Raw genomic sequence first — 56,927 nt, forward strand, 5'->3', positions numbered from 1 at the left:
GGCGGCGGGGTGGTGCCGCCCGCGTTCAGCGCGTCGAGCACCGCCGTGTACGCCGGCTTCTTGTTGCCGTTGCCGTCGAAGAGCAGCGGGGTGCCGCTGGCCCGCCACGAGTCGGTGTCCCGGATGCCCCACACCGTGATGCCGGTGCAGCGGGACACGGCCAGGCAGTCCCGGACGACGTTGCCGTAGGTGGTGGCCTGGGTGCTGCCGGAGCCCTCGATGTCCAGCTCGGTGATCTGCACGTCGACGCCGAGGGCGGCGAAGTTCTGCAGGGTGGTCCGGTAGTTGCTCGGGTAGGGCGAGCCGCTGTTGAAGTGCGACTGCAGGCCGACGCAGTCGATCGGCACACCCCGTGCCTTGAAGTCCTTGACCATGTTGTACACGGCCTGGGTCTTTTCCCAGGTCCAGTTGTCGGTGTTGTAGTCGTTGTAGCAGAGCTTGGCGGCCGGGTCGGCGGCCCGGGCGGTGCGGAAGGCCACCTCGATCCAGTCGTTGCCGGTGCGCTGGAGGTTGGAGTCCCGGCGGCCGCCGCCGCTGTCGGCGAACGCCTCGTTCACCACGTCCCAGGCGTAGATCTTGCCCTTGTAGTGGGTGGCGACCTGGGTGATGTGGTTGACCATCGCCTGCCGCAGGGCGGTGCCGGACAGGTTCTGCGCCCAGCCCGGCTGCTGCGAGTGCCAGGCCAGCGCGTGGCCGCGCACGCGCATGCCGTTGGCCTGCGCGTGGCTGACGATCCGGTCGGCGCTGGTGTAGCTGAACTGGCCCTGGGACGGCTCGGTGGCGTCCCACTTCATCTCGTTCTCGGGGGTGACCATGTTGAACTCGCGGTTCAGGATGCCGACATACGTGGCGTCCGACAGCTTGTTCGCGGCCACCGCGGTGCCGAAGTAGCGGCCCTTCTCGGCGGCCGAAGCCCCGAGGGTCGTCCCGGCGCTGGCGCTGGTCGCCACCGCCACCGTCGCGGCGATCACCGCGACGCCGGCCATCATCGACACCACCGCGGTCCGCGGGCGCGACCGGGCCGCCGCGCTCAGGCTCCCGCTGCCGCGGGCGAGCAGCTTGTCCATCTGAAAGCCTCTCCTAGCCGTATCGGTGTGGACAGCCGCCCCGACCACTGCCCGCCACGGTGGTCGGCTCGGTGCGCGGCCGCCCGGAGGCCGCGCGGGGTGGGGAGGGGCACTCCCCGCCACCGTGAGTAGATCGAAGCGAATCTCTGGAGCGGAGACTACCGGAACGGTTCCGAAAACTTAACAGCGTCGATGGGGATGTGTTTTTCTCGTGCGGACTCGGTGGCGTGCGGACTCGGCGCGCGCGGAGGATCCGAAACTTCCAGACCTGGTTGAACCGGGGGTGGTCGGAGTGGATGCTGGGCAGGCATCGATACCGAACGATGAAAGGAGGCGTCCGCATGCGCCGATCGCTCGCGGTTCTCGCGCTGGCCGCCCTGCTCGCCGGCACCCCGACCGCCGCCCGGGCCGGCGTCGCCCCGGAACCCACGCCCACCGGGCTCGCCGCGGTGCGTACCGCCGGCACCGCGTGGGGCCTCGACCCGGCCAGCGGCCGGATGACGCTCACCGTCGACGACACCGTCACCGGCGTCCAGCTCGCCGCGCTGCGGCGCGCCGCGGCGCGGGCCGGCGCGGTGCTCCGCCACGGACCCGGCCGGCTGCGCACCCTGATCGCGGGCGGCCAGGCGATCTACGGCGGGGGAGGCCGCTGCTCGCTCGGCGCGAACGTGCGCAGCGGCAGCACCTACTACCTCGTCACCGCCGGGCACTGCACCAACCTGGCCGGCACCTGGTACGCCGACAGCGCCCGCACCACCGTGCTCGGCAGCCGGACCGGCACGAGCTTCCCCGGCAACGACTACGGGGTGGTCCGCTACACCGGCACGGTCGCCCACCCCAGCGCCGTGTACACCTATCCCGGCCAGGTCACCATCAACGCCGCCGGCAACGCGTACGTCGGTCAGGCGGTCTGCCGCAGCGGCGCCACCACCGGCGTGCGGTGCGGTTCGGTCACCGGCCTGAACCAGACCGTCAACTACGCCGAGGGCGCCGTGTCCGGGTTGATCCGGACCAACATCTGCGCGGAACCGGGGGACAGCGGCGGCCCGCTCTACGTGGCGTCGACCGGCACTGTCATCGGGATCCTGTCCGGCGGCAGCGGCAACTGCACCTCCGGGGGCACCAGCTACTACCAGCCCATCACGGAGGTCCTCGCCGCGTACGGTCTCACCGTTCCCTGAGCGCGCCGGGCGGGGACGCCGAGAAGCATCCCCGCCCGGCCCGTCCGCTCAGCCGGCGCAGTTGTTGTTGCGCGCCGGCTGGGTGAGCTTCTCCTGCGTGCCGAACTTCGCGTACAGCCGCAGGTAGCACGGCAGCTCGACGTCGCCGTAGTAGCTGACGACCTGGTTGTCGTAGTGCGTCGTGCCGCTCTCGGTGACCTGCCAGGTGCCGCCGTCGCCGGACTGGATCTCCCAGTAGACGTCGCCGGAGCAGCCCTCCAGGCCCCGGGCCCAGGCGATGATGTTGGCCCCGTTGTAGATCTCGGACTGCACCAGGGTGCAGGTCGCCGCCTGCGCCGGTGCGGCGCCGACGAACAGTCCCGCCGTCAGCAACGCCCCTGCACCGACCGCCGACATCAGCTTGCGCATGGTCCGACCCCTCCAAGGTGGATAGTGGATCACTTCCTTCGGAGGGTAGCCGCCTGCGCAAAGAAGCTTCAATATTGGAGGCACCGTCTGTTGGAAACTTTCAGGGCTTGAGCACCACCTTCAGGCAGTCGTCCTGCTTGTTCTTGAAGATGTCGTAGCCGTGCGGTGCGTCGTCGAGCCCCATCGTGTGGGTGATGATGAAGCTCGGGTCGATCTCGCCCTTGCGGATGCGCTCCAGCAGCGGGCGCATGTAGCGCTGCACGTGGGCCTGCCCGGAGCGCAGGGTCAGCGACCGGTTCATGAACGAGCCTATCGGGAACTTGTCGATGAAGCCCCCGTACGCCCCGATCGCCGAGACGGTGCCGCCGTTGCGGCAGGCCAGGATCGCCTCGCGCAGCGCGTGCGGCCGGTCGGTCTCCGCCTTCACGGCCTGCTTCGCCCGGTCGTACGCGTGCAGCGCCGCCGAGGGGTGGTGCCCCTCCATGCCGACGGCGTCGATGCAGACGTCCGGCCCGCGGCCGGCGGTCATCTCGCGCAGCGTGTCCAGGACGTCGGTCTCCTCGTAGTTGATGGTGTCCGCGCCGGCCCGGTCCCGCGCGATCCGCAGCCGGTACGGGAACCGGTCGATGACGACCACCTGCTCGGCGCCGAGCAGGAAGGCGCTCACCGCGGCGAACTGGCCGACCGGCCCCGCGCCCCAGACCGCCACCACGTCGCCGGGCTTGACGTCGCCCATCTCGGCGGCCATGTAACCGGTGGGCAGCACGTCGGACAGGAACAGCACCTGCTCGTCCGGCAGGTCGTCGCCGACCTTGAGCGCGCCGACGTCGGCGTACGGGACCCGGACGTACTCGGCCTGCCCGCCCGCGTAACCCCCCATCAGGTGCGAGTAGCCGAAGATGCCGGCGGGGGTGTGGCCCATGGCGGTCTCCGCGATCGCCGCGTTCGGGTTGGAGTTCTCGCAGACCGAGTAGAGGCCGCGTTGGCACGAGGCGCAGTCCCCGCAGGCGATGGGGAAGCCGACCACCACCCGGTCACCGACGCGCAGCCCGTCGCGCGCCCCGGAGCCCAGTTCGACGACCTCGCCCATGAACTCGTGGCCCAGCACGTCGCCGCGCTTCATGGCCGGGATGAACCCGTCGAGCAGGTGCAGGTCTGATCCGCAGATCGCGGCCGAGGTGACCTTGACGACCGCGTCACGCGGGTTGAGGACCGTCGGGTCCGGTACCTCCTCGACGGCTACCCGGTTCGGTGCGACCCAGCAGTTGGCCTTCATGGTGCCTCCCTCACGCGGTCCGGTGGGTCGCCAGCGGGCGGGCCGGACGCTGCTTCGCCTGGTTTTGGATGCTCGTGCCGTCGGGTGTCCCGTCCGACCGGGTCAGCTCGCCGGTCTCGATGACCTGCTTGAACCGCCGCAGGTCGTCGCAGATCTGCTGCTGCGGGTTCTCGCCGAACGCCTTCGCGACCAGCGTGCCCACCCGGCGGCCGGGCACCGCGTACTCCAGTTCCACCCGCACCTCGGTGCCGTTGCCGCCGGCCGCCCGGGTGAAGCGGACAGTGCCGGAGTTGGGCACCCGGGAACCGTCCACGGAGCGCCACCTGATCATCTCGTTCGGGCGCTCGTCCACGATCTCCGCCTCCCACTCGACGGTCCGGCCGGCCGGCGCCTTCGCCGACCACCGGGAGCGCCGCGGGCCGGTGGTCGTCACCGACTGCAGGTGGTACATGAACCGCGGCAGGTTCTCGAAGTCGTGCCAGAAGCGGTACGCCTCCTCGGGGGTCCGGTTGACCGTCACGGAGCCGTGCGCGAAGCCCCCCGGGCGGATCCGCCGGTTGCGGGCGGCGCGCACCGAGGCGTAGAGGTCGAGGGCGGTGATCCCGCCCAGGACGGCGAGGGTGAGACCGGTCCGCCGGCGCCGGTCGCCGCACCGGTTGCGGTACGCCCGGCCGGTGGCGGCCAGGTCCAGCACGTCGCCCGCCACGCGGGTCCACGGCCCCAGCCCGGCCCGGCGCGGCACCAGCAGCACCGCGGCGTGGCCGATCTCCCGGACCCCGGTGACCCGCAGCACCGTCCTGGCCGTGCGCGAGTCGTCCACGCCGGCCGCCCGGGCCAGCCGTGACCCCGCAGCGAGCGCGCTCACACCGAGGCCGAGGCTGAACCAGCCCAGCATGCGGGCCAGCCCCTCCGACCCCTGGTCCCGGGTCGCCCGCTGGATCCCGAGATTGTCGGTCACCGAGCGGACTCCCATGGTCGTCTCTCGTGTCATCTGTCGTCACCCCGCGTTCGAGAAGGTGTCGGTACCGCTCCCCGTGGAGTGGGAGGGCAGGCACCGACAGGCCGGCGTGCCTTTCCCGCTTATCCCGGCCCCACACCCGGACGGTCGGCCGGCGTGTGGAACCGGCGTCACCGGGAACCCGGCGGCGGCAGAGGAGCGCGGACTCGCGCGGGGCGGCGACACGGGGAGAGGCATGGGACGGTGACCGCCACCACGGACGCCACCGCCGAGCAGTCGTTCTCGGCCTGGTCGCCGCTGCGCACCGCGGTCTACCGCAACCTGTGGTTCGCCCTGCTCGCGGCGAACATCGGCACCTGGATGCAGACGGTCGGCGCGCAGTGGCTGCTGGTGCACCAGGCCAACGCCTCCACGCTGGTCGCCCTGGTGCAGACCGCCAGCCTGCTGCCGATGCTGCTGCTCGCGCTGCCGTCGGGTGCGCTCGCGGACACCTTCGACCGCCGGCACCTGCTGATCTCCGTACAGCTGTTCCTGGTGGCGGTGGCCGTGGCGCTGACGCTGCTCACGGCGGCGGGGCACATGCCGCCGGCGCTGCTGCTCACCCTCACCTTCGCCTTCGGCGTCGGGCAGGCGCTGACCCTGCCGGCCTGGGCCTCGATCATCCCCGAGTTGGTGCCCCGCGAGCAGCTCCGGGCGGCCTCCGCGCTCGGGGCGATCAGCGTCAACGCGGCCCGTGCCGTCGGGCCGGCCGCCGCCGGCGTGCTGATCGCCCGGGTGGGCGTGGCCCCGGTCTTCGGACTCAACGCGGTGGCCTACCTGATCTTCGCGCTGGCGCTGTTCCGGTGGCGTTCCGGCAGCGCCCGGGCCGTCGAGGTGCCCGAGCGCTTCACCGCCGCGCTGCGCGCCGGCGGCCGTTACGTGCGGCACTCGCCGACGGTGCGCCGGCTGTTGCGCCGGGCGCTGGTGTTCATCATCCCCGCCAGCGCCCTGTGGGCGCTGCTGCCGCTGGTGGCGAGCCGCCGGCTGGGCCTGGGTTCCGGCGGGTACGGCCTGCTGCTGGCCGCCCTGGGGGTGGGCGCCATCCTCGGTGGGCTGCTGCTGTCGTGGACCCGCACCGCGATGAAGCCCAACCAGTTCCTGCTGCTGGCCGGGGCGGTGTACGGGGTGACGCTGATTCTGGTGGGGACGGTCCGGAGCGTCCCGGTGGTGCTGGTCGCCCTGCTGCCGGCCGGGCTGGCCTGGGTGACCGTGCTCTCCAACGTCAATGCCGAGGTCCAGCTCTTCCTCCCCGGCTGGGTACGCGCCCGCGGCCTGGCCGTCTACCAGGTGGTCCAGGGCGGCGGACAGGCCGTCGGGGCGCTGCTCTGGGGCGTGGTGGCCGACCTCGCCGGGCTGGTCGCCGCCTTCGCGGTGGCGGCCGCCCTCATGCTGATCGGTGCGGTGACGTCGCAGATCTGGCCGCTGCCCGACCTGCGCGGTCTGACCCGGGACCCGACCGCCTACCGACCGCCCCTGGCGCTCGCGCTCCAACCGGATCCCCGGGTCGGGCCGGTGCTGGTGACGGTCACCTACACGGTCCGGCCCGAGCGGGAGGCGGAGTTCCTCGGCGCGATGGACCACGTCCGCGGTTCGCGGCAGCGCACCGGGGCGATGCGGTGGGGGCTCTTCCGCGCCGGCGAGACGCCCGACCAGTTCAGCGAGGTCTACCTGGTGCCCTCCTGGGACGAGCACCTGCGCCAGCACGGCGGCCGGCTGACCGAGGCCGACCGGGAGGCGGAGGACCGGGCGCGGGAGCTGTCCGACGGCGCGCCCGTGGTGCGCCACCTGCTGCCGGCGGCCGTCGGCCGGGCGGAGGCGGTCGGCGAGCAGGTGTGCTGACGGGTCGTCCCGGTGTCAGTCGCCGTCGGGGACGGCCATCTCGCCGAGCCGGGACCAGTCCTGCTGCGGCACGGTCATGTTGACGATCCGGGGCGTCTCGGCCAGGTGCGGCGGGAGGGTGCGCTGCGCCTCGCGGAAGTGCGCGGACCGCACGTGCGCGGCGCCCGCGTCGTCGTCCCGGAACGCCTCGACCAGCACGTACTCCGTCGGGTCGTCGAGGCTGCGGGACCAGTCGAACCAGAGGCAACCGGGTTCGGCCCGGGTGGCCTCGGTGAAGTCGGCGGCGATCTGCGGCCAGCGGTCGGCGTCCTCGGGCCGGACCCGGAACTTCGCGGTGATGAAGATCATGCGCTTCAGGCTACCCAGGCGGCCGCCGGCTCGCCGCCGTCGCCGGTCAGTCCTTGGTGACCGGAGTGAGCAGCTCCGACGCCCGGCGGTCGGCGAACGCGGTGACCGCCTGCTGGCCGGCGCCGAAGACGATGGCGACGCCCAGCAGGGCGGCGGTGCTGTTCACCGTCGTCTCCACGAGGCCGCCGATCACCAGCATGATCCCCACGACCGCGACCAGCGGCCCGATGGCCAGCTTCAGCAGGCCCTGCTGGAAGGGCAGCTTGTAGGGCAGGCCGCCGGACCGCGAGGTGATCATCGAGGGCAGGGCGCTGATGAACGCGCCGAGCGCCCCGGCGATGAGCACGAAGAAGAGCAGCCGCCAGGCCGGCACGCCGGCCGCGTCGGTCGGTGCCTTGAGCAGTTGCACGTCCCGGCTGCGCCACTGCACGAGGACCATGAGCACCTCGGCGATCAGCGCGAACACCGACAGCCCGAGCATCCGGTTGCGCAACCGGCGTACCGACTCGTGGAACTCGTCGGACGCCGAGTGGTAGCGCAGCAGCAGCGCCTGCACCTTGGCCTGGAACCGGGCCGGGGCCGCGGCGTCCGTCGACGCGTCGAAGTCGGTCAGCACCTTGTCGTCGGCCTTCAGGAACTGCGCGGCCGCGCTCTGGTACGCCGGCAGCAGGCCGAGCAGTTCCTCGGGCGTCCGCAGCCCCACCATGGCGCGTTCCACCGAGTGGATGGTCTGCCAGGCGTACTCCAGGTTGCCGCCGCGCAGCCACTCGACCACGCCGCTGCGGCCGAGCACCGACTCCACGCCGGACAGTTGGGCGCGCAGCGCGGCGACCCGGTCGGGGTTCACCGTGCCGCCGGCCTCCAGGCCGCTGAGCTGCTGGTACAGGTCGTCCAGCTTGGTCCGTACCCGCACCTGCCAGACCGCGGTGGGCACCGTGGACCCGGTCGGCGCCGGCGGTGGTGTCTCCGGGGTGGTCCCGGGTTGGGTCTCCTGGTCGATCATGGTGACTCCCCCCAACCGGCGCAGCTCGGCGGCTGGCCTCTGGTCCAGTATCCGCAGGTCAGGGGCGTAATGACCAGGGCGGTTCGGGCAGTTGACAGCTTCCGTGCCGCAGGGGGTCCCGACCAACGGTCCATGGTGGCGGAGCCCGGCGGAGCCTGCCGGCACCGCCCCGCCTGGACGGCCGGGCCGTCCGGCTCGGCGGGCCGCGCCGCGCGGTGGATGCCGGGGACGGCATCCACCTCGGACGATGGTTCGAGGTGGCGCGGCCGCGACCGGCGCGGTCCCGGGGCACCGCGGCAGGGAGGACGACGTGCGCAGACAGGACAGGTTCCGCCGCGTGCTGGGCGCCGCGACGGTCGTCGTGGTGGTCGGGGTTCCGGGAGCGGCCGTCGCGGCACCGGGGTCACGGCCGAGCGTCGTGCACTACGACTCGGCCGACCTGGCCGAGTACGAGCGGAAGTGGTCGAACATCTACGGCCCGCTGGACGGGGCGACCCGCGCCGTCGCCGACGGGGTGGTCACCGTCAGCGACGTGCCGTTCAAGACCGGCGTGGACTACAACGTCTACGACCATCTCAAGTACATGGCCGTCAGCAACCGCACCTTCCCGGTGCCCCGGCAGGGGTCGGTCGAGTTCTCCGTGGACATCACGGCGCGTACCCCGGGCGCGGCCGGCGGGCACGTGGTGCACGGCCGGTACGGGCCGCCGGGCTCCGCCGCCGTCGCCGGACCGACCGCCCGCCCCTACGCCCGCGCCGTGCTGGAGGGGCAGCAGGCGGCCGTGGTGCTCAACATGATCGACTTCTGCACCGGGCAGCTCTTCGACTGGTTCGTCTCCGGCACCCGCGCGTTCCCGCTGATCGAGCGGCTGCCCAGCACGGTCACCGGCAACACCACCAACCCGGACTGCCCGGGCGCCACCGAGGTCGGCCTGGACCGGGCGTACACGCAGATCATCCGGGAGGTTCCCATCACGCCGGGCGTGCCGCACCGGGCCGCGATCCGCTACCGCGAGGCGGGCGGGCACGCCAGCGTGACGTACCTGCTGGACGACGTCGTGGTCGCGCGGGTCGGGCAGGTGGGCGTGCCGCTGGACCGGCAGGGCGTCGGCTACACCGGCACGTACCCGTCGCTGGGCCCCGGCGAGCCGCTGGCCGGGAAGATCCGGTCGTTCTTCCTGGCGCACGGCCTGTTCAGCCTGCTCGACGCGTTCCCGTTCCAGTACGGCTGCACCCCGCCGGACGCCACCGGCCCCGGCGTCTGCGACCCGCGGTACGCGCCCTACAGCGTTTCCATCCCGCCCGCGGAACGGGCCTTCGGCCAGGGCGCGATCGGCTCGTTCCGCAGCTTCACCGTCCGCACGGTCGGCCGGTAGGCGGCCTGGCGCTGCCGGGCCGGGGGACACCGGCGGCGCGTACCGGTGAGTAGCCTGGGTCGGTGACCGTCTACGCCCTCGCGCAGATCACCGTCCACGACCGGCAGCGCTACGACCGGTACGTCGCCGCCTTCCTGCCCGTCCTGGCCCGGCACGGCGGCCGGCTGCTCGCCGCCGACCCGTCCCCGCGCGTGGTCGAGGGGAGCTGGCCGCACGAGAAGGTCGTGCTCATGTCCTTCGACAACCGGGCGGACTTCGAGCGGTGGTCCACCTCCCCGGAATACCGGGAGATCTCCCGGGACCGGGAGGCGGCCACCGAGGGGGTCGTGCTCCTGCTCGACGGGATCGGCCACGCCTGGCCGGCCTGACCGCCGGTCACAGCCGGTGCCGCACCCACACGTTCGGCTCGACGTAGGCGGCGTGGTCGTGCGCCACGTCGACAAGCACCGGCGCCAGCGCTCCCGGCACGTGCACCGGCCCGCTGGTGTCGAACGGCAGCCCGGTCCACCGCCGCCAGTTGGCGAGGGTGCCGGTGATCGCCATCGACCGGGGCGCCACCCGCTCGATCACCCCGCCGGCCCGGACGTGCACCCGCAGCCACGGGTCGACCGGCAGGCCGTCGGGGCGGACCCGCGCCGCGTACTCGCTCATCGGCACGTCCGGGACGGTGGCCTTGCCGCTCGGGCGCACCGGCGCCACCAGGGTGTCGAAGCCCTGCCGGGCGACCGCCGCGCGCATCGCCGCGAGCATCAGCCCGGACACCCCGCCGCCGCGCCGGTCCGGCCGCACGCAGATCTCCAGTGCGGAGACGAGGTTCGGTGTGTCGCCGCTCAGCCGGTTGACGGTGGAGCGCTGGATCACCCGGTCCCAGCCGCCGTCGGGCAGCTCGTCCTCGGTCCAGCGCAGCGGCACGGCGTACGCCTTGGCGACGGCACGGCCCGGCTCGGCGGGGTCGACGGCGGCGAAGACGAACTCCGGGTAGAGGTCGTGGGCCACGCTGTAGTACACCGAGCCCATCGGGTCCCAGAGCATGAACTGCGGCCAGGCGCCGTCGAAGTCCTTGTCGAGCAGCGGCGCCAGGTCGGGGCGCTCGGCCAGGCTTACGATGTCCAGGGTCACGCCGGGCACGGTAGAGCGGTCACCACCCGATCCGCACGCGCTTTTCCGCTCCGGCGGCGGCCGGTGCCCCGCGGGCGCCGGCCGCCGTCCGAGCGGTTTTGGGCCCGCGGTCAGGTGCCGAAGACCTCGACCTCGTAGAGGCGGGCGGCCGCGTCGCCGGTCTGGGTGGGGGTGAGCACCTTGACCTGCACGTACCTGCCGTCGACGGACATCGGGTGGGTGCTCACGCCCGCCGTGTTGCCCCGCACCTGGGCGACGGTCGTCCAGGTCGACCCGTCGGGGGAGACCTGCAGGTCGAAGTCCCGCGTGTTCCAGGCGGGATCCTCGCCGCCGGCTGCGGCGTGGTGGACGGTGACCGACTGGATGCGGTGGCCGCCGCCCAGGTCGATGCGGAGGGACTTCGTGGCGCCGGTCGAGCACCACTTGTCGGAGTTGCCGCCGGAGGTGCTGCCGTTGACGGCCTTCTCGGGCCCCTCCGTGCTCGCGCACTGGGAGTCGGCGGTGGCGGGCCGGTTCAGCGCCAGGTTCGTCGCGCCCGCGGCGCCGTACACCTCGAACTCGCCGATCCGGGCGGCGGTGTTGCCGTTGTTGGTCGGCGTGGTGATGCTGAGCCGGACGTACCGGGCCGGCACGGCCGGTACGGGGTGGTAGGTGCGGCTCGCGCGGTTCCCGGTGACGGTGGCGCGGGTCGTCCAGGCGCTGTCGTCGATGCTGGTCTGGATGGTGAAGTCACCGGTGTTCCAGCCGGTGTTCTCCCCGCCGAGCCCGGCGTGCTTGACGACGAACGAGCGGACGGTCTGGTTCGCGCCGAGGTCGACCTGGAGGAACTTCGTGCCGGAGGCGAGCGAGCACCACTTGCTGGTGCTGCCCAGGCGGCCGTCGAACGCCTTCTCCGGGCCCTCGGCGGCGTTGCACGCGGCCGAGCCGCTGGCCGGCTTGCCGGCGGCCAGGTTGGCCCCCAGCTCCGGTGCGGCCGCCGGCGGGGTCGACCCGTCGGTGAACGACGGCGGCACGTCGGCGGGGTTGGTGCCCCACGACGACGGCGCGCCGCCCATCGTGTACGACAGGGTGGCGCCGCCCGCGAGGTCGCCGTAGCGCAGCCAGGTGCGCTGGGTGGGCGCCCCGTTGACGGCGAGGCCCTGCACGTACTGGTTGCCCTGGCCCGCGTTGGCGGCGGTGATCTGGACGTCGCCGGCCGGCCGGTCGACGAGGACCGACGGGAAGATCGGGCCGTGCAGGGCGAGGGTGTCGGCGCCCGGGGTGGGCGGATACATGCCGAGGGCGGACCAGACGTACCAGGCGGAGGTGGCGCCGAGGTCGTCGTTGCCGGGCAGGCCGCCAGGGCCGGTGGTGAACGACTCGTTCATGATCCGCCGGACCGCGGCGCTGGTGCCGGCCGGCGCCGCGGCGAAGTGGTAGGCCCAGGGGACGCCGTGCTCCGGTTCGTTGCCGATGTAGAAGTACGGCTGCGACTGGCCGCCGTTGGTCTGGGTGAAGTGGTGGTCGAGCCGCTGGACGGCGGTCTGCCGCCCGCCCATGAGGTCGATGAGGGCGCCCAGGTTGTAGGGGACCATCCAGGTGTACTGCGAGGCGTTGCCCTCGACGAAGTTCGACTGGCTGGCCGGGTCGAGCGGCCACGGCCAGCTGCCGTCGGCGTTGCGCGGGTGGACGTAGCCCGACTCGGTGTTGAATGTGTTGCGCCACCACTGCGCCCGCGCCATGTGGGTGTCGTAGGTGGCGGTGTCGCCCAGGGCCCGGGCGAACTGGGCCACCGCGAAGTCGCTGGCGGAGTATTCCAGCGAGTCCGACGGGTCGCCGTCGATGTAGTGGCGCTGGACGTAGCCGCTCTGCCGGCCGCGGATCGGGCTGCCCTGGGTGGTGCCGCCGGCGGAGCTCTTCTTCATGAGGGCCAGCGCCGCCGCGGTGTCGAACCCGCGGACGCCGAACTGGTACATGCTGTCGACGACGATCGGGCCGGGGTCGCCGGTCATGACGAAGGCCTCGTTATGGTTGTGCGACCACTTCGGCAGCAGGCCGCCCTGCTGGCCGTCGAGCACCATGGACTTCGCGATGTCGGCCGCCTCGGCGGGCGCGAGGAAGGCGATCAGCGCGGCCCAGGAGCGGTAGATGTCCCAACCGGAGTAGTTCTGGTAGACCGGGTGGCCGGCGGTGTGGACGGCGTTGTCGAAGCCCCGGTACTGCCCGTCGACGTCGCTGGCCAGGTTGGGGTTGATGAACACGCGGTACAGCGCGGTGTAGAACTTCTGCAGGTCGGCGGCGGCGCCGCCGGTGACCTGCACGCGGTTGAGGATCGCGTTCCACTGGGCGTCGGCGTCGGCCCGGACGGTGTCGAAGGCGAAGCCGGACTGCTCGGCAGCGAGGTTGGCCTGCGCGCCGGCCGCGCTGACGAAGGAGATGCCGACCTTGACCTGCACCACCGGGTTGCCGGAGGTGTCGAAGGTCAGGTAGCCGCCGGAGTTGGTGCCGCTGGCGCTCGTGGAGCCGGCGGTCACGGTGCCGCCGAGCCAGGTGCCGACGCCGCTGGGGGCGCGGTCGAACTCCATCCGGTAGAAGATCTGGTAGGTCCTGCTGTTGCCGCAGAAGCCGCCGCCGGTGACGCTGCCGGTCACGGTGGAGCCGCTGATCTGGATCGAGCCGGGGCGGTTGCCGGTGGCGCTGCGACTGGTGTTGATGAGCACCCGCGCGGTGCTGGTCGCGGGATAGGTCAGCCGCAGGGCGGCGCTGCGCCGGGTGGCCGACGCCTCGACCCGGGTGTTGCCGTAGTTGCTGAGCACGGCCCGGTAGAAGCCGGGCCGGGCCTGTTCCTGGGCCTTGTCCTGAGTGGCGCGGTAGGACGTCCACGAGGTGCCCGGCGAGGCGCCGAGCGCGCCGGTGACGGGCAGGATCCCGAGGTCCTCGTTGTTGGCGCAGCCGGCGCCATTGAAGTGGGTGAGGCTGAACTCCTCGATCTGGGTGTCGCTGAATCGGTAGCCCGAGGGTGAGGCGGTGGGGGTGTCCGGGCTCAGCTGCACCATGCCGAAGGGCTGCACCGGGCCGGGGACGGTGCTGCCGCCGGCGCCGCCGCCGACCGGGTTCGGCGCGTTGCTGTCGTCGGTGCCGATGAACGGGTTCACGTACGGGGTGAGGTTGAGCGGCGCGGCTGCGGCGGGCGAGGCGACCGCGACGAGTGCGGACGCTCCGGTGACGGCGGTGGCCACCAGGGTGAGCAGGCGGGACGGGCCTGATCGGAGCATGAGGCGATCCTCCTTAGGCGCGGACGACCCTCCGTGACATCGTTGTCATCGACAGGTGTCACCGTCCTGTGTAGAGCCCAGGGAGGTGTGTGTCAATGGGGACTAGGAGTGGGACGGGGTAGGTGGCCGCTCGCCCGAGCCCCGGGCCAGGAGGCGGGTCGGGATCACCACCTGCCGGGCGGGCCCGCGGTGACCGTCGATCCGGTCGAGCAGCAGCCCGGCCGCCCGCCGGCCCATGTCCTCCGGGTCGTGCGCCACGACGCTCACGCTCAGGACGTCGCCGACGTCCACCTCGTCGAAGCCGACCAGCGCGGGCGGCGCCGGATGCCCCCGCAGCGCGAGCAGGGCCCCCAGGGTGATCCGGTTGTTCAGGGTGAACAGGGCGGTCGGGGGCGGGGTGCGGGCCAGCAGACCCCGCACGGCCCGTTCGGCGGCGGCGACGTCGTGCGCGTTCTCCACCAGGTAGTCCGCCCAGTTCGCCACGCCCACGGCGCGCATGGCCTCGGCGAAGCCGTCCAGCCGGTCCCGGTGGGTGCTCAGGCGGGCCAGGTCGCCCACCACCCCGATCCGCCGGTGGCCTGCCGCGGTCAGGTGGGCGCCGGCCTGCCGGGCGCCGTGGTGGTTGTCCAGCAGCACGGTGTCCGCGCTCAGCTCGACCGGCGGCCGGTCCACGAACACGAACGGGATGCCGTGGCGGTGTTCGGCCGCGAAGTGGGCGTGCTCGGTCGCGGTCGAGGCGATCACCAGCCCGCGGACCCGCCGCTCCAGCAGCGCGTCGGCGAGCCGCCGCTCCCACTCCGGATCCTCGTCGGTGCTCGCGGTGATCAGCTGGAGGCCGCGCATGCGCAGGTCGCGCTCCAGGCCCCCGGCCAGCCGGGAGTAGAACGGGTTCGCCAGGTCGCCGATGAGCAGGCCGACCAGCGTGGAGGTGCTCGCGCCCCGGCGCAGCTCGCGGGCCACCCCGTTCAGTCGGTAGCCGAGCTGGTCGGCGGCGTCGCGCACCCGCGACCGGGTCTCCGGGGCCACCCGGGGTTCGCCCCCGAGGGCCCGGGAGGCGGTCTTCACCGACACGCCGGACAGCGCCGCGACCTGCGCCAGGCTCGGTCGACCAGCCTTCCGGTCAGCGGTCATGGCGGGAATTATGACACCGGGGTGGCAGGTGATCGCCGGCTCGGGTCGGCGTCGGCGTCCCGGCCCACACCAGGACCGGCCCGGGTCACGAGGGCCGTTCGGAAACCGCGGTATACGATGCGCGTCAACGATGTCATGGGCTGGTCGGTAGCACCCCCGTCGCGCTTGTCGGCAAGCCGAGGGGGCGTCGCGAAAGTCACCGAGCGTGGCGGTCGATATTACCGACTTGTTACGCAAAAGAGCGACTTGGGCACTTGCGGAAGCGCCTCCGACGAGATTTCCTTGCCCACGACAACGAAAAGTGAGCGAAGGTCATAACCCGCGGAGGCGGCCATGACGTTGGCAAGGTGGGAGCGATGAGCGATCTGCCCGTCCTCCTGGAGATGCGCTCCATCACCAAGGAGTTCCCCGGCGTCAAGGCCCTGGCCGACGTCAACCTGGTGGTCCGCGCCGGTGAGATCCACGCCATCGTCGGCGAGAACGGCGCCGGCAAGTCGACGCTCATGAAGGTGCTCAGCGGGGTCTACCCGTACGGCAGCTACGACGGCCAGATCGTCTACCAGGGCGCCGAGACCCGCTTCTCCGACATCCGGGCGAGCGAGAACGCCGGGATCGTGATCATCCACCAGGAGCTCGCGCTCATCCCGGGCATGTCGATCGCCGAGAACATCTTCCTCGGCAACGAGCCCCGCAAGCGGGGGGCGATCGACTGGAAGGCCGCGAACCGGATGGCGCTGGACCTGATGGCCCGGGTCGGCCTGCGGGAGGACCCGGACACCCTGGTCAAGGACATCGGCGTCGGCAAGCAGCAGCTCGTGGAGATCGCCAAGGCGTTCGCCAAGGACGTCAAGCTGCTCATCCTGGACGAGCCGACGGCCGCGCTCAACGAGGCCGACTCCCAGCACCTGCTGGACCTGCTGCGCGGTTTCCGCTCGCGGGGCATCACCTCGATCATGATCTCGCACAAGCTCAACGAGATCGAGGCGATCGCCGATCAGATCACCATCATTCGTGACGGCCGCACCGTCGAGACGCTGGACGTCAAGGCGGACGGCGTCGACGAGGACCGGATCGTGCGGGGCATGGTCGGTCGCGAGCTGAGCAGCCGCTTCCCGGACCACACCCCGAAGATCGGCGAGGTGTTCTTCGAGGTCCGGAACTGGAACGTCCGGCACCCGATCTCCGCCGAGCGGCAGGTCTGCAAGAACGAGAGCTTCACCGTGCGGCGCGGCGAGATCGTCGGCTTCGCCGGCCTGATGGGCGCCGGCCGCACCGAGCTGGCCATGAGCGTCTTCGGCCGCTCCTACGGGGTGTACGAGTCGGGCACGATCATCAAGGACGGCAAGGAGATCGTCCTGAAGTCGGTGGCGGACGCGATCGCCCACGGGCTCGCGTACGTCAGCGAGGACCGCAAGGCGATCGGCCTGAACCTGCTCGACGACATCAAGACCTCGACGGTCGCCGCCAAGCTGTCGAAGATCTCCCGCCACGGGGTCCTCGACGAGGTCGCGGAGTACCAGGCGGCCGAGTCCTACCGCCGGGAACTGCGCACCAAGGCGCCGACGGTCGACGAGGGCGTCTCCAAGCTCTCGGGCGGCAACCAGCAGAAGGTCGTCCTGGCGAAGTGGATGTTCACGGACCCGGACCTCCTGATCCTCGACGAGCCGACCCGCGGCATCGACGTGGGCGCCAAGTACGAGATCTACGGCATCATCCAGCGGCTCGCCGACCAGGGGAAGGGCGTCGTCGTCATCTCCTCGGAGCTCCCCGAGTTGATCGGGCTCTGCGACCGCATCTACACCGTGTTCGAGGGCACCATCACCGGCGAGATCGCCCGGCAGGACGCGGACCCGGAAACCCTCATGAAGCAGATGACCTCGACGAAGAAGATGCAGACACGATGAGCCGAATCAAGGACCTGCAGAAGAACCTCTTCGGAGGGACCACGTCCAACGCCCGCCAGTTCGGGATGATCTTCACGCTGGTGCTGATCGTCCTGATCTTCCAGATCTGGACCAACGGCCTGACCCTGCGATCGGACAACCTGATCGCACTGTTCAACCAGAACTCGTACATCCTCATCCTGGCCATCGGCATGCTCATGGTGATCGTCGCCGGGCACATCGACCTCTCGGTCGGCTCGATCGCCGCCTTCACCGGCATCCTGGTGGCCAAGTCGATGGCGGAGTGGTCGCTGCCCTGGCCCGTCGCCATCCTGTTCGGCCTGGTGATCGGCGCGATCATCGGCGCCTGGCAGGGCTTCTGGGTCGCGTACGTCGGGGTGCCGGCGTTCATCGTCACCCTGGCCGGCATGCTGCTCTTCCGGGGCGGCAACCAGTTCATCGGTAACGCGAACACGATCTCGGTGCCGGAGGGCTTCCGGGTGATCGGCTCGGGCTTCCTGCCCGAGGTCGGCCCGGACACCGGCTACAACAACCTGACGCTCCTGCTCGGCCTCGCCGCGTGTGTGGCCGTGGTGTGGCGGGAGTTCCAGGCCCGCAAGACCCGCCGCGAGATGGACGCCGAACCGGCCCCGATGTGGATCTCGGTGCTCCGGATGGCCGTCATGGTCGGCGTGATCGTCTTCGCGTCGCTGCGGTTCGCCAGCGGCCGGGTCGGCACGAGCTTCCCGGTCTCCGGCATCATCCTGCTGGCGCTGGTGCTCGCCTACTCCTTCTACACCCGGAACACCGCGGGCGGCCGACACATCTACGCCGTCGGCGGCAACTCCCGGGCCGCGGAGCTCTCCGGTGTGAAGCTCAAGCGGGTCAACTTCTTCGTCATGATGAACATGGCGATCCTGGCCTCCCTGGCCGGCATGATCTTCGTGGCCCGTTCGGCGGCCTCCGGGCCGCAGGACGGCAACGGCTGGGAACTGGACGCGATCGCCGCCGTCTTCATCGGTGGCGCGGCCGTCGCCGGCGGCATCGGCACCATCAGCGGCTCGATCGTCGGCGGTCTGGTGATGGCGGTGCTCAACAACGGTCTCCAGCTCCAGGGCGTGGGCACCGACAAGGTCCAGATCATCAAGGGCCTGGTGCTGCTGCTGGCCGTCGCGGTCGACGTCTACAACAAGAAGCAGGGCCGGTTCTCGATCATCGGCAGCCTCACCCGCTCCTTCCGCCGCGACACGCCCGCCCCGCCCACGGCACCACCGGACGCGGAACGGGAAACCGCCCGCACGGCCGTGCCGAGCTGACGTTCCACCCCGCCTCACACCCCGTATCACCTCTCCAGAAGGGCTCCACCAGCCATGCGTAAACTGATCGGCAAGTCGATGGCCATCGGCGCCATCGCCGCGCTGGCCCTGACCGCCACCGCCTGCGGCAACGGCCGCGAGGGCGACACCGGCGGCGCCAAGGGCGACACCAAGGGCTTCGCGGCCGACTCCCTGATCGGCGTCGCCCTGCCGTCGAAGACCTCGGAGAACTGGGTCCTCGCCGGTGACCTGTTCACCAACGGCCTCAAGGAGGCCGGTTTCAAGAGCGACGTGCAGTACGCCGGCGCGTCGACCACCGTCGCGGACCAGCAGGCCCAGATCACCGCCATGGTGACCAAGGGCGCCAAGGTCATCGTCATCGGCGCGACCGACGCCGCGCAGCTGTCCACCCAGGTGGCCGCCGCGCACGCCGCCGGCGCGAAGGTCATCGCGTACGACCGCCTGATCACCAACACCCCGGACCTCGACTACTACGTCGCGTTCGACAACTTCAAGGTCGGCCAGCTCCAGGGCCAGGCCCTGCTGGACGGCATGAAGGCCAAGAAGCCGAACGGCCCGTACAACATCGAGCTGTTCTCCGGCTCGCCGGACGACAACAACGCCGGTGTCTTCTTCAACGGCGCCATGGACGTGCTCAAGCCGGAGATCGACAAGGGCAACGTCGTCGTCGCCTCGAAGCAGACCGACGTGAAGCAGACCGCCATCCAGGGCTGGAAGGCCGAGGGTGCCCAGGCCCGCATGGACCAGCTGCTGACCTCGACCTACGGCAACAAGGAGCTGGACGGCGTCCTCTCCCCGAACGACACCCTGGCCCGCGCGATCATCACCTCGATCAAGGGTGCCGGCAAGACCATCCCGGTCGTCACCGGCCAGGACTCCGAGGTCGAGTCGGTCAAGTCGATCATGGCTGGCGAGCAGTACATGACGATCAACAAGGACACCCGGAACCTGGTCAAGCAGACCATCGCGATGGTGAAGTCCCTGCAGGCCGGTAACACCCCCGAGGTGAACGACACCAAGTCGTACAACAACGGCGCCAAGGTCGTGGACACCTACCTGCTGCCGCCGGTGGCCGTCACCAAGGCCAACGCGGCCGAGGCGTACGCCAACGACCCGAAGCTCGGCCCGCTCACCAAGTAATCTCCTCGCACCACACGAAGGGCCCCGGAGTTCGCTCCGGGGCCCTTCCTCGTGCGCGGCGCGGTCGGGGCGTCGCCGCCGACCGCGCCGGCCCTCACCGCAGGTGCGCCTCGATGGCGTCGATGACGCGCGGACGGAGTTCCGCCGCGCGGATGACCGCGTCGACCGAACCGACCTCGACGGCCCGCTGGATGCTGTGCACCCGGTCGAACTCCGTGGCCACCTCGCCGAGCTTCTCCGCGCGGACCGACGAGCGGAGCTCGTCCAGTTCGGCGGTGAGCGCCGCCCGGTCGGCGCCGGAGGCGGCCGCCACCCGGGCCTCCAGGTCCCGCACCCGCGGGTCGGCCGCGGTGCGGGCGTTCACCTCGCCGGAGAACACCACCGCGGCGGCCGGGGCGCCGCCCAGCACCGAGGCGAACGAGCCCTCCAGCGCCAGCACGGTCATGCTCGGGTTCAGCGCCTTCGAGAACACCACGAACGCGCCGCCGTGGTACCGCGAGATCACGCAGAACACGATGGGGCCGCGGAAGTTCACGATGGCGCGGCCGATCTCGGCGCCGTACTCCAGTTGCAGCTTGCGCATCGACTCGGGTGAGCCGTCGAAGCCCGACAGGTTGGCCAGCACCACCAGCGGTCGGTTGCCGCTGGCCGCGTTGATCGCCCGCGCGGCCTTCTTCGACGAGCGGGGGAACAGGGTGCCCGCCGTGTAGGTGTCCGGGCCGTCGGTGGGCGGGAAGCCGCGACGCGGCACCGCCCGGGACTCGATGCCGAGCAGGCACACGGGGATGCCGCCGAGGTGCACGTCCTGCACGACCGCGGTCTCCGCGTCGGCCATGCCCGCCCAGCGTTCCAGCACCGGGTGGTCCTGGTCGGCCAGCGCGCGCATCACGGTCCGGATGTCGAACGGCTTCTTCCGGTCCGGATTGGCGGTGGGGGAGAAGATCTCGCCGACGGTGGTGAAGTCGCTGCCGGCCACGGTGTGCGGGAAGTCCGAGATATCCCGGTCGACCGGGTCGGTGGTCGTCGCCCGTCGCGGCGCCGACTCGCCCGGCGCCACGTACGTGTGCTCGTAGTGCGCCATCAGCACGTCCCGGGCGGCCGGGAGATCCGGCGCCCAGTACTGCGCCTGCCCGTTCGGGCCCATCACCCGGTCGTAGCCGCCGATGCCGAAGTTGTCCTCGGCCGACACGCCGCCGGAGAAGTCGAGCGACTGCTTGCCGGTGAGCACCATGGCCGAGTCCGGCGTCATCACCAGGACGCCCCGGGTGTGCATGAGCATCGTGGCCTCGGCGTTCCAGTACGGCTGCGCGCCGACGTTGATGCCCGCCACCACGATGTTGATCTCACCGCCGTCCTGCGTGAACTCGACGATCCGCTTGAGCGCGGCCGCCACCCAGTCCATGTTCTCCGTGCCGGAGGTCATGGAGATCCGGGCGCCGGCGGACAGCGCGTACCACTCCAGCGGCACGCCCATCCGCTCGGCCAGGTCCAGCGCGGCGATCACGCGGCGGCACTCCGGCTCGGACAGCGCCCCGAGCGCCTTCGTGGGGTCGCCGAGGAGCACGACCCGGGTGACGCCCTGCGGGTGCCGCGGGGTCGGCGTGGTGACCACGCCCGCGACGATCGCCGCGGTGTTGCGCCCCCGGGGCCGGTCGACCGGCACGAGCGCGTGCTTCTCGGCGAGGTCGTGCTCGACGAAGTCGCCGAGCAGGCCGGTCAGCTCGTACGGGTAGACGGTGTTGCGGCTGCTCGCGCGCAGCACCTTCAGCCGGTAGTCGTCCAGCGGCTCGACCGGTTCGACCGGCGGCTCGCCGACGCTCAGCTGGGCGCCGCCCGTGGCGTTGAACGAGATCCGTACGGCGATCTTGGTCAGCTCGCCGGTCCTCCGGTCGCGCTGCCGCGCGATGAACAGGATCTCCTCCAGGCCGGCGCCCGCGGTCGTCGGGCGGACCCGCCCGGCGATCATCTCCATCTCCTCGCGGGTCAGCTCGCTCGGCGGCCAGACGTAGATCACGATGCGGTTGGTCTGGAAGCGGGTCTTCGCCGGTCGCCGCGACTGCGCCCGGCGGATCGAGTCGAGGCAGGCGGCGACGGTGTCCTCGGTCGTCGGCAGGGCGACCAGCCGGCCGTCGTGCTCGCGCAGCGGGGTCAGGTCGCGCACCTGCGCGAACGCCACGAGGCGTTGGTCCGACGGGTTCTCCCGGGCCACGCACTGGAAGAGGTAGACCTCCTCGTCCGACGACGGCAGGCGGGTCAGGTCGAACTTGTGCAGCCGCTCCAGCTGCATCCGCTGGGCGATGTACGGGTGCAGGCCACGGATGAGCCGCTCCTCGGCCATCCCGCCGCCCGACGGGCGGAAGGTGAAGTGGTGGTGCATCACGGCGCCGGCCCGGCCCGCCACCGTGGTGGTGACCCGGCGGACCTGCGGCGGCAGCGGGTGCGCCGCGAGGACCTCGTGCAGGGCGGCGGCCATCGCGTCGAAGTCCTCGGGCTGGTCCTCCCACGCCAGGTAGATGTCGGCGTCGATGGGGTCCGCGCCGCCCGCCAGTTCGGCGAGCCCGCGCAGGGCGCCGCCGAGCGCGTCGAAGCGCACCGCGGCGGAGACCACGCTCGAGTCCGCGCGCTCGGCGACCACGAACGTGCAGCCCGCGACCTCGCGGGTGCCCACGGCGGTCAGGCCCTTGTTCCCGTAGTACCGCCGGGTCAGCACCTCCAGCATCACCGCGTTGTCGAGGTGGTCGCGCACCAGCCGCTGGCCGAGCAGCCGCACCAGCGGCTCGGTGCTGCGCACCATCTCGGCCACGCGGTCACCGCGGTCCGCGGCGTCCGGGTGCGCGTCCAGGTGGCGCAGGTGCCGGCGGACCTCGGCGTAGACGCGGGCGCGGTTGCGGCGCAGCAGCGGCTGGGCGAACCAGGCGAACACCACGCCCCGGGCGAGGTCGGCGACCACCGGGAAGCGGACCTGCGTCGCGGCCACCAGCCGCTCCAGCGCCAGGCCGGCGGGCTCGCGCAGCGAGTCGTCCGGCGGCGGCTCGCGCAGCCACGACCGCAGCAGCGTCGCGACGACCGTGGCGTCGGCGGCCGCCCGCTGCTGGGCCAGGAAGATCCGGAACACGGCGGCCTCGAGTGCGGGGGAGCGCTCCAGGTCGCCGACCCCGTAGTGGCCGAGCGCCTTGGCCAGCTTGGCCTGGAACGCGTTCGGCAGCCCGGCCCGCTCGATGTCGAGGCTCTGCAGGTAGGTGTGGAAGTACTCGCGGGCGCTGGGGACGTGGCCGTCGCCGTCCTCGCCGGTCGGCCGGTTGCGGCTCAGCTCGGCGAGGTCGGCGAACACGTTGACGAGGTCGAGCTCCTCGGCCAGCGGCCGGTGGCCCTCCTCGGTGGCCGTCCGGCGGGCGGCGAGGTAGTCGTCGAGCACCCGGCGGTCGTCGTGCGGGTCGACGTCGAAGCCCAGCAGCAGGCCGCGCAGGTCCTCCTGGCCACGGGCGGCCCGCGTGCGCGCCGGGAGAGCATCGGGCTCGGCGGGCAGGTCCAGCTCGACGGCGGTCGCGGCCGGGGCGTCGGCGGCCTCGGCGCCCTCGTCGGCGACCGGCTCCAGCCGCAGCAGCGGCGCGCCGGCCTCGACCTGGCTGCCCACGGAGACGGCGCACTCCTTCAGCCGCGCCTTGAACGGCGCCCGCAGCACCGTCTCCATCTTCATGGCCTCCAGCACCAGCACCGGCGCGCCCGCCTCGACCTCGGCGCCGACCGCCAGCGGGGTGGCCACGACCAGCGCGGGCATGGGGGAGCGGAGCACCCCGCCCTCGTCCCGGCTGACCCGGTGCGTCACGCCGTCCACCTCGACCAGGTGGATCGGGCCGTGCGTGTCGGTGAGCAGGCGGTACCGGGCGCCGTTGACGACGATCTGCCCGGTGTGCCGGTCGAAGCGGTCCAGCTCGACGTCGGCGGTGCGGACGCCGCCGGTTGTCTCGATGCCCACCCGGAACCGGTGCGCCCCGACGCGCGCCACGCGCATCCGGTAGCCGACGCCGCGCAGCTTCAGGTCCAGCGGCCGGCCGCTGGAGTGCTGCACCTGCGGGCGGCCGCCGGCCGCCGTCGACAGCAGCCGCTGCCGCTCGACGCGCTCCTCCTCCTCGTACGCCTCGATGGCGGCGGCCGCCAGCGCGACGGCGGAGTGCCGGTGCGCGACGAGCCGGCCCTCGCCGCGGACCCGGTCGATCCAGCCGGTGTCGGCACTGGCGTCGATGACCTCGGGCTGGTCGAGCAGGTCGAGCACGAAGCTCTTGTTGGTCGCGCCGCCCTCGATGATCACCGTGGTGTTCGCCAGGGCCCGGCGCAGCCGGCCGAGCGCCTCGTCGCGGTCCCGGCCGTAGGCGATGATCTTCGCGATCATCGAGTCGAAGTCGGCCGGGATGGTGTCGCCCTCGCTGACGCCGGTGTCCACCCGGATGCCCGGCCCGGCGGGCAGGTCCAGGCGGGCGATGCGACCGGGGGAGGGCGCGAAGTCGCGGTCGGGGTCCTCGGCGTTCAGCCGGGCCTCGATGGCGTGCCCCCGCTCCGCGGGCGGCTCGCCGTCGAGGCGCCCGCCCCCGGCCACGTGCAGCTGCGCCTTGACCAGGTCGAACCCGGTGGTGGACTCGGTGATCGGGTGCTCCACCTGCAGGCGGGTGTTGACCTCCAGGAACGCGAACAGCCGGTCGCCGGGGTGGTAGAGGAACTCGACGGTCGCCGCGCCGCGGTAGCCGACCGCGACGGCCAGCCGTTCGGCCGACGCCTTGAGCTCGGCGGCCTGCGCCGGGCTGAGCACCGGCGACGCCGACTCCTCGATGACCTTCTGGTTGCGCCGCTGCACCGAGCAGTCCCGGACCCCCAGCGCCCAGGCGGTGCCCTGGCCGTCGGCGATCACCTGGACCTCGACGTGCCGGGCGCCGGTGACCAGGCGCTCCAGGAACACGATGCCGCTGCCGAACGCCCGCGCCGCCTCCTGGCTGGTGCGCTCGTACGCGTCGGCCAGCTCGGCCTCGTTCGTGATCACGCGGATGCCGCGCCCACCGCCGCCGGCGGTGGCCTTCAGCATCAGCGGGTAGCCGATCTCGGCCGCCGCAGCCCGGGCGGCGTCCAGCGTCTCGACCGCGCCGCGGCTCCACGGCGCGACCGGCACGCCGACCTCCTCGGCGATCAGCTTCGCGCCGATCTTGTCGCCGAGCTGGCGCATGGCCTCCGGGCTCGGACCGACGAAGGTGACCCCGACCTTCTCGCACAGCTCGGCGAAGGCCGGGTCCTCGGCCACGAAGCCCCAGCCGACCCAGGCGGCGTCCGCCCGGGTCTCCACCAGCGCGCGCTCCAGCACCGCCAGGTTCAGGTACGGGCGCGCGGACGCGGGACCGAGGTCGTAGGCGACGTCGGCCTCCCGCACGAACGTGGCGTCACGGTCGACGTCGGTGTGCAGGGCGACGGTCTCGATCCGGGTCCCGGTCTCCGCGGCCAGCTCCCGGACGGCGTGGATGAGCCGCATCGCGGCCTCTCCACGGTTGACGATGGCGATACGGCTGAACACCCGACCGACCCCTCCGTTGGACCCACGATGTACGCGCCGCGAGGCGACGGCCTCCGGCAGTGATCACCTTTCCGTCTGACGGCCAGCGGCGCCATGTCGTAACCGCCGAAGCCTGAGCGGCGCCAGTTGTAGGAACCAAACAAAACTTTTTGGCGGTCAGCCTGCGTCGCGGCGCTGGAACACCAGCAACCCCGCGACGACCGCCGCGGCGGCGTACAGGGACAGGACACCGAGCCCGGCCCACGGGCCGATGTGCTCGGCGGCGAGGTCGCGCGTCGCCTGGATGGTCAGGCCGGCGTCCATCGGGGCGAACCGGTGGATGCGGTGCTGCCAGGTCGGGTCGGTGACGAACATGGCGACAACGGGCGAGCCGTAGAGCAGGGCCAGCGCCGCCGTCAGCGCACCGGCGGTGTCGCGCAGGAGGAGCCCGAGCCCCGCTCCCAGCAGGGTGACGAGCCCGGTGTAGAGAACCGTCCCGACGGCCGCCCGGCGGGTGAGGTCGTCGGCGAGCGACAGCGCCGGAAAGCCGTGCGCCGCGGTGAACCCGTTGCCGGGCAGCATCGCCCGGCCGGCCGCCAGGGAGCCGGCGACCAGCAGCGCGCCGGTGGTCGTGCCGAGGACGGCCAGGGCGCCGAGCTTGCCCAGCACGACCGGGAACCGGCGCGGCACGGCCATGAGTGTCGGCTGGATCGTCCGCGTGCTGTACTCCGCCGTCACCGCCAGGACCGCGAGGACCACGATCCCGACCTGGGCGAGGCGTACGCCCGCCAGCGTCAGCTTCGTGAGGTCGAGGGTGCAGGGCGGACCGCAGTGCGCGAAGTCCAGCGACCCGGTGACGGCGAACGCGACGCCCACCGTGCCGGCGACCGTGAGCAGCGCCAGCCAGCCGGTGCTCGGCAGGGTCCGCAGCTTCGTCCACTCCGCCCGCAGCGCCCAGAGGGCCGGCGGCGCCGTCACGCGTCCCGCCTGCGCAGCTGCCACCAGGCGAGCCCGAGGGTGAGGGCGACCCATGCCGCGACCGCACCGATCCCGGCCCACGGCCCGATCAGGGCCCACGGCTCGGCGAGCGTGACGGTCGGCGGCTTGGCCCGCTGGGTCGCCATGCCGCCCGCCAACGTGGTGTACATGAGCCACCTCGGCGAGGTGCCCGGCAGGATCATGCCGACGATCAGCGGTCCGAGCACCAGCAGGACGGTGATCGTGATCGCGGCCGCGGTGTGCCGCAGCAGCACGCCGATCGCGAGGCCGACCACGGCGACGCCGGCGAGGAACGCGGCGGTCAGCAGCAGCGCCCGCAGCACCGGGGGATCGGTGAGGGACGGCCGGGGGAAGGCCGGCGTCGTGAAGCCCCGCTCGCGCAGGGCCGGTACGGCGAGCGCGAACGACCCGACCGCGCCCACCAGCCCGACGAGGAACGAGGTGGCGCCGAGGACGATCGCCTTCGCGGCCAGCACCCGGCCCCGGCGCGGGGTCGCGGCGAACGTCGTCCGGATCATGCCCCGCCGGTACTCCGATGTCGCGGACAGGACCCCGATCGCGATGAGGGCCATGAGCCCGGCGATGACGCCGACCAGCGCGATCTCGACCATGTCGTCGTCCGGCGGCCGTGGACCGACCGTGCCGGTGCCCACCACGGTGTAGCCGCCGCCGGCCTCGGTGACCCGGCCGCCGGCGCGTACGCCGCCCTTCTCCCCGAGCCGGTCCCCGCGGCCGATCGTCTCGCCGTGCCAGGTCCCTTCCGAGCTGAGCCGCACGTTGTCGAACGCGGCCCGGGCGCTGGTCGGCCGCTCGCCGACGGACGAGCTGCCGCCGCCCCGGGACGTGTACACGGCCGCCGGTGACGAGACGTAGAAGCCGACCTCGACCGTGGACGGGAGGTTCTTCGGCGTCGCCGTACCGACCTTGCGCCACGCGGTGCCGTCGGCCGACTCGTACCCGGTGATCGTGGCGCCCGAGCGTACGAGCCGCAACCATCGGGCGCCGCTGCTCGCGCTGCCCCTGCTGTCCGCGTCGAAGTCCCACTGCAGGTGTACGCCCTGACCGGCGGTCAGCATCAGCGAGGCGTACGACGAGCCGGGCCGGGTGCCGTCCTTGAGCATGATGCCGGCCGCCGGCCGGGCGAACGGGCTCGGATCGTCGAGCCTGGTCATGCGGTCCAGCTCCGGGTCCACGTCGCGCCCGAACGGTTCGGGTTCCAGCGACGCGACCCGCACGGTGAGCGTCGTGTCGCCCGTGACCGGCTGGTGCACGAAGTAGAAGTCGTCGGCGACCGGGTCGCCGTGCGGCCCGCTCACGAACGCGGCGTGCTCGTTGATGTTCGTCCGGCTGCTCGACGCGGCCAGGTAGCTCAGGCCGACGGTCAGCGCGGCCGCGGCGAGCAGCGTGACCACCCAGCGCCGCACCGAGCGCAGTTTCGTCCACTCGGCCAGCAGCAGGCGGGGGAAGGACTCGCGAGCGGTCACCGGACGCTCCCTTCGGTCGCCGGCGCTCCGGCCTCCGGCGCGAACTCGATGGCGCCGCGCGTCAGGTCCATGTACGCCTCCTCCAGGGAGGCCCGGTGCCGCCGCAGCTCCGAGAACGGGACGGCGGCCCCGGTCAGCAGCGCCGCCACCCGGTCGCCGGCCAGCCCGTCGACGACGACCGTGTCCGGACCGGCCACGGTGACGGTCGCGCCGCCATTGGCCAGCACGGTCGTGGCCTCGGCCCGCTGCGTGGTGGTGACCTCGACGCGGTCCTTCGAGGCCGCGGCCAGCAGCGCGGCCACGCTCGTGTCGGCGATCAGGCGGCCGCGACCGACCGCGACCAGATGGTCGGCGGTGTCCTCCAGCTCGCTCATGAGGTGACTGGAGACCAGGACCGCCCGTCCCTCGGCGGCCAGGGACCGCATGAGGCCGCGGATCCACACGATGCCGTCCGGGTCGAGCCCGTTGACCGGCTCGTCGAACATCAGCACCGGCGGGTCGCCGAGCAGGGCGGCGGCGATGCCCAGTCGCTGCCGCATGCCCAGCGAGAAGCCCCCGGTCCGGCGGCGCGCGGCCGAGGCCAGGCCCACCTGGTCGAGCACCTCGGCCACCCGGCGCCGGCCGATGCCGTTGCTGTGGGCCAGCCAGAGCAGGTGGTCGCGGGCGCGCCGGCCCGGGTGCAGGGCCGAGGCGTCGAGGAGCGCGCCGACCTGGGTCAGCGGCGTCCGCAGCGACCGGTAGGGGCGGCCGTTGACCAGGGCCACACCCTCGTCCGGCGTGTCGAGCCCGAGGACCAGCCGCATGGTCGTCGATTTCCCGGCCCCGTTCGGCCCGACGAAACCGGTCACCTCGCCGGCCCGGACGGTGAACGACAGCCCGTCCACGGCGACGGCGGTGCGGTAGCGCTTGCGGAGCGCGCGTACCTCGATCGTGGGTTCCATGGCAGGGACGTTAGGCGGCGGTGACCGGCTCGCGCGTCACGGCGCAGAGGGGTCTTCCGCCGGTGGCCGCCTCCCTCGTGCGGGGGAGGCCCGGTCGCCGACGGGGGGACGACACCGATGTCGCGGCCGGTGAGAATGGCGGCGTGAAGGGGATCGGGCCGGCCTCGACGACGGCCGCTCTCGGCGCCGTGGCGGTGGTCGAGGCGATGGCGGGCGCGTACCACCACCGGCCGACCGCGATCGCGGTTCTCCTCGCGCTCGCCGTGGTCGCCCCCGTCGCCCTGGCCCGCCTCTGGCCGGCGACGGCCGCCGTCCTGTCCGCCGCAGCGGCGCTGTCCGGCCTGCTGGTCTCCTATCCGGTCACCGCCGCCGGGGCGACCGCGCTGGCGCTGCTCTACGGGGTCACCGGCCGCCGGCGTCCACTGAGCACCGCCGGCGCCCTGGTCCTGCCGTTCGCCGCGTACGCGGCGGCGCCGCTGTCGGGTGACCGGCCCGGCGGGCGACCCGTCGCCCTGCTCCTGCTGGCCGTCGCGGCGCTGGCGACGGCCGCCGGGGCGGCGCTGCGGCTGCGGGACGAGCGGCGCCGCCACCGGGCCGACGAGCAGTCGTCGGCGGCGACGCTCATGGAGTACGCGGCCCGCGGCGAACGGGCCCGGATCGCCCGGGAACTCCACGACGTGGTGGCGCACCACATCACCATGATCGCCCTGCAGGCCGAGGCGGCCCGCCTCGCGACACCGGGCCTGCCACCGGACGGCGCCCGCCGCCTGACCGCCATCGGGGACACCGCCCGCGTCGCGCTGACGGAGATGCGGCGCCTGCTGGGCGTGCTCCGGGAGGACGTGGACGCCGAGCCGACCCGTCGCCCCCAACCCGGGCTCCGCCAGCTCAACGCCCTCCTCGACGAGGTACGCGACGCGGCCGTCGGCGGTGGCGTCCGCCTGATCGTCAGCGGCTCCGTCGAGCCGCTCGATCCCGGCGTCGAGCTGACGGCGTACCGCATCGTGCAGGAGGCGCTCACGAACGCCCGCCGCCACGCCCCCGGCGCGGCCGTCGACGTCGAGCTGCACTACCGCGGCGACGACCTGAGCGTGCGGGTCTACGACAACGGCCCGGGCCCCGCCCCGGCCGGCGGCCACGGGCACGGGCTGGCCGGGATGCGGGAACGGGCGGCCATGGTCGGTGGCCAGGTCAGCGCCGGTGCGGCACCGGGCGCCGGGTTCCTCGTCGAGGCCGTCCTGCCGACCGGGGGAGGCACGCCGTGACGGCCACCCGCATCGTCGTGGTCGACGACCAGGACGTCGTGCGTGCCGCCTTCGAGGTCCTGCTGGCGACGCAGCCCGACTTCGCGGTCGTCGGCTCGGCCGCGGACGGCGGGCAGGCCGTGCGGATCTGCCGGCAGGTGCGCCCCGACGTGGTCCTCATGGACATCCGCATGCCTGGGATGGACGGCATCGAGGCCACCCGGCGGCTCCTCGCCGACCCGGAGCCGCCCCGGGTGCTGATGCTGACGACGTTCGACCTCGACGAGCACGTGTACGACGCGCTCGGCGCCGGCGCGAGCGGTTTCCTCCTCAAGGACGCGACCGCCGAGCGCCTGTTCGACGCGGTCCGCGTCGTCGCCGCGGGGGAGGCGCTGCTCGCCCCGACGGTGACCCGGCGGCTCGTCGCCGAGTTCGCCAGGATGCGCGTACGCCGCCGGGAACCGGATGCGGCGCTTCGCGCGCTCACCGCCCGGGAGACCGAGGTGCTGCGGCTGATCGCCGAGGGACTGTCGAACCCCGAGATCGCCGCCCGGCTCGTCGTGGGGGAGGAGACGGTGAAGTCCCACGTCAGCCGGGTGCTCGCCAAGCTCGGCCTGCGTGACCGCACCCAGGCCGTCGTCGTGGCGTACGAGTCGGGCCTGGTGGTCCCGGGGGACCGGTGACGGTCAGCCGGTAGGTGTGATCGAGATTTCCTTGAGCAGTCAAGCATGCGGGATATGTTTGACCGATCAAGGAAACGCACACGGACAGAGGCTCATCGTGACCACAGCACCGTCGGATCCGGTACGCCCGGCCGCCTTTCCCCTCGTGCTCGGCCTGGACACCTTCGGCGACGTCACCCACGACGCCGACGACCGGCCGCTCTCGCACGCCCGCACGATCCGCGACATCGTCGAGCAGGGCGTCCTCGCGGATCAGGTCGGCGTGGACTTCTTCGGCATCGGTGAGCACCACACCGACGACTTCCCGCTCTCGGCTGCCGACGTGGTGCTGGGGGCGATCGCCGCCCGCACCACCCGGATCCGGCTGGGGTCGGCCGTCACGGTGCTCAGCTCCGACGACCCGGTACGGGTCTTCCAGCGCTACTCCACCCTCGACGCGGTCTCCGGCGGCCGGGCCGAGGTGATCCTCGGCCGCGGGTCCAGCACCGAGTCGTTTCCCCTGTTCGGCTACGACCTGGCCGACTACGAGCAGCTCTTCGAGGAGAAGGCGCAGCTCTTCGCCGAGCTGCGCAAGGGTGGGCCGGTGACCTGGACGGGCACCGTGCGGGCGCCGCTGCGCGAGCAGGACGTGGTGCCGCACGCCGAGTCCGGACCCTTCCCGGCCTGGATCGGCGTGGGCGGCAACCCGCAGTCGGTGATCCGGGCCGCCCGGTACGACTACGGCCTGATGCTCGCGATCATCGGCGGGTCGCCGGCCCGCTTCGTCCCGTTCTCCCGGCTGTTCCACCAGGCGCTCACGCAGCTCGGCAAGGATCCCCTGCCCATCGGCGTGCACTCGCCCGGGCACGTCGCCGCGACCGACGAGCAGGCCCGCGAGGAGTTCTTCCCCCGCTACCAGGAGGTCTTCCGCCGGGTGGCCCGGACCCGCGGCTTCGCCGTACCGACCCGGGAGTCCTTCCTGCGCGAGGTCGGGCCGCACGGCGCCCTGTACGTCGGCTCGCCCGAGACCGTGGCGCGGAAGATCGCCGCGAACCTCGACCTGCTCGGCGCGAACCGCTTCGAGATGAAGTACGGCATGGGCGGGCTCTCGCACGCGGCCCTCATGACCGGCATCGAGCTCTACGGCACGCGGGTCGTCCCGCGCGTCCGGGAGCTGTTGCACTGACCGGGGCCCGGTCCGGCCGCCCGCCGTCGCGCGGGTGGCCGGACCGCCCCCGCGCGAGGGCTCAGTCGGCCGTGCCGACGCGCTGGAACGCGCGGGCCAGCCGGACGAGGTCGATGCCCTCGAAGTGGTCGAGGAACCGCCGCCGCACGCTGGCCAGGTGACTCGGCCAGGACTCCTGGAGCCGGGCGAGGCCGGCGTCGGTGAGGACGGCGTTCCACCCGCGCGCGTCCTCGGAACACTTGACCCGCTCGGCCAGCCCCTGCGTCTCCAGCCGGCCGATGGTGCGGGTCATCCCGCTCAGGGAGAGCTGGCACGCCGCGGCCAGTTCGCTCATCCGCATCCGCCGCTCCGGCGCCTCGGAGAGGTGCATGAGGGCCGTGTACTCGGTGAGCGGCAGCTGGCGGTCGCCCACCATGTCGGCGTCGATGGCACGGGGCAGCACGTGCATGATCCGGCCCAGCGAGCGGACCAGCGCCTCCTCCTCGGCGTCGAGGGGGCGCAGCGGTTCCGGAGCGGCGGACATGCACCCATCCTACTTGCTTGACCGAGCAACGACACCTCCAGGCCGTGACGACCGCCACGACGGCGGAGGTTGCTTGACGAAGCAACGAATGGCTAGCGTCTACTTGACCAGGCAAGGACTTTGGAAGGGCATCACAACATGACCAGGATCGGAATCATCCTCGGCAGCACCCGCCCGGGTCGCAACGGCGAGGCCGTCGCCCGCTGGGTGTTCGACGTCGCCAAGCAGCGCGGCGACGCGCAGTTCGAGCTCGTCGACCTGCTCGACCACCAGCTGCCGCACCTGGACGAGGCGTACCCGCCGGCGATGGGCCAGTACACGCAGCCGCACACGCTGCGCTGGGCCAGCACCATCGCGTCGTTCGACGGGTTCGTGATGGTCACCCCGGAGTACAACCACTCCACCTCGGGCGCCCTGAAGAACGCCATCGACTTCCTCTACGCCGAGTGGAACAACAAGGCCGTCGGGTTCGTCAGCTACGGCTCCGCGGGCGGCACCCGGGCCGTGGAGCACCTGCGGCTGATCGCCGGCGAGCTGCAGATGGCCGACGTCCGGTCCCAGGTGGCGCTGTCGCTCTTCACCGACTTCGAGAACTTCAGCGTCTTCAAGCCCAGCCAGTTCCAGCACGACGCGCTCACCACCACCCTCGACCAGGTCGTGGCCTGGAGCACCGCGCTCGCGCCGCTGCGCAACCGCTGAACACCGTCCGGCGACGGCCGCGGCACCCGTCCGCGGCCGTCGCCACCCTCACGACGGCTGACGCGGTGGCACGAATGCGGGAGCCGGCTGGGGTGACTCGCCGCTGACCTGGGTGATGATCTCGGCGGCCACGTCACGCAGCTTGCGGTTGCGGTGCTGCGACGCCTGCCGGAGCAGGGTGAAGGCCTCCGCGGCGGTGCAGCGCTGCTGGCCCATGACCACCCCGAGGGCCTGGTCGATGACGCTGCGGGACACCATGGCGTCGGTGAGCTGCCGATGCAGGAGGGCCTGGTCGGCCTGGCGGAGGATGACGCCCAGCGCCGCCGACCCCTGGTCCGTGAACGCCAGGGCATGCCGGCGTGCCGCGTCGGTGAACGCCCCCGGCCGGGTGGCGTAGAGGTTCAACGCGCCGACGGTCTCGCCGTCGACCGTCACGGGCAGGGACAGCGAGCTGAGGATGCCGAGCCGGAGCGCGTGTTCCCGGTAGCCGCACCAGCGGTCGTCGTCGCGCAGGTCGTGCACCTCCACGACCTGCCCCTGGCGCAGGGCCTCGAGACAGGGCCCCTCGTCGGCCCCGTACTGGATCTCGTCGCCCTGCGCGGCGAGGTCGCCGCTGCTCGCCACGGTGAACGCGCCGTCGTCCCGGCGCACCGTCAGCCCGCAGGCCTCGGCGGGGGCGACGACCTCCGTGGCGACCCGGACCATCTGGTCCAGGAACACGTCGACGTGGGGCGAATCGGCGAGCAGCGTCAACAGCCGGCCGTAGGCCGAGGCCAGATGCTGGTCGGTTGCATCGGACGGCACCGCCACCTCCTGAACTCCGTGTGCCGGCCCCCTGCGGGAGCAGCGACCACTGCCTTCCTGTGTTTGGGGAGCAGATGTTTCCCCGACCGGCAGGGTGCCAATCGGGCGGGATGCGGCTAGGGTCGAGGTGGGTTCGGACATGAGCCCAGGACCAGTGCCCGGTCGCCGACGAGCGAGCCGGGCGTCAACCCGGTCCGCCACCCTCGCGCGAGGAGCAGCTCATGTCCGTCGATCACGCCCAGCATCCGGCGCCGCCGCAGGCCAGCTACCGGCCGACCCTGTCCCTGGCGCTGGCCCGGGAAGGCCCGGCGGTCGTCGTGGAGGTCGGGGGCCCGGTCGACATGGCGACCGTCGACCCGCTCGTCGGCCTCGTCGACCGGCTGCTGTCCGGGCACGCGCCGCCGGTGCTGGTGCTCGACCTGAGCGCGGTGAGCTTCTTCTGCGCCGCCGGAGTCAACGCGCTGCTGACGGTCCGCGGGCGAGCCGCCTCCGCCGGATGCTTCCTGGTGCTGCGCAGGCCGTCCCGGATCACCGTCGCGGTCCTCGACATCGTCGGCCTCACGGACGAATTCACCACCGAGTGACCTGCCCTTCCCTCCACGATGGGGCGCGGGCGGCGGCGGTCACCTCGGACTCGCACCGGCCGGCAGGCCGCAGATACCCGAGGTGGATCAACCCGAAACGGTGGAACACCCGTGAGCCGAGCCACGGCCGGGTCGCTCCGCCGGGATGCCGGGGGCCGGCGGCTCGAGCGTCTCGACGGCCCGGCCCATCCGGGTGACGGCCTCGGTGAGGATCGCCGGGGAAGTGGCGAAGTTGAGGCGTACGAAGCCGGCGCCGCCCGTGCCGAAGACGTGCCCCGAGCTGAGCGCGACCCGCGCCCGGTCGAGGAACATCTTCGCGGGACCCGCGATGTCGCTGGCCACCCCGGGCTCGCCGGGCGCCTGCTCGGTGGCGATGCCCAGCGCCGTGCAGTCCAGCCAGGCGAGGTAGGTGCCCTCGGGGCGGTGGTGGGTGACGGCCGGGAGGTGCTTCGCCAGCAGGGTCTCCAACAGGGTGCGGTTGGCGTCGAGGCCGTCGAGGAGGAGGTCGAGCCACGGCCCGCCGGCACGGAACGCGGCGGTGTGCGCCAGGACGCCCAGGTGGCTGGGACCGTGGCCGACCTCTTCCGGCATGCGGCGCAGGTCGGCGGCGGCCCGCGGCCCGGCGACGGCGAGCGCCGCCTTGAGGCCCGCGAGGTTCCACGCCTTCGAGGCGGAGGTCAGCGCGAAGGCGTCCTCGGCGCCGGCCACCGTGAGGTAGGGCGTGAAGCGCGCCCCGGGAAGCACCAGCGGGGCGTGGATCTCGTCGGAGACCACCCGTACGCCGTGCCGGGCGGCCAGGTCGGCCACGGCGTCGAGCTCGTCCCGGCGGTGGACCACCCCGGTCGGGTTGTGCGGGTTGCACAGCAGGAAGGCGGGCCGGCGGCCGAGTGCCCGGGCCCGGCGGAACGCCTCGTCCAGGGCGGCGGGGTCCAGCCGCAGGTCCGGTCCGAGCGGCGCCTCGACCACCTGCCGGTCGGCGTGGCTGACGAAGGCGTAGAAGGGCGGGTAGACGGGGGAGCAGACCACGACGGCGTCGCCGGGGTCGGTCACCAGCCGGAGGACCTCGACGATGCCCATCATCACGTCGGGGACGACGGCGGTGTGGTCGACGCGGAAGCCGTGCCAGCCCCAGCGGTCGGCGGCGAACTCCCCGAGCGCCTCCGCGTACGCCGTCCCGTGCGGGTATCCGGTGTCACCCAGGTCGATCACCCGGCGCAGCGCGTCCGCCACCGGGGGAGCGAGGGGCACGTCCTGCTCGGCGACCCAGAGGGGGAGCACGTCCGGCGGGTGCATCCGCCACTTCACGCTGCTGCGCTGCCGGAGTTCGTCGAGGGTGAGCACGGTGAGCGGATTTCCGGCGGCGGAAGGGGTGGGGCCTGCCATGCCCACCACCCTAGGCCGTCGGGCGCCCGGCGTCGTTCCGCTGCCGCGCGGCGGCCTGGCGCCGCAACTCGTGACGGGCCAGGGCGTTGCGGTGCACCTCGTCGGGCCCGTCGGCGAACCGCAGGGTACGGATGCCGGCGTAGGCCCGTGCCAGCGGGAAGTCCTGGGACAGGCCGGCCGCGCCGTGCGCCTGGATCGCCTTGTCCAGGATCCACTGCACGGCAGCCGGGGTGGCGATCTTGATGGCCTGGATCTCGGTGTGCGCGCCCTTGTTGCCGACCGTGTCCATCAGCCAGGCGGTCTTGAGCACCAGCAGGCGCAACTGCTCGATCCGCACCCGCGACTCGGCGATCCACTCCCGGACCACGCCCTGCTCGGCCAGCGGCCGGCCGAACGCGACCCGCTGCTCGGCGCGGGCGCACATCAGCTCGACGGCCCGCTCGGCCAGGCCGATCGAGCGCATGCAGTGGTGGATGCGGCCGGGGCCGAGCCGGGCCTGCGCGATCGCGAAGCCGTCGCCCTCGGCGCCGATCAGGTTCTCCGCCGGCACGCGGACGTCGTGGAACGCCAGCTCGGCGTGCCCGCCGTGGTCGTGGTCGTCGTACCCGAACACCTCCATGCCGCGGATGATCTCCAGGCCCGGGGTCTCCCGCGGGACCAGCACCATGGACTGCTGGCGGTGCCGCTCGGCGTGCGGATCGGTCTTGCCCATGACAATGAGGATCCGGGCGTTCGGGTTCATGGCGCCGGTGATCCACCACTTCCGGCCGTTGATCACGTAGTGGTCGCCGTCCCGCTCGATCCGGGTGGCGATGTTCGTGGCGTCCGACGAGGCCACGTCGGGCTCGGTCATGGCGAACGACGAGCGGATCTCACCGTCGAGCAGCGGCTCCAGCCACTGCTTGCGCTGCTCGCCGGTGCCGAACATGGCCAGCACCTCCATGTTGCCGGTGTCCGGGGCGGCGCAGTTCAGCACGGCGGGCGCCAGGTGGCTCCGCCCGGTGATCTCCGCGAGCGGGGCGTACTGGAGGTTGGTCAGGCCGGCGCCGAGTTCACCCGGCAGGAACAGGTTCCACAGCCCGCGCTTCCGCGCGGCGGCGCGCAGCTCCGCGAGCACGGGCACGGAGTCCCAGGCCCAGCGGTCGCCGAGCTGACCGAGCTGCTCGTGGAAGACCGGCTCGGCCGGGTGGATGTGGCGGTCCATGAAGTCCAGGAGGTTGTCGCGCAGCCCCTCGGTCCGCGGGTCCAGGGAAAAGTCCATCAGTGCTCCTTCAGGTAGGTCAGGCCGGCGTCGAGGAGGAGTTCGGTGACCTCGCCGAGCTGCCCGAAGCCGGCGCCGACGGTCTGGCCCCGCAAGTGGCGGAAGTGGATGCCCTCGAGGATCGCGGCCAGCTTGAAGGCCGCCAGGCCGAGGTGGAAACCGAGGGACGGGAGTTCCCGGCCGCTCGCCGCCGCGTACCGTTCGAGGATCTCGTCCTCGGTCAGGAAGCCGGGCGCGGACGACGCCTCGGCCACCGCCGTCCCGACGAGCCGGCCGAGACGCTGGTAGAGCACCAGCAGCGCCAGGTCGGTGAGCGGGTCGCCGACGGTGGCCATCTCCCAGTCGATCACCGCGGCGGGGCGGTCCCGGTCGTCGACGAGCACGTTGTCGAGGCGGTAGTCGCCGTGCACGATGCCCGGCGCCGAATCGGCCGGCACGCCGGACGTCAGGCGGGCGTACAGCTCGTCGGCGGCCGGCAGGTCCCGGCTGTGCGACGCGTCGAGCTGCTTGCGCCACCGCCGCACCTGCCGGGCCAGGAACCCCGCGGGCCGGCCGAAGTCGGCCAACCCCACGGCCGCCGGGTCGACCGCGTGCAGGGTGGCCAGGGTGTCGACCAACCGGGAGGCGATGGCCCTCGTGCGTTCCGGGCCGAGCGGTTCCAGCTCGGCCGCGTGCCGGTACGCCGTGCCGGCGACCCGCTCCATGACGTAGAACGGCGCGCCCAGCACGCCGGCGTCCGCGCAGAGCGCGTACGTCTCCGGCACCGGCACGTCGGTGGCGCGCAGCGCCGACATGACCCGGTACTCCCGGGCCATGTCGTGCGCGGTCGACAGCACGTGCCCCAGCGGGGGCCGCCGCACGATCCACGTCGTCCGCCCGTCACCCACCTCGTAGGTGAGGTTGGACTTCCCGCCGGTGACCAGCCGGGCGGTCGACAGCCCCGCCGCCCCGGGCACCTCGGCCGCGAACCAGTCGCCGAGCCGGGCCAGGTCGAGGCCGGGCGGGTCCTGCCGGCCGGTCACGGGACCAGGACGCTGACGGTCTCGACGACGCAGGCCGGCTTCGCGGCGCCGGCCACCTCGACGGTCACCTTCGCGGTCAGCTGGTAGCCACCGCCGCCCGGCGCCAGCGACAGCAGCTCCACCCCGGCCCGCACCTCCGAGTCGACGGGGACCGGGGCGGGGAAGCGGAGCTTGTTGGCGCCGTAGTTCACGCCCATGCTCACCCCGTCGACCCGGTAGACCTGCCAGACCAGCATCGGCACCAGCGACAGCGTCAGGTAGCCGTGGGCGATGGTGCCGCCGAACGGGCTGCGCGCCGCCCGCGCCGGGTCGACGTGGATCCACTGGTGGTCACCGGTGGCCTCGGCGAACGCGTCGATCTGCTGCTGCGTGATCCGGTGCCAGCCGGAGTGCCCGAGATGGGTGCCGACCGCCCGTTGGAGCTCCTCGATGCCCTGGAAGACCTTCATCGTCTCTCCCTCCACTCAGGCCCTCGGCCCACCGGCCACGTACAGCACCTGGCCGGACACGAAGCCGGCGGCCTCGCTCACGAAGAACGACACGGCGTGCGCGATGTCCTCCGGCGTGCCGGTGCGGGCGACCGGGATCTGCGCCGCGGCGGCCCGCTTGAACTCGTCGAACGGCACGCCGAGCCGGGCCGCCGTGGCGGCGGTCATCTCGGTCTCGATGAACCCCGGGGCGATCGCGTTCGCCGTCACCCCGAACTTGCCGAGTTCGAGCGCGAGGGTCTTGGTGAAGCCCTGGAGCCCGGCCTTCGCGGCCGCGTAGTTGGCCTGACCCCGGTTGCCCAGCGCGGAGGTGCTGGACAGGTTGACGATCCGCCCCCAACCCGCGCTGGTCATGTGGCCCTGCACGGCGCGGGTCATCAGGAACGAGCCCCGCAGGTGCACGTTCACCACCGCGTCCCAGTCGTCGGCGGTCATCTTGAACAGCAGGTTGTCCCGGGTGATGCCGGCGTTGTTGACCAGGACCGTGGGCTCGCCCAACTCCCCGGCGATCCGGTCCACGGCCGCACCCACCGCCTCCTCGTCGGCGACGTCGGCGCCGACGGCCACGGCCCGGCCGCCGGCGGCCCGGATCTCGTCGGCGACCGGCGCGCCGGCCGCCTCGTCCAGGTCGACGACGGCGACGGCGAAGCCGTCGCGGGCCAGCCGCTTCGCGACGCCGGCCCCGATGCCACGGGCCGCTCCGGTGACGACGGCGGTGCGGGTGATGGTCATGGCGGGTCAACTCCTCGTTGGGTACGGATGGGGCAGGTGGAGGGTCAGGGGACGTACACCACCCGGCCGACGGTGGAGCCGTCGGCGAGCCGCTGCACCCCGTCGGCCACCTCGCCGAGCGGGAGGCGCTCGCTGACCAGAGGCCGAACGGCGCCCTGTGCGGCCAGCGCGGTGAGGGCACGGTGGCACTCGACGACGGCGGCCGGGTCGTGGCGCTGGTAGAGACCCCAGTGCAGGCCGACGATCGAGTAGTTCTTCACCAGGGCGTGGTTGAGCGCGGCGGACTGGATCCGGCCGCCGGCGAAGCCGACCACGAGGATCCGGCCCTCGAAGGCGACACACTTCGTCGAACGCTGGTAGGTGTCCCCGCCCACCGGGTCGTAGACGACGTCGGCGCCCCGGCCGCCGGTCTCGGCCTTCACCACCTCGACGAAGTCCTCGGCGCGCCGGTCCACGACGACGTCCGCGCCGAGGGCGCGGGCCACCTCCGCCTTCTCCGGGCCGCCCACCACGCCGATGACCCGGGCGCCGGCCGCCCTGCCGAGCTGGACCGCCGCGCTGCCGACGCCGCCGGCCGCGGCGTGCACGAGCAGCGTCTCACCGGCGCGCAGCCCGGCCCGCCGGTGCAGGCCGAACCAGCCGGTCTGGTAGCCGATGTAGAGGGCGGCCGCCTCGGCGTCGTCGAGCGCCGCGGGCGCGGGGAACGTGGTCGCCGCGTCCAGCAGCGCGAACTCGGCGAACCCGCCGTACGGCAGCGTCGCGCCGCCGAGCACCCGGTCGCCGACGGCGAACCCGTGCACCCCCGCGCCGAGGGCGACGACCTCGCCGCACAGCTCCACCCCCGGGGTGAACGGGAGGTCCGGCTTGACCTGGTACTCGCCGCGGCACATGAGCACGTCGGGGAAGTTGGCCGGACTGGCCAGCACCCGGACCACGAGCTGCCCGGGGCCCGGGGCCGGGTCCGTCACGTCGACGAGCCGCAGCACGTCGACCGGCTCGCCGAGCGCGGTCACGCGCCATGCCCTCATCGGAGACCTCCCTGGTCCTCAAGCTGCCGCTGGAGCGTGTTCATGCCGTGCAGCCAGCGGTCGGTGTCGGTGGCCCGGTGCCGGTAGTAGTCGGCCACCCGGGGATGCGGCAGGACCAGGAACCGGTCGTCGTGCAGGGCCTGCCACGCCGCCTCGGCCACGTCCTCCGGGGCGAGCGCACCGTCACGGCTGATGAGGTCCCGCAGCGGTCCGGTGTTGTCGAGCATCCGGGTCCGTACGCCCTGGGGGCAGATGGCCTGCACCACGATCCCGCGATGCCGGTAGGTGGCCGACAGCCACTCGGCGAACGCGACGCAGGCGTGCTTGCTGACCGCGTACGCCGGGTTCCCGAGCGTCGTGAGCAGCCCGGCCGCGGACGCGGTCACCACGAAGCGGCCCGCGCCGCGCTCGACCCAGCCGGGGATCAGCAGTCGCGCGGCGCGGACGTGCGCCATGACGTTCACCTCGTGGCTCGCCTCCCACTCGGCCTCGGGGGCGTCGAGCCCGCGCCCGCGGTCGATCCCGGCGTTGCCGAACCAGGCGTCGATGTCGCCCAGGTGGCCTCGGGCGGTCTCGACCAGCGCGGCGACGCCCTGCTCGCCGGCGGCGTCGCCCGGAGCGGCGAACCCGCCGATCGCCTCGGCCACCCCCAGGGCCGCCTCGGCGTCGAGGTCGTTGACCACGACCCGCGCGCCCTCGGCGGCGAGCCGGGTCGCCAGCGCGCGGCCGATGCCGTGCCCGGCGCCGGTGACGACGACGCCCCTGTCCCGCACCGGCATCAGACACCTCCGGTGAGGGTGAGGCCGCCGTCGACGACGAGCAGCTGGCCGGTGATCCAGGCGGCGTCCTCGGAGAGCAGGAACGCGACGACACTGCCGACGTCGGTGGGGACGCCGAGCCGCCGGAGCGGGTACGCGGCCGCGACCTCCTCCTCGCGGCCCTCGTAGAGGGCGGTGGCGAATCTCGTCTTCACCACGGCCGGGGCGACCGCGTTCACCCGGATGTCCGGGCCCAGCTCGACGGCGAGCTGCTGGGTGAGGTGGGTCAGCATCGCCTTGCTGGCGCCGTAGAAGCCGATGCCGGCCGCCGGCCGGACGCCGGCCACCGAGGAGACGTTGACGATCGCGCCCCCGTGCTCGCCCATCCAGGCCCGGTGGACCTGCTGCACCCAGGACAGCGCGGCGAGGCAGTTCACCTCGAAGACCTTGCGGGCGGCGGCCAGGTCCAGCTCGACCAGCGGCCCGTACGCCGGGTTGATTCCGGTGTTGTTGACCAGCAGGTCCGCGCCGCCGAAGGCGTCGACGGCCCGGGCCACCACCTCGGCCTGGTGGTCGGGGTCGTCGGCGTGGCCGGCGACGCCGACCGCGCGCCCGGCGCCCAGCCGGGCGACCGCCTCGTCCAACGCCTCCTGCCTGCGGCCCGTGACCACCACCCGGGCGCCCTCGGCGACCAGCCGCTCGGCGACGGCCAGGCCGATGCCGCGGCTGGCACCGGTGACGATCGCCGTCCGGCCGGCGAACCTGCTCGACGGGGCCTCCGACACGGCCACCTCCTCCGACTTACTAAGCGCTTGCTTAGGATGTGTCTGAGGGAGTGTGCGACAGCCCGGTGGGCGTCGTCAACAGGTCCGCCCCGGCCGATTTGTGGTATCAATGCCGGCCGAGGCTCAGGAGGGAAGGACGACGTGGTGACCGACAGCGCCGAGCAGTCCCGCGCCGACGCGACGCGCGCCCGGCTGCTCGACGCCGCCGTCAGCGCGTTCGCCGAGCGGGGCTTCCACGGCACGACCACCCGCGACATCGCGGCCGCGGCCGGGCTGAGCCCCGCTGCGCTCTACGTGCACCACCGGTCCAAGGAGGAACTGCTCTACCTGATCTCGCGGTCGGGGCACGAGCACGTGCTGCGGCTGGTGCGGGAGGCGGTCGCGTCGTCCGCCGACCCGGCCACGGCGCTGCGGCGGGTGGTCCACGACTTCGTCGTGACCCACGCCCGCGACCACACCACCACCCGGGTTGTGAACTACGAACTGTCCGCGCTCAGCCCGGCGCACCTGGCCGAGATCCGCGAGATCCGCCACCACATCGAGCAGGCGATCCGGCAGCTCGTGGAGGCGGGCGTCACGGCCGGGGTGTTCGAGACCCCGGACCCCCGGATGGCGGCCGCCGCCCTGCTGTCCCTCGGTGTCGACGTGGGCCGGTGGTACCGGGACGGCGGCGACCTGGTGCCCGAGTACATCGCCGCCCGGTACGCCGAGATGGCGCTGCGGATCGTCGGCGCCGGGTCACCAGACGCAGGATCGGGGTAGGAACGCCCAGGCGATGCCGCCGGCGAACCGGTTGCCGCGCCACTTCGCCATGATCCACTGGCGGTCCTTGCTGACGTAGCGGATGTCGATCTGCGCGCCGGCGGGGGCCGCGCCGAGCGGGTGGACGGCGACGGCCGGTCCGGACCCGTACGCCGCGGCGGCCCCGATGTTGCCGAATGCGGAGCAGGTCGTGCGGGCGGTGGTGGCCTTGAGCCCGCCACCCTTGTTCTCGCTCCACACGCCGTAGGGGCTGCACAGCGGATCGACGGCGGTGGCGGTGCAGAAGACCTGCTCGGAATGCCACCACCGCAGCTGGTCCGGGGAGCCGTCGGCGTTGCTGGAGCCGGCGACGTTGGGGCCGCCGGCGCAGCTCGACGACATGAACCCGGTGCGCTCGATGGCGAACTTGCGCGTGCCGTAGGCGTAGGCGCACCCGTCGAAGCTGCCGCCGGCGTAGCCCCAGGGCCAGCGGGTGATGCCCTCGGTGTTGCCGGCGCTGGCGTCGCCGGTGTCGCGGATGTCCATGTGGTCGAAGCTGGACTTGACGGCGCCGTCGGCGAAGACGAAGTCGCGGGCGAACAGGTAGCCGACCATCGGCCCGTTGGCCTTGTAGCTCAGCAGCACCCAGCCCGGTCCCATGCCGGTCTGCGCCCACGAGTCCTCGGCCGCCGTCTGCACCCGGTTGACGCCGTAGCCCCAGGCGGCGGCGGGGGACGGGGCGGTCAGGGCGGTCACCGCCAGGACGGCCAGCGTCGTCACGAACCGGGTCACGCCGCGCCACCGGGTCATCGTCACTCCTCGATCCGATCCTGGCGAAAACCTACATCGTTGTGGGTCGCCGTGGCAATCTGCTACGTTGCCCGCACCTTCGAACGAGGGAGATAAATATGCGAATGTTCGCCAGGGCGGTCGCGGCCGCGACGGCACTGGGCATCGTGCTGGCGGCGCCGCCCGCCGCCCAGGCCTACGTGGTGCCGCGCCACGCCGTCACCATCTGCCAGAGCGCCAGCTTCTACGACAACTACGACTCGGCGTCGGGCCCCTACGGCCTCAAGCGGGTGCTGGAGTACGGCAACAAGATCGGGCACACGCCCGGTGCCCACCCGGTCTACAACGGCTGGGCGGCGACGTTCGACTTCGGCCCCAACGACTGGGGCTACCTGCGCATCGAGTGCATCGGAGGGTACGACTCGTGGTGACCTCGACATCGCGGCCCGCGCGGCTGGCCCGCCTGGGCGTCGCCGCCGCGACGGCCGTCTCCCTGCTGGCCGTGTCGTCGCCGGCGCGGGCCGCCAACGGCACCATCGGCGTGCGGGAGACCGTGTGCGCCGAGTCGTTGTTCGTCCGCACCGAACCGCTGGGCGCCTGGATGGGCACCCTGTACGCCGGGCAGACCTTCCAGGTGAAGGGGCCCAGGAGCGGCGGCTACATCTACGGCTTCGCCTACGGCCACGTCAACCGCAACGGCTGGGTGCAGGACGGCTGGTTCTGCTGAACCGCGGTCCCGGTCAGCCCACCTTGGGCACGGCCCGGGCGATGATCGCGGCGAAGTCGACACCGCTCGGCAGGGTGCCGAACGCCTGGCCGTGGTCGCCGCCGAGGCGGGAGGCGCAGAAGGCGTCGGCGACGGCCGGGTGACCGTGCCGCACCAGCAGCGCGCCCTGCAGGACCAGGGCGAGCCGCTCGACGACCCGGCGGGCCCGCAGTTCGAGGTCGTCGTGGTCGGTCAGGTCCGCCTGCACCTGGCGCAGCGCGGCGTCCAGCCGCGGGTCCGCCCTGGCGGCGGCGCTCACCTCGGTGCGGAACGCCTCCACGACCTGGGGCTCCCGGGTGACCGCGCGCAGCACGTCCAGGGCGGCCACGTTGCCGGAGCCCTCCCAGATCGAGTTCAGCGGTGACTCGCGGAACAGTCGCGGCATGCCCGACTCCTCGACGTAGCCGTTGCCGCCCAGGCATTCGAGGGCCTCGGCGGCGTGTGCCGGCCAGCGCTTGCAGACCCAGTACTTGCCCACGGCGAGGGCGAGCCGCTTGAAGGCCGTCTCCCCGGCGTCGCCGCGGGCGGACCGGTCGGTGGCTCCGGCGAGGCGCATCATGAGGACGGTGGCGGCCTCGGACTCGACCGCGAGGTCGGCGAGCACGTTGCGCATGAGCGGCTGGTCGACCAGGTAACGGCCGAACGTGCGCCGGTGGGTGGCGTGGTGGGCGGCGGTGATCAGCCCCTGGCGCATCCCGGCCGCCGCGCCGATCACGCAGTCGAGGCGGGTCAGGTTGACCATGTCGATGATGGTGCGCACGCCCCGGCCCTCGTCGCCGACGCGCCAGGCGACGGCGTGCTCGTACTCGATCTCCGCCGAGGCGTTGGACCGGTTGCCGAGCTTGTCCTTGAGGCGCATGAGCCGCATCGGGTTGCGCGTGCCGTCCGGCAGGACGCGCGGGACGAGGAAGCAGGTGAGCCCGCCCGGCGCCTGGGCGAGGGTGAGGAAGACGTCGCACATCGGCGCCGACGTGAACCACTTGTGCCCGACGAGCCGGTAGGTGCCGTCCGGGTCGGGGTGGGCGACGGTGGTGTTGGCGCGCACGTCCGACCCGCCCTGCTTCTCCGTCATCGACATGCCAGCCAGCAGGCCCCGCTTGGTCAGTGGCGCGCGCAGCGCGAAGTCGTACACGCTCGCGGTGAGCAGCGGCTCGTACCGCGCGGCCAGGTCCGGGTCGTGCCGCAGCGCGGGCACGGCCGCGTAGGTCATCGAGATCGGGCAGCCGTGGCCGGCGTCGGGTCGCCACACGTAGAACTTGGCCGCCCGGGCCACGTGGGCGCCCGGCCGGTCGTCGGCCCACGGCGCGGCGTGCAGCCCGTGGCCGACGGCCGTGCCCATCAACTCGTGCCAGGCCGGGTGGAACTCCACCTCGTCGATGCGGTGGCCGGAGCGGTCGTGGGAGCGCAGGACCGGCGGGTGCTCGTTCGCCAGCCGCCCGTGCTCGATCGCCGGCGCGGCGCCACCGAGCCGGCCGAGTTCGTGCACCTCGGCGGCGGCCCAGCCGGCGCCCTCCCGGTCCAGCCCGTCGAGCAGCGCCGGGTCGTCCGCCGCGTCGTGGCCGGCCAGCGGGGGAACCTGGTTGAACACCTCGTGTGTCGTCACGGCGATACTCCCAGCGCGCGGTGGATGAACCGGATCAGGTCGGGGATGGTGCCCGGGCCGGCGACCCCGGCGGCCAGCGGGCCGACCATGGCCTCGGCCAGGGCGCCGACCAGCGCGGTCGCGGTCAGCTCGGGGTCCTGGGCGGGCAGTTCGCCGCTCGCCACCCCCGCCGCCACGTGACCGGCGATCAGGTCGGCGTAGGCCCGGCGGAAGGTGAGCCGCTCGGCGTCGACGGCCGGGTCGACCGGCTCGGCGAGCAGCGCGTACGCCAGCCGGGGGGACTGCAGGGCGCGGCCGGCGAACGTCTCGACGACGGCCGCCATCTGCGCGGCGACGGTGGTTCGCTGCGCCGCGGCACGCGCCACGGCGTCCACCTCGCGCTGCGAGGCGGTGCGGAACACCTCGGCGAAGAGGTCGGCCTTGGTGGGGAAGTGGCGGTAGACCGTGCCGGTCGCGACGCCGGCCCGCTCGGCGACGGCCGCCACCGAGCAGCCCGCGTAGCCGTGGCCGGCCATGATCTCCAGTGCGGCCGCGATGATCCGCTGCCGGGAGGCGCTCAGCCGGGCCTTCACCCGCTCGGTGCTCCGGTAGGCCACGCAAGAAGTGAACCACCATTCAGTCCTTGCTCGCAAGGTCCGTCCGGTTGCGTCCCGGCTGCCGGGATCGCCCGGCGGAATCGGTCACAGCTTGGGTGCGGTCGCCCGTTGTGATCTTGGTGGGGCTCCACCGATCGGGTACCGTCCCCTGTCACACCGTCTTTGCACCACCCCTGGCTGGCTGTCATACCAGGGTCGATCGGAGGGACACTGCCGTGACGTTCCAGAGCGCAGTCCGCAGGGCTGGCATCGTCGTGGCGATCGCCGCCCTCGCGGCGAGCGCGGGATGCGCCAAGAAGGAGGACGGCGAGACCCAGGCGAGCGGGGTCAAGCTTGTCGAGAAGGGCAAGCTCACCGTCTGCACCCACCTGCCGTACGCGCCGTTCCAGTCGAAGGACGCGAGCGGCAAGGTGGTCGGCTTCGACGTCGACCTGATGGACCTGGTCGCCAAGGACCTGGGCGTCGAGCAGAAGATCGTCGACACCCCCTTCGAGGGGATCAAGTCCGGCCAGGACCTGAACACCGGCAAGTGCGACGCCGCCGCCGCCGGCATGACGATCAGCGAGGAACGGCAGAAGGTCATGAACTTCTCCGACCCGTACTTCGACGCGACGCAGGCCATGCTGGTCAAGACCGGCAAGGCGTACAAGACGCTCGACGACCTCCGGGGCAAGAAGCTGGGCGTCCAGGCCGCGACCACCGGCCGCGACTACGCCAAGAAGGTCGCCGAGGAGAAGGGCCTCCAGCTCGTCGAGTTCGAGGACCTCGCCGCCGAGCAGCAGGCGCTGGCCAACGGCCAGATCGAGGCCGCCATCAACGACCTGCCGGTCTGGACCGAGTACATCAAGGAGCACCAGGGCGGCTTCGAGGTGGCGGCCGAGTTCGACACCGGTGAGCAGTACGGCTTCTCGGTGAAGAAGGACGGCAACCCGGAGCTGCTCAAGAAGGTCAACGAGGTGCTCGCCAAGGCGAAGCAGGACGGCACCTACAACACGATCTACGAGAAGTGGATCGGCAAGAAGCCGACCGCCTGAGCCACCCACCCGGCCGGAGGGCGCGCCCCGCGCGCCCTCCGCCCCGGCACCCCTCCGCACCTCTCAAGGAGCGCCGAACGTGAAGCTGCGACGCCGCCAGCGAGAGCGGCTGTCCCTCTGGCTCCAGTACCTGGCCTTCGTGGCCGTCATCGCCGTGGTGGTCCTCGCGGCGGACTGGGGCCGGCTGCGGGAGGCGTTCTTCCGCGTCGACATCATCGAGTCGATGTTCCCGACGGTCATCACCGTCGCGCTGCGCAACACGATCCTCTACACGCTCGGCGCGTTCGCCTTCGGCCTGGTCTTCGGCACCATCCTGGCGCTGATGCGGCTGTCCCGGGTGGCGCCGTACCGGTGGGTGGCGACGGCGTACATCGAGCTGTTCCGTGGCCTGCCCGCGCTGCTGGTGCTCTTCCTGGTCGGCTACGGCATCCCGATCGCCTTCCCGGAGCGGGAGATCCCGGGCGGCGTGTTCGGGTCCATCGCGATCGGCCTCGGCCTGACCGCGGCCGCGTACATGGCCGAGACCATCCGGGCCGGCATCCAGGCCGTGCCGAAGGGGCAGATGGAGGCCGCGCGCACCCTCGGCATGTCGCACTTCACCGCGATGCGCACGATCGTCATCCCGCAGGCCTTCCGGATCGTGATCCCGCCGCTGACCAACGAGCTGATCCTGCTCACCAAGGACTCGTCGCTCGCCTACGTGCTCGGCGTGACGGCGCAGACCATCGAGGTCACGAAGTTCGGCCGGGACACCCTCAACGACCGGGTGAACGCCACCCCGCTGCTGGTGGCCGGGCTCACCTACCTGGTCATCACCCTGCCGCTCTCCCAGGTGGTGCGCCGCCTCGAACTCCGCTACGCCAAGGCCCGGTGACCCCATGACGACCAGCCCGTCCCAGCCCGCCGTCGAGATCCGCGACCTGCACAAGTCCTTCGGGCCGCTCGAAGTGCTCAAGGGCATCGACTTCGAGGTCGGCCACGGCGAGGTGGTCTGCGTCATCGGCCCGTCCGGGTCCGGCAAGTCCACCCTGCTGCGGTGCGTCAACCTGCTGGAGGAGCCGACCGCCGGCCGGATCTGGGTGAACGGCACCGAGATGACCGACCCGGACGTCGAGATCGACGCGGTGCGCCGCGGCATCGGCATGGTCTTCCAGTCGTTCAACCTCTTCCCGCACCTCACCGTGCTGGACAACCTCACCATCGCCCAGCGCCGGGTGCTCCGGCGCGGTCGCGCCGAGGCCGAGCGGGTCGCGCGCGCCAACCTCGACCGGGTGGGCCTGAGCGACAAGGCCGCCGCGTTCCCGGCCCAGCTCTCCGGCGGGCAGCAGCAGCGCGTCGCCATCGCCCGGTCGCTGTCGATGGACCCCGAGCTGATGCTCTTCGACGAGCCGACCTCCGCGCTCGACCCGGAACTCGTCGGCGACGTCCTCACCGTCATGCGGAAGCTGGCCGAGGACGGCATGACCATGATGGTGGTGACCCACGAGATGGCGTTCGCCCGGGACGTCGCCGACCGGGTCGTGTTCATGGACGGTGGCGTGGTGGTCGAGCAGGGCCCGCCGGACGAGGTGCTGGGCGCCCCGCGGCACGAGCGGACCCGCTCGTTCCTCTCCCGGGTCCTCGACCCGACCCACGTCGCGCAGCTCGGCCGGCCCGGCGAGACCGCCGAGCCGCCCGAGGCGCCCGGCCTGCCGGCCGACGACCGCCACCAGCTGTGACCGCCGCGGCGGTGTCGTACCCCCGGTTAGGCTCGACCACATGGGAGATCCGTTCCGGGTCCGCGTCACCGTCCGCGGCTACGAACTCGACACGCAGGGCCACCTGAACCAGGCCGTCTACCTCCAGTACGGCGAGCACGCCCGGTGGGAATGCCTGCGCGCGGCCGGCATCCCGCAGGACCGGCTCCTCGCCGGCGGCGTGGGGCCGGTGGCCCTGGAGGTCACCCTGCGCTACCTGCGGGAGCTGCGCGGCGGCGACGAGGTGGACGTGTCCTGCGAGTTCCGCTGGGGCGAGGGGAAGACGTTCCAGATCGTGCAGGACCTCACCCGCCCGGACGGCACGCCGGTCGCCACCATCACCGGGGTGGGCGGCCTGCTGGACCTGGCCTCCCGGCGGCTGGTGCCCGACCCCCGCGTGCGGTTCCGCCAGCTGGCCGACGACCCGGCGCCGATGAACCTCTGAACCACCTAGCGGCCGGCGCGCAGGTAGGCCAGCACGGCCAGCACCCGCCGGTTGGTGTCGTCGGCGGGCGGCAGGTCGAGCTTGGTGAGGATGTTCCCGACGTGCTTGCCGACCGCCGCCTCGGTGACGTGCAGCCGCGCGGCGATCGCCCCGTTGGAGTGGCCCTCGGCGACGAGCGCCAGCACCTCCCGCTCCCGGGGCGACAGGGCCGCCAGGGGGTCGCGCGGGCGGCGCAGCAGGTGCCGCACCACGTCCGGGTCGACCGCCGTGCCGCCGGCCGCCACCCGGCGCAGGGTGTCGGCGAACTCGGCGACGTCCGCGACCCGGTCCTTGAGCAGGTAGCCGACCCGCCGGCCGTCGCCGCTGTCGAGCAGCGCGGCCGCGTAGCCGCTCTGCACGTGCTGGCTGGGCACCACCACGGCCAGGTCGGGCCGCTCGGCGCGCAGCGTGACCGCCGCGCGGAGCCCGTCGTCGCGGTGCTCCGGCGGCATGCGGATGTCGGTCACCAGCAGCTCCGGCCGGTGGGTGCGGGCCTGCTGGTGTGGACGGTGCTGGTCGCCGTGCGGGTGGTGCGGGCCGGGCGGGATCGACGCCTATCCTGATCGGGTGGAGCTGGAGTTCAGCGGCGAGGTGTGGTTCTGGCGGGGGCCCGCGCCCTGGCACTTCGTCACGGTGCCCGACGAGCTGTGCGGGGAGTTGGAGGCGGCCTCGGCGTCGGTCACGTACGGCTGGGGGATGATCCCGGTGACCGCGCGGATCGGCGGGACCGGGTGGGAGACGTCGCTCTGGCCCAAGGACGGGCGCTACGTCGTGCCGGTGAAGACCGCGGTCCGCCGGGCCGAGGGGATCGCGCTGGGCGACCGGGTGGCCGTCCACCTGACCGTCACGCGGTGACCGGTCGACGGGAGCGGGAGCGGATGGACCTGACGGACGCGGCGAAGGCGCTCGCGGGGGCGCGGCGGCTGGTCGTCTTCACCGGCGCCGGCATGTCGGCCGAGAGCGGCGTGCCCACCTTCCGGGACGCGCTCACCGGCCTCTGGGAACGGTTCGACCCCCAGGCTCTCGCCACCCCGGAGGCGTTCCGGGCCGATCCCGCACTGGTCTGGGGCTGGTACGAGTGGCGGCGCGGCGCCGTCCGCCGGGCCGAACCGAATCCGGGGCACCGGGCCGTGGCCGCCATGGCGGCCCGGGTGCCGGAGACGGTGGTGGTCACCCAGAACGTCGACGACCTGCACGAGCGCGCCGGCTCCGCCGCCCCGATCCACCTGCACGGCAGCCTGTTCGCGCCGCGCTGTTCGGCGTGCGCCGAGCCGGCGCCGGTGCCCGGGGCCGGCGAGGAGCCGGGGGAGGGCCGGCGGCTGGCGCCGCCCCGCTGCGGTCGCTGCGACGCACCCGTCCGGCCGGGGGTGGTGTGGTTCGGCGAGGCGCTGCCGGAGCGGGCCTTCGAGGCCGCCGTCGAGGCGGCGTACCGCTGCGACGTGCTGCTCACCGTGGGCACGGCCGGTCTCGTGCATCCCGCCGCCGAGATCCCGCAGGTCGCCGCCCGTCGGGGCGGCACGGTGATCCAGGTCAACCCGGAGGAGACGCCGCTGGACGCGGTGTGCGCGGTGAACCTGCGCGGGCCGGCGGCCCGCGTGCTCCCGGCCCTCGTGCGGGCCGCGTGGGGTGACTCGGCCCCGGCCTGACCGGGCCCGCCCGCCCGTACCGGCCGGCGATCACCGGAAACCGGGAATCGTCGCACGCCGTGCGGCCTACCGTCGGCGGAGAAGATCGGTCGGTCGGGTGACGGAAGGCGACGGGCGTGGGGCGGGACGGGGCACGGCGCGCGCTCGCACGGCCGCGCCCGCCCGCTGCGGCGCCGGCCGGGCGCCGGGTGACGCCGTTCGAGATCTTCTTCGACCTGGTCTTCGTCTTCGCGCTGACCCGCATCATGTCGCTGATCGGGCAGCGGCCCACCCCGACCACCATGGTGCAGGGGCTGATCCTGCTCGTGCTGCTGTGGATCGCCTGGTCCTCGTACACCTGGTTGGGCAACCACACGCGGGCCGAGGTCGGCGCGGTCCGCGCCGGGTTCCTGGTCGCCATGGCGGCGTTGTTCGTGGCGGCGCTGGCCATGCCCCAGGCCTGGACGTCCGGCCCGGGCCTGGACGGGCCGCTGCTCGTCGCGCTGGCCTACGTGCTGCTCCGCGTCGTCCACCTGGGGCTCTACCACTGGGCGGCGGCCGGTGTGCCCGGGCTGCGGGAGCGGATCCGGTTCTTCGCGGCGGTCAGCGCCGTCGGTTGGGTGCCGCTGCTGCTCGGCGCGCTGCTGAGCGGGACGGCGCACGCCGTGCTGTGGGTGGTGGCGTTCGTCATCGAGATCGGCGGGCAACGCCTGTCGTACGCGCGGCGGGGCACCTGGCCACTGCGCAGCGCGAGCCACTTCACCGAGCGGCACGGCCTGGTGCTGATCATCGCGCTCGGTGAGTCGCTGGTCGCCGCCGGGGTGGGCGCCGCGTCGGCGGTGACCGCGCTGCCGGTACTCGGCGTGGCGCTGGTCGGCTTCGCGGTCACCGCCTGCCTGTGGTGGCTGTACTTCGACCGGGCCGGGCCCGCCGCCGCCCGGGTCCTCGCCACGGCGACGGGGGACCGGCGGGACCGGATCGCCTCGGACGCGTACAGCCAGACCCATCTGCTGCTGATCACCGGGGTCATCTACCTGGCGCTCGGCGTCGAGCAGGTGCTCGGGCTCGTCGCCGGGGTGCACGGCGGCGACGAGCACGGCGGGCCGGCCCGGCTGACCTGGTCCGCCTCGGTCGCCCTGTACGGGGGCACCGCGGTCTTCCTGGGCGGCCGGCTGCTGTTCCTGCGGCTCACCGGACAGCCGGTTCCGCCGGCGCAGCGAGCCGTCGTCGTGCTGGTCGCGCTGCTGCTGCCACTCGGTGTGCTGCTGCCGCCCGCCGCGGCGCTCGGCGTGCTCGGCCTGCTCCTGCTCACCGCGGTCGCGGTCGAGCGGCGGTCCGGGCGGCGGGCGACCGGAAGGCCGGCGGGTCTCGAATGATCACCGACTTCTCGGTCCCGGGTTTGAAATTCCCGTGAACCGGAGAAGTGCAGGTCGCGCGGGCAGGGTGGCCCGTGTGACTACGGGAGGTGGCGATGTCACGGAGACTGCGGGCGACCGCGTTGGCCGGGGCGCTGACCCTGGCGATCAGCGGCTGCGGCGGAGTGGGCGGCGGGGGTGACTCCGGCGGTGGCGCCACCAAGGGCAGCGGCGCCCTGAGCACCATGGGATTCGGCCTCTCGGACGAGATCGCCAAGACGCGGGTGGACGCCTTCAAGAAGGACCACCCGGACGTCCAGCTGCAGATCACCGAGGGCGCCTTCGACGAGCAGCAGTTCCTCTCCGCGGTGGCCTCGGGCAACCCGCCGGACCTCGTCTACATGGACCGCAAGCTGATCGGCACGTACGCCAAGCGCGGCTCGATCCAGCCGCTGACCGACTGCGTGGAGAAGCAGAAGATCGACCTGGGGCAGTACCGGCAGGCCGCCAAGGACCAGGTCACCCTCGACGGCACCGTCTACGGCATCCCCGAGTTCTCCCAGGTGCGCGTGCTCTACCTCAACGAGGCGCTGCTGAAGCAGGCCGGCCTCACGGCCGACGACGTGAACGTCGCCGACTGGGCGAGCCTCCCGGCGCTCAACACGAAGCTGGCCAAGGTCTCCGGCGGCCGGCTCAGCCGGATCGGCATCGACCCGAAGATCCCCGAGTTCCTGCCGATGTGGGCGAAGGCCAACGGCGCCGAGATGATCTCGGCGGACGGCGCCAAGGCCAACCTGACCGACCCGAAGGTGGTCGAGGCGTTGACCACCGGCGTGAAGCTCATCCAGGACCAGGGCGGCTGGGGCAAGTTCAAGTCCTTCCGGGACACCTTCGACTTCTTCGGCGCCGAGAACCCCCTGGCCAAGAACCAGATCGCCGCGTGGCCCATGGAGGAGTGGTTCCTCAACCAGGCCGCCAAGAACAGCCCCAAGGCCGAGCTGGTCGTGAAGCCGTTCGTGGACCGGCAGGGCAAGCCGCTGAGCATGTCCAACGGCCAGGCGTGGGTGGTCACCAAGGGCGCCAAGAACCCGGAGGCGGCCTGCGCCTTCGTCAAGCAGATGACCGCCACCGACACCTGGTTCGCCGCCGCGAAGGCGCGGGCCGAGGCCCGCAAGGCGGCCAACCTGCCGTTCACCGGCGTCTGGACCGGCAACACCGCCGCCGACAAGAAGATCTTCGACGAGCTCTACCAGCCGACCGGCAACAAGCGCTTCGACGACGCGGTGGCCACCATCCGCGAGGCCCAGGACATCGCGTTCGCGATGCCCGCCTCGCCGGCCGGCGCCGAGTTCGACAAGGCGTGGACCGACGCCGTGAACCGGGTGCTCTCCGGGCAGGCCCAGCCGGCCGAGGCGCTGGCCCGGGCCCAGCAGGAGGCGACCGCCGCGCTGGACAAGGCCGCGGGCTGAACCCGGCCATGGCCACCACCGTCACCCCTCCCGTCCCGGGCCGGCGGCGCCGCACGCCGCTGGCCCGGCGGGAGGCCCGCTGGGCGTACGTCTTCCTGGCGCCCTGGATCGTCGGGTTCCTCGTGTTCACCGCCGGTCCGATGATCGCCAGCCTCTGGCTCAGCTTCACCGAGTACGACGTCATCAACGCCCCCCGCTGGAGCGGGCTGGACAACTATCGGCAGCTCGTGTCGGACCCGCAGGTGGCGCGCAGCCTCGGCAACACCGTCTACTACGCGGCGCTGCACGTGCCGCTGGTGATGCTGATCTCGCTGGGGCTCGCCCTGCTGCTCAAGCGCGTCGGGCGCTGGCAGGGCTTCTTCCGTACCGTGTTCTACCTGCCGGTGATGACCCCGGCGGTGGCCGTCGGCATCCTCTTCCTGCTGCTGCTCAACACCCAGGACGGGCTGATCAACCGCGGCCTGGCGCTGCTCGGGATCGACGGTCCGAGCTGGACCACCGACCCGGACTGGGTGATGCCCGGGATCGTGCTCATGAGCCTGTGGAGCCTCGGCTCCACCGTGATCATCTACCTGGCGGCGTTGCAGAACGTGCCCCGCGACCTCTACGAGGCCGCCGACCTCGACGGGGCCGGCGCGTGGGCGCGGTTCCGCCACGTGACCCTGCCGATGATCTCCGGCTCGCTCTTCTTCACGTTGATCGTCAACACCATCGCGTCGCTGCAGATGTTCACCGAGGTCTACACGATGTACTTCGGCAACCGGCAGACCCAGGGCTCCTTCAACAGCGACGCGGCGTCGTTCTACGTGATCCACCTGTTCCGGGAGGCGTTCCAGTTCCTGCACATGGGCTTCGCCTCGGCGATGGCGTGGCTGCTCTTCCTGATCATCCTGATCATCACCGCGGTGCAGGTGAAGCTGAGCAGCCGGTTCGTCTACTACGAGGGGGAGGACCGGTGACCACGACGAGTCAGCCGGTGGGCACCGGCGTCGCGAGCACCGTGGTGGCGCCGGTGGCGGCGCCCCGGCCGGAGGCCCGGGACGAGGGCCGGCGGCCGCGCTGGCAGCGCGTCCTGTTCGTGCTCGCCCTGGTGGGCGCGGCGGTGATCTTCCTGCTGCCGTTCGTCTGGCTGGTCAGCGCCTCGCTGCGACCCCGGGAGTACGTCTTCGCCCCCGGTCTCCTGCCCACGCCGTTCGCGCCGGACAACTACGCCGACGCCTGGCAGGCCATGCCGTTGCTCACCTGGCTGTTCAACAGCGTGGTGGTCGGGGTCGCGGCGGCCGCCGCGGCGACCCTGTCCAGCGCCTGGGTGGCGTTCGGGTTCGCGTACTTCCGGTTTCCCGGCCGGAACCTGCTGTTCGGCCTGGTCCTCGCCACCATGATGCTGCCGTTCGCGGTCACCATGATCCCGACCTACCTGATCTGGAACCGGCTCGGCCTCATCGACACCCAGGTGCCGCTCTGGGCCGGCAACCTCTTCGGGTCGGCGTTCTACATCTTCCTGCTGCGGCAGTTCTTCCTCTCCCTGCCCCGGGAGTATTTCGAGGCGGCCCGGGTCGACGGGGCGAGCTATCCGCAGCTGTTCTGGAAGATGGCCTTCCCGCTGATCCGCCCGGCCCTGCTGGTGGCCTTCGTCTTCGAGTTCAAGGCGAGCTGGACCGACCTCGTCAAGCCGCTGATCTACCTGCGCAACGAGCAGCTCTACACCCTGCCCCGGGGGCTCAAGGTGATCCTCGACCGGTTCGGGTACGGCGGCGAGCAGCAGTGGGAGATCGTGCTCGCCGGCAGCGTGATCGCCACCGTACCCATGATCATCCTGTTCTTCCTGGCCCAGCGGCACTTCGTGGAGGGCATCGCCACCACCGGCCGCAAGGGCTGACCGCCCTCAGCCGGCCGGCTCGTCGAGGAAGGCGAGGGTGACCGCGGCGAACAGCGGCGAGCTGAAGATGCTGTAGTGGGTCAGCCCGGGCAGGATGGCCAGCGCGTGCCCACCCTTGGGCCGGCCCTCGCCCGCCCAGCCGCCGTCGCGCAGGCCGCCGTCGAGCAGCTTGAACACCTCCACGTAGTGGCTGGGCGGCGCCATGTCGCCGTCGGCGGCGACGATCAGCGTCGGCACCCGCAGGTTGCGGACCTCCTCGGTGAGGTCGAAGTCCTGCGCCATCAGCGCGCCGATCTTGTCGAGCAGCCGGGGGAAATCCTCCGGGCGCGGCGCCACCCGCTGGTAGAGCTGGTACATCGGAGTGTCCTTCATGAACTCCGCGGCGGCGCCGGTCACCTGGCCCTGCTGCGCGCGCATCTCGGCGTAGATCGCGTCCGACCGCACGTGCGCGGACGCCGCGACGAGCCGGCCGAGCTTCTCCGGGTGGGCCACGGCGGCGCGCAGCGCCACCCCGCCACCGAGCGAATAGCCCACCAGGTCGGGCCGGTCCAGCCCCAGGTGGTCGATGAGCGCGGCGATGTCGTCGGCCATCGTCCGCAGGTCGAGCGGGCGGTCGACGTCGGCGGTGCGGCCGTGGCCCTGCAGGTCGACGGCGATGACCTGGTGCCGCGCGGCCAGCGCGGGCAGCACCGGCCCGAACATCTCACCCGACCCGAGCCCGCCGTGCAGCAGGATCAGCGGGTGCCCGGTGCCGTGCGTCTCGTAGTAGAGGTTGATGCCGTTGACCTCGGCGTAACGGCCGGTGCCCTCGACGTCCGTGGTCCAGTCAGTGGCGGTCACGCTGACGCTCCTCCCGTGCGCGGTCGGCGGACGCGGCGCGGACCCCGACGGCGCCGGCCGCGAGGTCACGGGCTGCGGCCCCACCCTACGCAGCCGGGGCGCCTCCGCGCTGTCCCGCCGCGCCGGTTCAGGAGAAGTGCGTCCGCGGCCGGGCGAGGCGTTCCCCGTCCACCACCACGTCGACCTTCTCGTTGTAGAACGCGACCAGCCCGGCGATCGGCAGCAGGGCCGCCGTGGGAAAGCCGTACGACCACGCCAGGTCCGGATGGAGCCGGTCGCCGGCCCGCACCGACCAGTACCCGCTGGTGCGGCCCTTGTAGGGGCAGGCGGTCCGGGTCGGCGACGCCACGAGGTGCCGGAAGCGCACGTCCGTGCGGTTGAGGTAGTAGCGGGTCGGCAGGCCGGTCTCGAAGAGCAGCACCGGCGAGGTCGACTCGGCCAGCACCGTCCCGTCCAGTTCGACCCGGACGTGCCGGGTGGAGCGCAGCGCGTCCGCCCGGGCGTACGGGTTGCGGGGATGGACGAAGACCTCCTCG

53 protein-coding genes and 1 pseudogene (1 of these 54 running past the window's edge) are annotated in these 56,927 nt (G+C 72.7%); 25 read left to right on the forward strand and 29 right to left on the reverse strand.

What is annotated here, in order from left to right; all coding sequences use genetic code 11:
• On the reverse strand, window positions 1-1,067 hold a 1,067-nt coding region (locus tag F8274_RS06715; RefSeq protein WP_151461413.1), incomplete at its 3' end, for an endo-1,4-beta-xylanase.
• A gap of 341 nt (window positions 1,068-1,408) precedes the next feature.
• On the opposite strand from F8274_RS06715, the gene F8274_RS06720 reads away from it, so the two are divergent.
• Window positions 1,409-2,248, forward strand: coding sequence for a S1 family peptidase (locus F8274_RS06720; RefSeq protein ID WP_151461414.1), 840 nt, complete (start codon window positions 1,409-1,411; stop codon window positions 2,246-2,248).
• 48 nt (window positions 2,249-2,296) lie between these two features.
• Here the strand turns inward: F8274_RS06720 and F8274_RS06725 are convergent, their stop codons facing one another.
• The 3 genes from F8274_RS06725 to F8274_RS06735 form a co-directional block, all read right to left on the reverse strand.
• The gene (locus tag F8274_RS06725) at window positions 2,297-2,656 is read right to left on the reverse strand and encodes a hypothetical protein (protein WP_151461415.1); all 360 of its coding nucleotides are present in this window, start codon (window positions 2,654-2,656) and stop codon (window positions 2,297-2,299) included.
• A gap of 100 nt (window positions 2,657-2,756) precedes the next feature.
• Complete coding sequence (locus tag F8274_RS06730; RefSeq protein WP_151461416.1) at window positions 2,757-3,932, reverse strand: zinc-dependent alcohol dehydrogenase; 1,176 nt, start codon at window positions 3,930-3,932, stop codon at window positions 2,757-2,759.
• A gap of 10 nt (window positions 3,933-3,942) precedes the next feature.
• Entirely contained in the window at window positions 3,943-4,923 is a 981-nt protein-coding gene (locus F8274_RS06735) for an SRPBCC family protein (RefSeq protein WP_225853633.1), read from the reverse strand.
• 210 nt (window positions 4,924-5,133) lie between these two features.
• On the opposite strand from F8274_RS06735, the gene F8274_RS06740 reads away from it, so the two are divergent.
• A complete protein-coding gene (locus F8274_RS06740) occupies window positions 5,134-6,768 on the forward strand; it encodes an MFS transporter (protein ID WP_151461417.1) in 1,635 nt (544 codons plus the stop codon).
• A gap of 15 nt (window positions 6,769-6,783) precedes the next feature.
• Here F8274_RS06740 and F8274_RS06745 read toward each other — a convergent pair whose 3' ends face one another.
• Window positions 6,784-7,116 carry a putative quinol monooxygenase gene (locus F8274_RS06745; protein ID WP_151461418.1) on the reverse strand — a complete coding sequence of 111 codons (333 nt, stop codon included), beginning with the start codon at window positions 7,114-7,116 and terminating at the stop codon, window positions 6,784-6,786.
• A gap of 46 nt (window positions 7,117-7,162) precedes the next feature.
• Window positions 7,163-8,119, reverse strand: coding sequence for a hypothetical protein (locus F8274_RS06750; RefSeq protein ID WP_151461419.1), 957 nt, complete (start codon window positions 8,117-8,119; stop codon window positions 7,163-7,165).
• A 310-nt stretch (window positions 8,120-8,429) separates the two neighbouring features.
• Between F8274_RS06750 and F8274_RS06755 the strand changes: the two genes are divergently transcribed.
• Window positions 8,430-9,494, forward strand: coding sequence for a DUF6081 family protein (locus F8274_RS06755; protein ID WP_151461420.1), 1,065 nt, complete (start codon window positions 8,430-8,432; stop codon window positions 9,492-9,494).
• A 62-nt stretch (window positions 9,495-9,556) separates the two neighbouring features.
• Window positions 9,557-9,862 (forward strand): DUF1330 domain-containing protein, encoded by a 306-nt coding sequence (locus F8274_RS06760; protein WP_151461421.1) that lies wholly within the window; start codon window positions 9,557-9,559, stop codon window positions 9,860-9,862.
• 7 nt (window positions 9,863-9,869) lie between these two features.
• Here the strand turns inward: F8274_RS06760 and F8274_RS06765 are convergent, their stop codons facing one another.
• The 3 genes from F8274_RS06765 to F8274_RS06775 form a co-directional block, all read right to left on the reverse strand.
• Window positions 9,870-10,613, reverse strand: a complete 744-nt coding sequence (locus F8274_RS06765; protein WP_225853634.1) for an N-acetyltransferase — start codon at window positions 10,611-10,613, stop codon at window positions 9,870-9,872.
• A 110-nt stretch (window positions 10,614-10,723) separates the two neighbouring features.
• Window positions 10,724-13,867 carry a GH92 family glycosyl hydrolase gene (locus F8274_RS06770; protein WP_151461422.1) on the reverse strand — a complete coding sequence of 1,048 codons (3,144 nt, stop codon included), beginning with the start codon at window positions 13,865-13,867 and terminating at the stop codon, window positions 10,724-10,726.
• 102 nt (window positions 13,868-13,969) lie between these two features.
• Entirely contained in the window at window positions 13,970-14,998 is a 1,029-nt protein-coding gene (locus F8274_RS06775; RefSeq protein ID WP_151461423.1) for a LacI family DNA-binding transcriptional regulator, read from the reverse strand.
• Between the two features lie 356 nt (window positions 14,999-15,354).
• Between F8274_RS06775 and mmsA the strand changes: the two genes are divergently transcribed.
• From mmsA to F8274_RS06790, 3 genes are read left to right on the forward strand one after another with little or no spacing between them, the layout of a single operon-like run.
• On the forward strand, window positions 15,355-16,902 hold the full coding sequence (gene mmsA / locus F8274_RS06780) for a multiple monosaccharide ABC transporter ATP-binding protein (protein ID WP_151461424.1): 1,548 nt from the start codon (window positions 15,355-15,357) through the stop codon (window positions 16,900-16,902).
• Entirely contained in the window at window positions 16,899-18,197 is a 1,299-nt protein-coding gene (gene mmsB / locus F8274_RS06785; RefSeq protein ID WP_151461425.1) for a multiple monosaccharide ABC transporter permease, read from the forward strand. The genes mmsA and mmsB overlap by 4 nt, the downstream gene beginning before the upstream one ends.
• A 54-nt stretch (window positions 18,198-18,251) precedes the next feature.
• The gene (locus F8274_RS06790; RefSeq protein WP_151461426.1) at window positions 18,252-19,358 is read left to right on the forward strand and encodes a sugar-binding protein; all 1,107 of its coding nucleotides are present in this window, start codon (window positions 18,252-18,254) and stop codon (window positions 19,356-19,358) included.
• 94 nt (window positions 19,359-19,452) lie between these two features.
• On the opposite strand, the gene F8274_RS06795 is transcribed toward F8274_RS06790, so the two are convergent.
• From F8274_RS06795 to F8274_RS06810, 4 genes are all read right to left on the reverse strand, one after another.
• Complete coding sequence (locus F8274_RS06795; RefSeq protein ID WP_151461427.1) at window positions 19,453-24,912, reverse strand: carboxyl transferase domain-containing protein; 5,460 nt, start codon at window positions 24,910-24,912, stop codon at window positions 19,453-19,455.
• A gap of 156 nt (window positions 24,913-25,068) precedes the next feature.
• On the reverse strand, window positions 25,069-25,869 hold the full coding sequence (locus tag F8274_RS06800; RefSeq protein WP_151461428.1) for an ABC transporter permease: 801 nt from the start codon (window positions 25,867-25,869) through the stop codon (window positions 25,069-25,071).
• Entirely contained in the window at window positions 25,866-27,374 is a 1,509-nt protein-coding gene (locus tag F8274_RS06805) for an ABC transporter permease subunit (protein ID WP_151461429.1), read from the reverse strand. Before F8274_RS06805 ends, F8274_RS06800 begins: the two co-directional genes overlap by 4 nt.
• Window positions 27,371-28,315 (reverse strand): ATP-binding cassette domain-containing protein, encoded by a 945-nt coding sequence (locus tag F8274_RS06810; protein WP_151461430.1) that lies wholly within the window; start codon window positions 28,313-28,315, stop codon window positions 27,371-27,373. Before F8274_RS06810 ends, F8274_RS06805 begins: the two co-directional genes overlap by 4 nt.
• A 143-nt stretch (window positions 28,316-28,458) precedes the next feature.
• Between F8274_RS06810 and F8274_RS06815 the strand changes: the two genes are divergently transcribed.
• From F8274_RS06815 to F8274_RS06825, 3 genes are all read left to right on the forward strand, one after another.
• Window positions 28,459-29,580 (forward strand): sensor histidine kinase, encoded by a 1,122-nt coding sequence (locus tag F8274_RS06815; protein ID WP_225853635.1) that lies wholly within the window; start codon window positions 28,459-28,461, stop codon window positions 29,578-29,580.
• Window positions 29,577-30,242, forward strand: coding sequence for a response regulator transcription factor (locus tag F8274_RS06820; protein ID WP_151461431.1), 666 nt, complete (start codon window positions 29,577-29,579; stop codon window positions 30,240-30,242). The genes F8274_RS06815 and F8274_RS06820 overlap by 4 nt, the downstream gene beginning before the upstream one ends.
• Before the next feature lie 97 nt (window positions 30,243-30,339).
• Window positions 30,340-31,407 (forward strand): LLM class flavin-dependent oxidoreductase, encoded by a 1,068-nt coding sequence (locus F8274_RS06825; RefSeq protein WP_151461432.1) that lies wholly within the window; start codon window positions 30,340-30,342, stop codon window positions 31,405-31,407.
• Between the two features lie 61 nt (window positions 31,408-31,468).
• On the opposite strand, the gene F8274_RS06830 is transcribed toward F8274_RS06825, so the two are convergent.
• Complete coding sequence (locus F8274_RS06830) at window positions 31,469-31,930, reverse strand: MarR family winged helix-turn-helix transcriptional regulator (protein WP_151461433.1); 462 nt, start codon at window positions 31,928-31,930, stop codon at window positions 31,469-31,471.
• 138 nt (window positions 31,931-32,068) lie between these two features.
• On the opposite strand from F8274_RS06830, the gene F8274_RS06835 reads away from it, so the two are divergent.
• On the forward strand, window positions 32,069-32,629 hold the full coding sequence (locus tag F8274_RS06835) for an NADPH-dependent FMN reductase (protein ID WP_151461434.1): 561 nt from the start codon (window positions 32,069-32,071) through the stop codon (window positions 32,627-32,629).
• Window positions 32,630-32,677: 48 nt separating this feature from the next.
• On the opposite strand, the gene F8274_RS06840 is transcribed toward F8274_RS06835, so the two are convergent.
• Window positions 32,678-33,433 (reverse strand): GAF and ANTAR domain-containing protein, encoded by a 756-nt coding sequence (locus F8274_RS06840; RefSeq protein WP_192579735.1) that lies wholly within the window; start codon window positions 33,431-33,433, stop codon window positions 32,678-32,680.
• Between the two features lie 221 nt (window positions 33,434-33,654).
• Here F8274_RS06840 and F8274_RS06845 point away from each other — a divergent pair, with 221 nt between their 5' ends.
• Window positions 33,655-34,017: an STAS domain-containing protein gene (locus F8274_RS06845; protein ID WP_151461436.1), complete on the forward strand. Its 363-nt coding sequence runs from the start codon at window positions 33,655-33,657 to the stop codon at window positions 34,015-34,017.
• 87 nt (window positions 34,018-34,104) lie between these two features.
• On the opposite strand, the gene F8274_RS06850 is transcribed toward F8274_RS06845, so the two are convergent.
• From F8274_RS06850 to F8274_RS06885, 8 genes are read right to left on the reverse strand one after another with little or no spacing between them, the layout of a single operon-like run.
• Window positions 34,105-35,400: a MalY/PatB family protein gene (locus F8274_RS06850; protein ID WP_151461437.1), complete on the reverse strand. Its 1,296-nt coding sequence runs from the start codon at window positions 35,398-35,400 to the stop codon at window positions 34,105-34,107.
• Between the two features lie 10 nt (window positions 35,401-35,410).
• Window positions 35,411-36,661 carry an acyl-CoA dehydrogenase family protein gene (locus tag F8274_RS06855; protein ID WP_151461438.1) on the reverse strand — a complete coding sequence of 417 codons (1,251 nt, stop codon included), beginning with the start codon at window positions 36,659-36,661 and terminating at the stop codon, window positions 35,411-35,413.
• Window positions 36,661-37,683 (reverse strand): phosphotransferase family protein, encoded by a 1,023-nt coding sequence (locus F8274_RS06860; protein WP_151461439.1) that lies wholly within the window; start codon window positions 37,681-37,683, stop codon window positions 36,661-36,663. Before F8274_RS06860 ends, F8274_RS06855 begins: the two co-directional genes overlap by 1 nt.
• Window positions 37,680-38,132: a MaoC family dehydratase gene (locus F8274_RS06865; RefSeq protein WP_151461440.1), complete on the reverse strand. Its 453-nt coding sequence runs from the start codon at window positions 38,130-38,132 to the stop codon at window positions 37,680-37,682. Before F8274_RS06865 ends, F8274_RS06860 begins: the two co-directional genes overlap by 4 nt.
• Window positions 38,133-38,147: 15 nt before the next feature.
• Window positions 38,148-38,903, reverse strand: coding sequence for a 3-oxoacyl-ACP reductase FabG (fabG, locus tag F8274_RS06870; RefSeq protein ID WP_151461441.1), 756 nt, complete (start codon window positions 38,901-38,903; stop codon window positions 38,148-38,150).
• 44 nt (window positions 38,904-38,947) lie between these two features.
• The gene (locus F8274_RS06875; RefSeq protein ID WP_151461442.1) at window positions 38,948-39,931 is read right to left on the reverse strand and encodes an NADPH:quinone oxidoreductase family protein; all 984 of its coding nucleotides are present in this window, start codon (window positions 39,929-39,931) and stop codon (window positions 38,948-38,950) included.
• Entirely contained in the window at window positions 39,928-40,710 is a 783-nt protein-coding gene (locus F8274_RS06880; RefSeq protein ID WP_151461443.1) for an SDR family oxidoreductase, read from the reverse strand. Before F8274_RS06880 ends, F8274_RS06875 begins: the two co-directional genes overlap by 4 nt.
• The gene (locus tag F8274_RS06885) at window positions 40,710-41,474 is read right to left on the reverse strand and encodes an SDR family oxidoreductase (RefSeq protein WP_151461444.1); all 765 of its coding nucleotides are present in this window, start codon (window positions 41,472-41,474) and stop codon (window positions 40,710-40,712) included. Before F8274_RS06885 ends, F8274_RS06880 begins: the two co-directional genes overlap by 1 nt.
• Before the next feature lie 144 nt (window positions 41,475-41,618).
• Here F8274_RS06885 and F8274_RS06890 point away from each other — a divergent pair, with 144 nt between their 5' ends.
• On the forward strand, window positions 41,619-42,236 hold the full coding sequence (locus tag F8274_RS06890) for a TetR family transcriptional regulator (RefSeq protein WP_151461445.1): 618 nt from the start codon (window positions 41,619-41,621) through the stop codon (window positions 42,234-42,236).
• Here the strand turns inward: F8274_RS06890 and F8274_RS06895 are convergent.
• Complete coding sequence (locus F8274_RS06895) at window positions 42,213-43,025, reverse strand: hypothetical protein (protein WP_151461446.1); 813 nt, start codon at window positions 43,023-43,025, stop codon at window positions 42,213-42,215. The genes F8274_RS06890 and F8274_RS06895 overlap by 24 nt on opposite strands.
• A 98-nt stretch (window positions 43,026-43,123) precedes the next feature.
• Here F8274_RS06895 and F8274_RS06900 point away from each other — a divergent pair, with 98 nt between their 5' ends.
• Entirely contained in the window at window positions 43,124-43,435 is a 312-nt protein-coding gene (locus tag F8274_RS06900) for a hypothetical protein (RefSeq protein ID WP_225853636.1), read from the forward strand.
• Window positions 43,432-43,731 carry a hypothetical protein gene (locus F8274_RS06905; protein ID WP_151461447.1) on the forward strand — a complete coding sequence of 100 codons (300 nt, stop codon included), beginning with the start codon at window positions 43,432-43,434 and terminating at the stop codon, window positions 43,729-43,731. The genes F8274_RS06900 and F8274_RS06905 overlap by 4 nt, the downstream gene beginning before the upstream one ends.
• A 13-nt stretch (window positions 43,732-43,744) precedes the next feature.
• Here F8274_RS06905 and F8274_RS06910 read toward each other — a convergent pair whose 3' ends face one another.
• Window positions 43,745-45,373 carry an acyl-CoA dehydrogenase family protein gene (locus F8274_RS06910; RefSeq protein ID WP_151461448.1) on the reverse strand — a complete coding sequence of 543 codons (1,629 nt, stop codon included), beginning with the start codon at window positions 45,371-45,373 and terminating at the stop codon, window positions 43,745-43,747.
• Window positions 45,370-45,969: a TetR/AcrR family transcriptional regulator gene (locus F8274_RS06915; protein WP_151461449.1), complete on the reverse strand. Its 600-nt coding sequence runs from the start codon at window positions 45,967-45,969 to the stop codon at window positions 45,370-45,372. The genes F8274_RS06910 and F8274_RS06915 overlap by 4 nt, the downstream gene beginning before the upstream one ends.
• 215 nt (window positions 45,970-46,184) lie before the next feature.
• On the opposite strand from F8274_RS06915, the gene F8274_RS06920 reads away from it, so the two are divergent.
• The 4 genes from F8274_RS06920 (at window position 46,185) to F8274_RS06935 (ending at window position 49,184) form a co-directional block, all read left to right on the forward strand.
• The gene (locus F8274_RS06920) at window positions 46,185-47,003 is read left to right on the forward strand and encodes a basic amino acid ABC transporter substrate-binding protein (RefSeq protein WP_151461450.1); all 819 of its coding nucleotides are present in this window, start codon (window positions 46,185-46,187) and stop codon (window positions 47,001-47,003) included.
• A gap of 79 nt (window positions 47,004-47,082) precedes the next feature.
• Window positions 47,083-47,877 (forward strand): amino acid ABC transporter permease, encoded by a 795-nt coding sequence (locus F8274_RS06925; protein WP_151461451.1) that lies wholly within the window; start codon window positions 47,083-47,085, stop codon window positions 47,875-47,877.
• A 4-nt stretch (window positions 47,878-47,881) separates the two neighbouring features.
• Window positions 47,882-48,721 carry an amino acid ABC transporter ATP-binding protein gene (locus F8274_RS06930; protein ID WP_151461452.1) on the forward strand — a complete coding sequence of 280 codons (840 nt, stop codon included), beginning with the start codon at window positions 47,882-47,884 and terminating at the stop codon, window positions 48,719-48,721.
• 40 nt (window positions 48,722-48,761) lie between these two features.
• Complete coding sequence (locus F8274_RS06935; protein ID WP_151461453.1) at window positions 48,762-49,184, forward strand: thioesterase family protein; 423 nt, start codon at window positions 48,762-48,764, stop codon at window positions 49,182-49,184.
• A 5-nt stretch (window positions 49,185-49,189) separates the two neighbouring features.
• Here F8274_RS06935 and F8274_RS06940 read toward each other — a convergent pair.
• Window positions 49,190-49,714 (reverse strand): annotated as a pseudogene (locus tag F8274_RS06940) (LuxR C-terminal-related transcriptional regulator); the annotation flags it as partial.
• A gap of 76 nt (window positions 49,715-49,790) precedes the next feature.
• Here F8274_RS06940 and F8274_RS06945 point away from each other — a divergent pair.
• The 6 genes from F8274_RS06945 to F8274_RS06970 all read left to right on the forward strand — a co-directional run bounded on the left by F8274_RS06945 (window position 49,791) and on the right by F8274_RS06970 (window position 55,551).
• A complete protein-coding gene (locus tag F8274_RS06945; protein ID WP_151461454.1) occupies window positions 49,791-50,078 on the forward strand; it encodes a DUF1905 domain-containing protein in 288 nt (95 codons plus the stop codon).
• A 23-nt stretch (window positions 50,079-50,101) separates the two neighbouring features.
• Window positions 50,102-50,869: an NAD-dependent deacylase gene (locus F8274_RS06950; RefSeq protein ID WP_151461468.1), complete on the forward strand. Its 768-nt coding sequence runs from the start codon at window positions 50,102-50,104 to the stop codon at window positions 50,867-50,869.
• 188 nt (window positions 50,870-51,057) lie between these two features.
• The gene (locus F8274_RS06955) at window positions 51,058-52,224 is read left to right on the forward strand and encodes a low temperature requirement protein A (RefSeq protein WP_225853637.1); all 1,167 of its coding nucleotides are present in this window, start codon (window positions 51,058-51,060) and stop codon (window positions 52,222-52,224) included.
• Window positions 52,225-52,319: 95 nt separating this feature from the next.
• On the forward strand, window positions 52,320-53,672 hold the full coding sequence (locus F8274_RS06960) for an extracellular solute-binding protein (protein ID WP_151461456.1): 1,353 nt from the start codon (window positions 52,320-52,322) through the stop codon (window positions 53,670-53,672).
• Between the two features lie 8 nt (window positions 53,673-53,680).
• Complete coding sequence (locus F8274_RS06965) at window positions 53,681-54,631, forward strand: carbohydrate ABC transporter permease (RefSeq protein WP_151461457.1); 951 nt, start codon at window positions 53,681-53,683, stop codon at window positions 54,629-54,631.
• On the forward strand, window positions 54,628-55,551 hold the full coding sequence (locus F8274_RS06970; protein ID WP_225853638.1) for a carbohydrate ABC transporter permease: 924 nt from the start codon (window positions 54,628-54,630) through the stop codon (window positions 55,549-55,551). Before F8274_RS06965 ends, F8274_RS06970 begins: the two co-directional genes overlap by 4 nt.
• A 6-nt stretch (window positions 55,552-55,557) precedes the next feature.
• Here F8274_RS06970 and F8274_RS06975 read toward each other — a convergent pair whose 3' ends face one another.
• Window positions 55,558-56,328 carry an alpha/beta fold hydrolase gene (locus F8274_RS06975; protein WP_225853639.1) on the reverse strand — a complete coding sequence of 257 codons (771 nt, stop codon included), beginning with the start codon at window positions 56,326-56,328 and terminating at the stop codon, window positions 55,558-55,560.
• A gap of 190 nt (window positions 56,329-56,518) precedes the next feature.
• A protein-coding gene (locus tag F8274_RS06980) for a DUF427 domain-containing protein (protein WP_151461459.1) crosses the window boundary here: on the reverse strand, window positions 56,519-56,927 show its 3' portion. The gene runs 356 nt beyond the window's last position; the window shows 409 of its 765 coding nt (coding positions 357-765); its start codon lies off the right edge, out of view — the gene reads right to left on this strand; the stop codon is at window positions 56,519-56,521.

Origin of the sequence: Micromonospora sp. AMSO31t, from assembly GCF_008868175.1 — a bacterium.
Lineage (GTDB): Bacteria > Actinomycetota > Actinomycetes > Mycobacteriales > Micromonosporaceae > Micromonospora.

Bases quoted from the DNA above. Each gene is read 5' to 3' on its own strand.
- F8274_RS06930 (WP_151461452.1), top strand. From the start codon at position 47,882: ATGACGACCAGCCCGTCCCAGCCCGCCGTCGAGATCCGCGACCTGCAC.
- F8274_RS06865 (WP_151461440.1), bottom strand. From the start codon at position 38,132: ATGAAGGTCTTCCAGGGCATCGAGGAGCTCCAACGGGCGGTCGGCACC.
- F8274_RS06830 (WP_151461433.1), bottom strand. From the start codon at position 31,930: ATGTCCGCCGCTCCGGAACCGCTGCGCCCCCTCGACGCCGAGGAGGAG.
- mmsB (WP_151461425.1), top strand. From the start codon at position 16,899: ATGAGCCGAATCAAGGACCTGCAGAAGAACCTCTTCGGAGGGACCACG.
- F8274_RS06810 (WP_151461430.1), bottom strand. From the start codon at position 28,315: ATGGAACCCACGATCGAGGTACGCGCGCTCCGCAAGCGCTACCGCACC.
- F8274_RS06935 (WP_151461453.1), top strand. From the start codon at position 48,762: ATGGGAGATCCGTTCCGGGTCCGCGTCACCGTCCGCGGCTACGAACTC.
- F8274_RS06900 (WP_225853636.1), top strand. From the start codon at position 43,124: ATGCGAATGTTCGCCAGGGCGGTCGCGGCCGCGACGGCACTGGGCATC.
- F8274_RS06735 (WP_225853633.1), bottom strand. From the start codon at position 4,923: ATGACACGAGAGACGACCATGGGAGTCCGCTCGGTGACCGACAATCTC.
- F8274_RS06960 (WP_151461456.1), top strand. From the start codon at position 52,320: ATGTCACGGAGACTGCGGGCGACCGCGTTGGCCGGGGCGCTGACCCTG.
- fabG (WP_151461441.1), bottom strand. From the start codon at position 38,903: ATGACCATCACCCGCACCGCCGTCGTCACCGGAGCGGCCCGTGGCATC.
- F8274_RS06745 (WP_151461418.1), bottom strand. From the start codon at position 7,116: ATGATCTTCATCACCGCGAAGTTCCGGGTCCGGCCCGAGGACGCCGAC.
- F8274_RS06790 (WP_151461426.1), top strand. From the start codon at position 18,252: ATGCGTAAACTGATCGGCAAGTCGATGGCCATCGGCGCCATCGCCGCG.
- F8274_RS06895 (WP_151461446.1), bottom strand. From the start codon at position 43,025: ATGACCCGGTGGCGCGGCGTGACCCGGTTCGTGACGACGCTGGCCGTC.
- F8274_RS06775 (WP_151461423.1), bottom strand. From the start codon at position 14,998: ATGACCGCTGACCGGAAGGCTGGTCGACCGAGCCTGGCGCAGGTCGCG.
- mmsA (WP_151461424.1), top strand. From the start codon at position 15,355: ATGAGCGATCTGCCCGTCCTCCTGGAGATGCGCTCCATCACCAAGGAG.
- F8274_RS06950 (WP_151461468.1), top strand. From the start codon at position 50,102: ATGGACCTGACGGACGCGGCGAAGGCGCTCGCGGGGGCGCGGCGGCTG.
- F8274_RS06750 (WP_151461419.1), bottom strand. From the start codon at position 8,119: ATGATCGACCAGGAGACCCAACCCGGGACCACCCCGGAGACACCACCG.
- F8274_RS06725 (WP_151461415.1), bottom strand. From the start codon at position 2,656: ATGCGCAAGCTGATGTCGGCGGTCGGTGCAGGGGCGTTGCTGACGGCG.
- F8274_RS06770 (WP_151461422.1), bottom strand. From the start codon at position 13,867: ATGCTCCGATCAGGCCCGTCCCGCCTGCTCACCCTGGTGGCCACCGCC.
- F8274_RS06855 (WP_151461438.1), bottom strand. From the start codon at position 36,661: ATGGACTTTTCCCTGGACCCGCGGACCGAGGGGCTGCGCGACAACCTC.
- F8274_RS06880 (WP_151461443.1), bottom strand. From the start codon at position 40,710: ATGCCGGTGCGGGACAGGGGCGTCGTCGTCACCGGCGCCGGGCACGGC.
- F8274_RS06850 (WP_151461437.1), bottom strand. From the start codon at position 35,400: ATGGCAGGCCCCACCCCTTCCGCCGCCGGAAATCCGCTCACCGTGCTC.
- F8274_RS06845 (WP_151461436.1), top strand. From the start codon at position 33,655: ATGTCCGTCGATCACGCCCAGCATCCGGCGCCGCCGCAGGCCAGCTAC.
- F8274_RS06720 (WP_151461414.1), top strand. From the start codon at position 1,409: ATGCGCCGATCGCTCGCGGTTCTCGCGCTGGCCGCCCTGCTCGCCGGC.
- F8274_RS06965 (WP_151461457.1), top strand. From the start codon at position 53,681: ATGGCCACCACCGTCACCCCTCCCGTCCCGGGCCGGCGGCGCCGCACG.
- F8274_RS06730 (WP_151461416.1), bottom strand. From the start codon at position 3,932: ATGAAGGCCAACTGCTGGGTCGCACCGAACCGGGTAGCCGTCGAGGAG.
- F8274_RS06875 (WP_151461442.1), bottom strand. From the start codon at position 39,931: ATGAGGGCATGGCGCGTGACCGCGCTCGGCGAGCCGGTCGACGTGCTG.
- F8274_RS06835 (WP_151461434.1), top strand. From the start codon at position 32,069: ATGACCAGGATCGGAATCATCCTCGGCAGCACCCGCCCGGGTCGCAAC.